The organism is Pseudomonas sp. GM60, assembly GCF_000282415.1.
In the GTDB taxonomy this organism is placed as follows: Bacteria; Pseudomonadota; Gammaproteobacteria; order Pseudomonadales; family Pseudomonadaceae; genus Aquipseudomonas; species Aquipseudomonas migulae.
Map to the genome: position 1 here is coordinate 1 of NZ_AKJI01000029.1, position 56,751 is coordinate 56,751.

The 56,751-nt window shown below is 60.0% G+C and carries 51 protein-coding genes and 1 pseudogene (1 of these 52 only partly in view); 38 read left to right on the forward strand and 14 right to left on the reverse strand.

The window, feature by feature from the left end; all coding sequences use genetic code 11:
- Nucleotides 1–20: 20 nt before the first annotated feature.
- Nucleotides 21–1,388 carry a CYTH domain-containing protein gene (locus tag PMI32_RS23145; RefSeq protein WP_008026000.1) on the reverse strand — a complete coding sequence of 456 codons (1,368 nt, stop codon included), beginning with the start codon at nt 1,386–1,388 and terminating at the stop codon, nt 21–23.
- Between the two features lie 156 nt (nt 1,389–1,544).
- Here PMI32_RS23145 and argE point away from each other — a divergent pair, with 156 nt between their 5' ends.
- Both argE and argA read left to right on the forward strand, forming a co-directional pair.
- A complete protein-coding gene (argE, locus tag PMI32_RS23140; protein WP_008026001.1) occupies nt 1,545–2,699 on the forward strand; it encodes an acetylornithine deacetylase in 1,155 nt (384 codons plus the stop codon).
- Nucleotides 2,700–2,936: 237 nt separating this feature from the next.
- Complete coding sequence (gene argA, locus PMI32_RS23135) at nt 2,937–4,235, forward strand: amino-acid N-acetyltransferase (RefSeq protein ID WP_008026003.1); 1,299 nt, start codon at nt 2,937–2,939, stop codon at nt 4,233–4,235.
- A gap of 113 nt (nt 4,236–4,348) precedes the next feature.
- On the opposite strand, the gene tauA is transcribed toward argA, so the two are convergent.
- Nucleotides 4,349–5,338 (reverse strand): taurine ABC transporter substrate-binding protein, encoded by a 990-nt coding sequence (tauA, locus tag PMI32_RS23130; RefSeq protein WP_008026005.1) that lies wholly within the window; start codon nt 5,336–5,338, stop codon nt 4,349–4,351.
- Nucleotides 5,339–5,699: 361 nt separating this feature from the next.
- Between tauA and PMI32_RS23125 the strand changes: the two genes are divergently transcribed.
- The 9 genes from PMI32_RS23125 (at nt 5,700) to PMI32_RS23085 (ending at nt 14,706) form a co-directional block, all read left to right on the forward strand.
- Nucleotides 5,700–7,034 carry an OprD family outer membrane porin gene (locus PMI32_RS23125; protein ID WP_008026006.1) on the forward strand — a complete coding sequence of 445 codons (1,335 nt, stop codon included), beginning with the start codon at nt 5,700–5,702 and terminating at the stop codon, nt 7,032–7,034.
- Nucleotides 7,035–7,407: 373 nt separating this feature from the next.
- Nucleotides 7,408–8,775, forward strand: coding sequence for an OprD family porin (locus PMI32_RS23120; protein WP_008026008.1), 1,368 nt, complete (start codon nt 7,408–7,410; stop codon nt 8,773–8,775).
- 294 nt (nt 8,776–9,069) lie between these two features.
- On the forward strand, nt 9,070–9,708 hold the full coding sequence (locus tag PMI32_RS23115) for a peroxiredoxin (RefSeq protein WP_008026010.1): 639 nt from the start codon (nt 9,070–9,072) through the stop codon (nt 9,706–9,708).
- Nucleotides 9,709–10,025: 317 nt separating this feature from the next.
- The gene (gene ssuE / locus PMI32_RS23110) at nt 10,026–10,619 is read left to right on the forward strand and encodes an NADPH-dependent FMN reductase (RefSeq protein ID WP_008026012.1); all 594 of its coding nucleotides are present in this window, start codon (nt 10,026–10,028) and stop codon (nt 10,617–10,619) included.
- A gap of 89 nt (nt 10,620–10,708) precedes the next feature.
- Nucleotides 10,709–11,674, forward strand: a complete 966-nt coding sequence (locus tag PMI32_RS23105; RefSeq protein WP_008026015.1) for a sulfonate ABC transporter substrate-binding protein — start codon at nt 10,709–10,711, stop codon at nt 11,672–11,674.
- A 40-nt stretch (nt 11,675–11,714) separates the two neighbouring features.
- Nucleotides 11,715–12,863 (forward strand): FMNH2-dependent alkanesulfonate monooxygenase, encoded by a 1,149-nt coding sequence (gene ssuD, locus PMI32_RS23100; RefSeq protein ID WP_008026018.1) that lies wholly within the window; start codon nt 11,715–11,717, stop codon nt 12,861–12,863.
- An 8-nt stretch (nt 12,864–12,871) separates the two neighbouring features.
- Nucleotides 12,872–13,654 carry an aliphatic sulfonate ABC transporter permease SsuC gene (gene ssuC / locus PMI32_RS23095; RefSeq protein ID WP_008026021.1) on the forward strand — a complete coding sequence of 261 codons (783 nt, stop codon included), beginning with the start codon at nt 12,872–12,874 and terminating at the stop codon, nt 13,652–13,654.
- Nucleotides 13,651–14,457, forward strand: coding sequence for an aliphatic sulfonates ABC transporter ATP-binding protein (gene ssuB / locus PMI32_RS23090; protein ID WP_008026022.1), 807 nt, complete (start codon nt 13,651–13,653; stop codon nt 14,455–14,457). The genes ssuC and ssuB overlap by 4 nt, the downstream gene beginning before the upstream one ends.
- Nucleotides 14,458–14,490: 33 nt before the next feature.
- Nucleotides 14,491–14,706: a TOBE domain-containing protein gene (locus PMI32_RS23085; RefSeq protein ID WP_003229256.1), complete on the forward strand. Its 216-nt coding sequence runs from the start codon at nt 14,491–14,493 to the stop codon at nt 14,704–14,706.
- 174 nt (nt 14,707–14,880) lie between these two features.
- Here the strand turns inward: PMI32_RS23085 and PMI32_RS23080 are convergent, their stop codons facing one another.
- Together PMI32_RS23080 and PMI32_RS23075 are read right to left on the reverse strand one after the other, a co-directional pair.
- Nucleotides 14,881–15,519 (reverse strand): TetR/AcrR family transcriptional regulator, encoded by a 639-nt coding sequence (locus PMI32_RS23080; protein ID WP_008026024.1) that lies wholly within the window; start codon nt 15,517–15,519, stop codon nt 14,881–14,883.
- Between the two features lie 226 nt (nt 15,520–15,745).
- A complete protein-coding gene (locus PMI32_RS23075; protein WP_008026026.1) occupies nt 15,746–17,122 on the reverse strand; it encodes a glutamine synthetase family protein in 1,377 nt (458 codons plus the stop codon).
- A gap of 278 nt (nt 17,123–17,400) precedes the next feature.
- On the opposite strand from PMI32_RS23075, the pseudogene PMI32_RS29570 reads away from it, so the two are divergent.
- The 8 genes and pseudogenes from PMI32_RS29570 to PMI32_RS23040 form a co-directional block, all read left to right on the forward strand.
- Nucleotides 17,401–17,718, forward strand: a pseudogene (locus PMI32_RS29570) (gamma-glutamyl-gamma-aminobutyrate hydrolase family protein); the annotation flags it as partial.
- A gap of 100 nt (nt 17,719–17,818) precedes the next feature.
- On the forward strand, nt 17,819–19,177 hold the full coding sequence (locus PMI32_RS23070; RefSeq protein WP_008026030.1) for a glutamine synthetase family protein: 1,359 nt from the start codon (nt 17,819–17,821) through the stop codon (nt 19,175–19,177).
- A gap of 58 nt (nt 19,178–19,235) precedes the next feature.
- The gene (locus PMI32_RS23065; protein WP_008026032.1) at nt 19,236–20,600 is read left to right on the forward strand and encodes an aspartate aminotransferase family protein; all 1,365 of its coding nucleotides are present in this window, start codon (nt 19,236–19,238) and stop codon (nt 20,598–20,600) included.
- A 170-nt stretch (nt 20,601–20,770) separates the two neighbouring features.
- Nucleotides 20,771–21,883, forward strand: coding sequence for a polyamine ABC transporter substrate-binding protein (locus PMI32_RS23060; protein WP_008026034.1), 1,113 nt, complete (start codon nt 20,771–20,773; stop codon nt 21,881–21,883).
- Nucleotides 21,884–22,125: 242 nt separating this feature from the next.
- Nucleotides 22,126–23,223 carry a polyamine ABC transporter substrate-binding protein gene (locus PMI32_RS23055; RefSeq protein ID WP_008026036.1) on the forward strand — a complete coding sequence of 366 codons (1,098 nt, stop codon included), beginning with the start codon at nt 22,126–22,128 and terminating at the stop codon, nt 23,221–23,223.
- A 71-nt stretch (nt 23,224–23,294) separates the two neighbouring features.
- Entirely contained in the window at nt 23,295–24,437 is a 1,143-nt protein-coding gene (locus PMI32_RS23050; RefSeq protein ID WP_008026038.1) for an ABC transporter ATP-binding protein, read from the forward strand.
- Between the two features lie 35 nt (nt 24,438–24,472).
- A complete protein-coding gene (locus PMI32_RS23045; protein ID WP_177318183.1) occupies nt 24,473–25,354 on the forward strand; it encodes an ABC transporter permease subunit in 882 nt (293 codons plus the stop codon).
- A complete protein-coding gene (locus PMI32_RS23040) occupies nt 25,351–26,244 on the forward strand; it encodes an ABC transporter permease subunit (RefSeq protein WP_008026042.1) in 894 nt (297 codons plus the stop codon). The genes PMI32_RS23045 and PMI32_RS23040 overlap by 4 nt, the downstream gene beginning before the upstream one ends.
- A 129-nt stretch (nt 26,245–26,373) precedes the next feature.
- Here the strand turns inward: PMI32_RS23040 and PMI32_RS23035 are convergent, their stop codons facing one another.
- Complete coding sequence (locus tag PMI32_RS23035) at nt 26,374–27,015, reverse strand: HD domain-containing protein (protein WP_008026045.1); 642 nt, start codon at nt 27,013–27,015, stop codon at nt 26,374–26,376.
- Between the two features lie 304 nt (nt 27,016–27,319).
- Between PMI32_RS23035 and PMI32_RS23030 the strand changes: the two genes are divergently transcribed.
- Entirely contained in the window at nt 27,320–28,285 is a 966-nt protein-coding gene (locus PMI32_RS23030) for a GlxA family transcriptional regulator (protein ID WP_008026047.1), read from the forward strand.
- A gap of 117 nt (nt 28,286–28,402) precedes the next feature.
- Here the strand turns inward: PMI32_RS23030 and PMI32_RS23025 are convergent, their stop codons facing one another.
- Both PMI32_RS23025 and PMI32_RS23020 read right to left on the reverse strand, forming a co-directional pair.
- Nucleotides 28,403–30,814, reverse strand: coding sequence for a penicillin acylase family protein (locus PMI32_RS23025; RefSeq protein ID WP_008026049.1), 2,412 nt, complete (start codon nt 30,812–30,814; stop codon nt 28,403–28,405).
- A 107-nt stretch (nt 30,815–30,921) separates the two neighbouring features.
- Complete coding sequence (locus PMI32_RS23020) at nt 30,922–31,503, reverse strand: DUF6436 domain-containing protein (protein WP_008026051.1); 582 nt, start codon at nt 31,501–31,503, stop codon at nt 30,922–30,924.
- A 97-nt stretch (nt 31,504–31,600) separates the two neighbouring features.
- On the opposite strand from PMI32_RS23020, the gene bipL reads away from it, so the two are divergent.
- On the forward strand, nt 31,601–32,548 hold the full coding sequence (gene bipL / locus PMI32_RS23015) for a phospholipase BipL (protein ID WP_008026053.1): 948 nt from the start codon (nt 31,601–31,603) through the stop codon (nt 32,546–32,548).
- A 105-nt stretch (nt 32,549–32,653) separates the two neighbouring features.
- On the opposite strand, the gene PMI32_RS23010 is transcribed toward bipL, so the two are convergent.
- Nucleotides 32,654–33,406: a DUF2059 domain-containing protein gene (locus tag PMI32_RS23010; RefSeq protein WP_008026055.1), complete on the reverse strand. Its 753-nt coding sequence runs from the start codon at nt 33,404–33,406 to the stop codon at nt 32,654–32,656.
- Nucleotides 33,407–33,514: 108 nt separating this feature from the next.
- Between PMI32_RS23010 and PMI32_RS23005 the strand changes: the two genes are divergently transcribed.
- A complete protein-coding gene (locus PMI32_RS23005) occupies nt 33,515–34,147 on the forward strand; it encodes a 2OG-Fe(II) oxygenase (protein WP_008026057.1) in 633 nt (210 codons plus the stop codon).
- A gap of 2 nt (nt 34,148–34,149) precedes the next feature.
- Nucleotides 34,150–34,629 (forward strand): 2-thiouracil desulfurase family protein, encoded by a 480-nt coding sequence (locus tag PMI32_RS23000; RefSeq protein WP_008026059.1) that lies wholly within the window; start codon nt 34,150–34,152, stop codon nt 34,627–34,629.
- A 127-nt stretch (nt 34,630–34,756) separates the two neighbouring features.
- On the opposite strand, the gene PMI32_RS22995 is transcribed toward PMI32_RS23000, so the two are convergent.
- Nucleotides 34,757–35,341 carry a transporter substrate-binding domain-containing protein gene (locus PMI32_RS22995; RefSeq protein WP_008026062.1) on the reverse strand — a complete coding sequence of 195 codons (585 nt, stop codon included), beginning with the start codon at nt 35,339–35,341 and terminating at the stop codon, nt 34,757–34,759.
- A 136-nt stretch (nt 35,342–35,477) separates the two neighbouring features.
- On the opposite strand from PMI32_RS22995, the gene PMI32_RS22990 reads away from it, so the two are divergent.
- Nucleotides 35,478–35,903, forward strand: a complete 426-nt coding sequence (locus PMI32_RS22990) for a DUF4399 domain-containing protein (RefSeq protein ID WP_008026064.1) — start codon at nt 35,478–35,480, stop codon at nt 35,901–35,903.
- Between the two features lie 62 nt (nt 35,904–35,965).
- Here PMI32_RS22990 and serA read toward each other — a convergent pair whose 3' ends face one another.
- The gene (gene serA / locus PMI32_RS22985) at nt 35,966–37,195 is read right to left on the reverse strand and encodes a phosphoglycerate dehydrogenase (RefSeq protein ID WP_008026067.1); all 1,230 of its coding nucleotides are present in this window, start codon (nt 37,193–37,195) and stop codon (nt 35,966–35,968) included.
- 203 nt (nt 37,196–37,398) lie between these two features.
- On the opposite strand from serA, the gene PMI32_RS22980 reads away from it, so the two are divergent.
- From PMI32_RS22980 to PMI32_RS22965, 4 genes are all read left to right on the forward strand, one after another.
- A complete protein-coding gene (locus tag PMI32_RS22980; RefSeq protein WP_032828611.1) occupies nt 37,399–38,793 on the forward strand; it encodes a D-2-hydroxyglutarate dehydrogenase in 1,395 nt (464 codons plus the stop codon).
- 37 nt (nt 38,794–38,830) lie between these two features.
- Nucleotides 38,831–39,496: a fumarylacetoacetate hydrolase family protein gene (locus PMI32_RS22975; RefSeq protein ID WP_008026071.1), complete on the forward strand. Its 666-nt coding sequence runs from the start codon at nt 38,831–38,833 to the stop codon at nt 39,494–39,496.
- A gap of 245 nt (nt 39,497–39,741) precedes the next feature.
- Complete coding sequence (locus tag PMI32_RS22970) at nt 39,742–40,671, forward strand: SdiA-regulated domain-containing protein (RefSeq protein WP_008026073.1); 930 nt, start codon at nt 39,742–39,744, stop codon at nt 40,669–40,671.
- Between the two features lie 156 nt (nt 40,672–40,827).
- Entirely contained in the window at nt 40,828–41,745 is a 918-nt protein-coding gene (locus PMI32_RS22965; RefSeq protein WP_008026075.1) for an SdiA-regulated domain-containing protein, read from the forward strand.
- 123 nt (nt 41,746–41,868) lie between these two features.
- On the opposite strand, the gene rpiA is transcribed toward PMI32_RS22965, so the two are convergent.
- Entirely contained in the window at nt 41,869–42,543 is a 675-nt protein-coding gene (gene rpiA, locus PMI32_RS22960; RefSeq protein ID WP_008026076.1) for a ribose-5-phosphate isomerase RpiA, read from the reverse strand.
- A gap of 302 nt (nt 42,544–42,845) precedes the next feature.
- Here rpiA and ilvA point away from each other — a divergent pair, with 302 nt between their 5' ends.
- Nucleotides 42,846–44,360: a threonine ammonia-lyase, biosynthetic gene (gene ilvA, locus PMI32_RS22955; protein ID WP_008026079.1), complete on the forward strand. Its 1,515-nt coding sequence runs from the start codon at nt 42,846–42,848 to the stop codon at nt 44,358–44,360.
- Between the two features lie 39 nt (nt 44,361–44,399).
- Nucleotides 44,400–44,825 carry a DUF2269 domain-containing protein gene (locus PMI32_RS22950; protein WP_008026082.1) on the forward strand — a complete coding sequence of 142 codons (426 nt, stop codon included), beginning with the start codon at nt 44,400–44,402 and terminating at the stop codon, nt 44,823–44,825.
- 93 nt (nt 44,826–44,918) lie between these two features.
- Here PMI32_RS22950 and PMI32_RS22945 read toward each other — a convergent pair whose 3' ends face one another.
- Complete coding sequence (locus PMI32_RS22945; RefSeq protein WP_008026084.1) at nt 44,919–45,575, reverse strand: histidinol-phosphatase; 657 nt, start codon at nt 45,573–45,575, stop codon at nt 44,919–44,921.
- Between the two features lie 143 nt (nt 45,576–45,718).
- Between PMI32_RS22945 and PMI32_RS22940 the strand changes: the two genes are divergently transcribed.
- Nucleotides 45,719–46,198 (forward strand): RNA pyrophosphohydrolase, encoded by a 480-nt coding sequence (locus PMI32_RS22940; RefSeq protein ID WP_007897732.1) that lies wholly within the window; start codon nt 45,719–45,721, stop codon nt 46,196–46,198.
- Between the two features lie 22 nt (nt 46,199–46,220).
- A complete protein-coding gene (gene ptsP / locus PMI32_RS22935; RefSeq protein ID WP_008026086.1) occupies nt 46,221–48,500 on the forward strand; it encodes a phosphoenolpyruvate--protein phosphotransferase in 2,280 nt (759 codons plus the stop codon).
- A 103-nt stretch (nt 48,501–48,603) separates the two neighbouring features.
- Here the strand turns inward: ptsP and PMI32_RS22930 are convergent, their stop codons facing one another.
- The gene (locus PMI32_RS22930; protein WP_008026088.1) at nt 48,604–49,350 is read right to left on the reverse strand and encodes an NRDE family protein; all 747 of its coding nucleotides are present in this window, start codon (nt 49,348–49,350) and stop codon (nt 48,604–48,606) included.
- Nucleotides 49,351–49,470: 120 nt separating this feature from the next.
- Between PMI32_RS22930 and PMI32_RS22925 the strand changes: the two genes are divergently transcribed.
- From PMI32_RS22925 to PMI32_RS22915, 3 genes are all read left to right on the forward strand, one after another.
- A complete protein-coding gene (locus PMI32_RS22925) occupies nt 49,471–50,253 on the forward strand; it encodes a sulfite exporter TauE/SafE family protein (protein WP_008026089.1) in 783 nt (260 codons plus the stop codon).
- An 83-nt stretch (nt 50,254–50,336) separates the two neighbouring features.
- Nucleotides 50,337–51,149 carry a prolipoprotein diacylglyceryl transferase gene (lgt, locus tag PMI32_RS22920; protein ID WP_008026090.1) on the forward strand — a complete coding sequence of 271 codons (813 nt, stop codon included), beginning with the start codon at nt 50,337–50,339 and terminating at the stop codon, nt 51,147–51,149.
- Between the two features lie 48 nt (nt 51,150–51,197).
- Nucleotides 51,198–52,169: a thymidylate synthase gene (locus PMI32_RS22915; protein WP_008026091.1), complete on the forward strand. Its 972-nt coding sequence runs from the start codon at nt 51,198–51,200 to the stop codon at nt 52,167–52,169.
- A gap of 135 nt (nt 52,170–52,304) precedes the next feature.
- Here the strand turns inward: PMI32_RS22915 and cadR are convergent, their stop codons facing one another.
- A complete protein-coding gene (gene cadR / locus PMI32_RS22910) occupies nt 52,305–52,754 on the reverse strand; it encodes a Cd(II)/Pb(II)-responsive transcriptional regulator (protein ID WP_008026092.1) in 450 nt (149 codons plus the stop codon).
- A gap of 84 nt (nt 52,755–52,838) precedes the next feature.
- Between cadR and PMI32_RS22905 the strand changes: the two genes are divergently transcribed.
- The 3 genes from PMI32_RS22905 to PMI32_RS22895 form a co-directional block, all read left to right on the forward strand.
- Nucleotides 52,839–55,094: a heavy metal translocating P-type ATPase gene (locus PMI32_RS22905; RefSeq protein ID WP_008026093.1), complete on the forward strand. Its 2,256-nt coding sequence runs from the start codon at nt 52,839–52,841 to the stop codon at nt 55,092–55,094.
- A 16-nt stretch (nt 55,095–55,110) separates the two neighbouring features.
- On the forward strand, nt 55,111–55,974 hold the full coding sequence (locus tag PMI32_RS22900) for a LysR family transcriptional regulator (protein WP_008026094.1): 864 nt from the start codon (nt 55,111–55,113) through the stop codon (nt 55,972–55,974).
- Between the two features lie 223 nt (nt 55,975–56,197).
- A protein-coding gene (locus PMI32_RS22895) for a putative 2-aminoethylphosphonate ABC transporter ATP-binding protein (protein WP_008026095.1) crosses the window boundary here: on the forward strand, nt 56,198–56,751 show its 5' portion. 523 nt of this gene lie beyond the right edge of the window; 554 of the gene's 1,077 nt are visible here — the first part of the coding sequence; it begins with the start codon at nt 56,198–56,200; its stop codon lies beyond the right edge, outside the window.

The following is a 56,751-nucleotide window of genomic DNA, read 5'->3' on the forward strand; positions in this document are numbered from 1 at the left end:
GCTTGCCCGCGAAGGCGGTTTTACATACGCAGCAGCATTTTCCAGGCACGATTCTGATAAACGGCAATCGCCTGCTGCTTACGCGCATCCAGCAACTCATCGGTGATCGGCTCGTTAGCCAGCAACGCCAACTGTTTCAGCTCGCCGTACAGTCGATCCATTTCCGGGACCTCCAGCACGTTGCGCGCATGGTGCAACCAGGACTGGATGCGTTCGATGCGCGGCAGTTGCTCGGCCAGATCTTCCGGCTGCTGCTGGTAACGCTGCAATTGCAGGGACGTCGCTTCTTCACCGAGCAAGCGCGGCAACCAGCTACCCAGTTGCGCAGCGCCCTGGCGATTGCCGCGAACATTACGATCGGCCGCCCAGGTGCGGGCCAGCAACCAGCGCGAGGTGTTCAGCGAGAACAGGCCCCAGCGCGGGTCTTCGAGTTCTTCGAGGAACTGCTCCGGCGCGGCTTTGCGCACGTCTTCGTCGTCCAGACCGGCTTGAACCAGCGGACGCCAGTCTTCAAGCAAGGCATCCAGGGCGAGACGCAGATCGTGCGTCGACTGACGCGGCGCGGCCTGGCCAAGGCTGCTCAGCAGGGCGCGCAATTCAGCGAGGTTTTCGACCCAGTCCTGCAACAGACGCCAGTGGCCATTGAAGCGATATTGCTCGGCCAGACGCTGGCTGCTGCTCAGCAAGTGCCAGCTCAACGCGGCGAACGCGTCATCCAGCGGCATTTCGGCGCTGATCTGCGGGGCCGGCAGGCTCAACGAATAGCTGTTGGCGTCGTACAAGCGATAACCGCGTTCGGCCTTGCTGATGTCACACGGCATCAGGGCCAGGGTCGCGGCCAGTTCGGCGGCCAGCTCCAGCAATGCAGCCGGTTCACCTTCGCGCAGTTCCAGTTCCAGCTCGCAGATTTCTTCTTTCTGCTTGCCGACCACCACGTGGCCCAGGTCCAGCGCGGCTTCGATGACCACTTTGGTCTTGCCACGGCCCCAGGCGATTTCAGCGCGTTCGCGGACGAAATCGGTGGTGAAGATCGGCTTCAGGGTTTTCTTGTCCAGCTCGGCCAGCTCTTCAGGCCAGCATTCGCCGTCGAGTTTCTTCACATCGAGCTTGGCTTTGGGCAGGTTCCAGTCGTATTCGTTACGCTCGGACAAACCGGCGACGCTCTGGCCGCGGGTCTTGAGGGTCTGAATGACTTCTTCGCCGTCCTTGCGCAGGCGCAGGGCAACCTTGGCGCGGGCCAGGTCGCGCTCAGGCGTGTCGAAGTACTGGTTCATCAGTTCACGGCGTTCCCAGCCACTTTTGTTGCGTTTTTTCAGGAGCGGGTGCTCGCGCAGTGCGGCGAGGGTTTCGCGGCTGACGCGGAGTTTGATTTCAGTTTCTTTCTGCATGGCCGGAAAATCCAGGATCGGGAGCGCAGCCGGGGGAATGTGTGGCTGCCAAGGTCGTGCAGTGTACAGCACTGCTCAGACCTACGCGCCGCGACGGTTTATTCCTGTCACCGGATGGTTCTATGATGGACTTCAATTCGGGAGTTGGAGTCAGCGATGCCGTTGCCGTCGATGAAAGATCAGTTCGCTGCGCTGATTGCCGCACCATCGGTCAGTTGCACTCAGGCCAGCCTCGATCAGACCAACCGTCCGGTGATCGATTTGCTGGCGACGTGGCTCGGCGATCTGGGTTTTGCCTGCGATATCCAGCAGGTCAGCCCCGGCAAATTCAACCTGCTGGCCAGTTTTGGTTCCGGGCCCGGCGGTCTGGTGCTCGCCGGGCATAGCGACACTGTGCCGTTCGATGGCGCGTTGTGGCAGACCGATCCGCTGAAGCTGACCGAAGTCGATGGCCGCTGGGTCGGGTTGGGTAGTTGCGACATGAAAGGCTTTTTTGCCCTCGCCATCGAAGCCGTCCTGCCGTTGCTCGACCAGCCGTTCAAACAGCCGTTGCTGATCCTCGCCACCTGCGACGAAGAAAGCTCGATGTCCGGCGCGCGTGCCTTGGCCGCAGCAGGACGCCCGTTGGGCCGAGCGGCGGTGATCGGCGAGCCGACCGGGCTCAAGCCGATCCGCATGCACAAAGGCATCATGATGGAGCGCATCGACATTCTCGGTCAGAGCGGCCATTCCTCCGATCCGCGCCTGGGCCATAGCGCCCTCGAAGCCATGCATGATGCGATTGGCGAATTGCGCGGCCTGCGCCTGCTGTGGCAACGTGAATTCCGCAATCCGCAGTTTGGTGTGCCGACTCCGACCATGAACTTCGGCTGTATCCATGGCGGGGATAACCCCAACCGGATTTGCGGTCAGTGTTCGCTGGAATTCGACCTGCGTCCGTTGCCGGGCATGGACCCCAAGGTGTTGCGCGCGGAGATTCTGCAGAAACTCCAGCCGGTTGCCGAGCGCCATCAGGTGAAGATCGATTACGCGCCGCTGTTCCCTGAAGTGCCGCCCTTCGAGCAGGCCGAAGACGCTGAATTGGTCCGCATCGCGGAGCAGCTCACCGGTCATCGCGCCGAAGCAGTGGCGTTCGGGACGGAAGCGCCTTATCTTCAACGCCTTGGCTGCGAAACGCTGGTGCTGGGCCCGGGTGACATCGCGTGTGCGCACCAACCGGGGGAATACCTCGAAATGTCACGTTTGCAGCCTACCGTGCATCTATTACGACAGTTGATTGAACATTACTGCCTGACACCGGCCAAAATGTGACCTGTGTAGGAGCCGGCTTGCTGGCGATGAACGATGACGCGGTTCACCTGACGGACCGCGGCGCCCGCATCGCCAGCAAGCCGGCTCCTACAGGTCATGTAAATTGCCGATGTTTAAACCCGTATTCATGAGGAGAGCGCGCGTGTCGCCAAGCCTGTTCCGACGATAACCATCAGCCCGCTGTGCGTTTTCTGTTTCGCCCATTTTTTGGCTGCTATTTATTACAGGCCCAGGTTCATGCCCGAATACGTTAATTGGCTTCGTCACGCTTCGCCTTACATCAATGCCCACCGCGATTGCACCTTCGTCGTCATGCTGCCCGGCGACGGCGTGGAGCATCCGAACTTCGGCAACATCGTCCACGACCTGGTGCTGCTGCACAGCCTCGGCGTACGACTGGTGCTTGTTCACGGTTCCCGTCCGCAAATTGAAACCCGTCTCGCGGCACGCGGCCTGACCCCGCATTACCACCACGGCATGCGCATCACCGATGCCGCGACCCTTGAGTGTGTGATCGATGCGGTCGGCCAGTTGCGTATCGCCATCGAAGCGCGCCTGTCCATGGACATGGCTTCGTCGCCGATGCAGGGCTCGCGCCTGCGGGTGGCCAGCGGCAACCTGGTGACCGCCCGGCCGATCGGCGTGCTCGAAGGTGTCGACTATCACCACACCGGCGAAGTGCGCCGGGTTGACCGCAAAGGCATCAATCGCCTGCTGGACGAGCGCTCCATCGTGCTGCTGTCGCCGCTGGGCTACTCGCCGACCGGGGAGATTTTCAACCTCGCTTGCGAAGACGTCGCGACCCGCGCAGCCATCGACCTGGGTGCCGATAAACTGCTGCTGTTCGGCGCTGACCTGGGCTTGATCGATGAAAACGGTCGTCTGGTGCGCGAACTGCGCCCGCAACAAGTGCCGGCGCATTTGCAGCGTCTGGGCAGCAACTATCAGGCGGAACTGCTGGATGCGGCGGCTGAAGCCTGCCGTGGCGGCGTGGCGCGCAGCCATATCGTCAGTTACGCCGAAGACGGCGCGCTGCTGACCGAACTGTTCACCCGTGACGGCGGCGGTACGCTGGTGGCACAGGAGCAATTCGAGGTCGTGCGCGAGGCCGCGATTGAAGACGTTGGTGGTTTGCTGGACTTGATCAGCCCGCTGGAAGAGCAGGGGATTCTGGTGCGACGTTCCCGCGAAGTGCTGGAGCGTGAGATCGAGCAGTTCAGCGTGGTCGAGCGCGAAGGCATGATCATCGCTTGCGCGGCGCTGTATCAGATTGCCGATTCGGATGCCGGGGAGTTGGCGTGTCTGGCGGTGAACCCGGAGTACCGTCATGGCGGTCGCGGGGATGAGCTGCTGGAGCGGATCGAAACCCGTGCCCGGGCTCAAGGTCTGAAAACCTTGTTTGTCCTGACGACCCGTACGGCTCACTGGTTCCGCGAGCGCGGGTTTGTGCCAAGCAGCGTCGAGCGCCTGCCGTCGGCGCGGGCGTCGCTGTACAACTATCAGCGTAACTCGAAGATCTTCGAAAAAACCTTGTAACCCGGACTCTGTGGGAGCGAGGCTTGCCCGCGAAGGCGGCCTCAAATTCAACATATGTGTCGGCAGGTATGGCCTCTTCGCGGGCAAGCCTCGCTCCTACGGGGAACGGTGTGTTACTCGGTGACGAATTTCGCGCTGACATACGGCGAATAGTCCGGCAGCACCGTCTCAACCTTGCCTTGTTCCTTCAAGAACTTCGCCGTCTCACCAATCGCCTTCGCCGTGCCGCCCTCCAGCAGCGCGGTGGTTTGTTGCGCCTTGGCGTCCGGGAATGCAGAACCGGCCAGCAGTTCCGGCACATCGGCGGCATTGGCACCGGTCAGTTTGGCGATTTTCTGTACCGGCACCGAATCGGCGGTCCAGCTGTCTTTATGTGCCGCATAGTCGGCGAACGAGTCCAGCGTCACCTTGGCGAACTTGGCGACGACGTCCGGATGTTTCTCGGCGTAATCCTTGCGCGCCACCCACACTTCAAAAGTCGGCGCGCCCCACTGACCGACCTGTGCGGCGTCAGTCAACGTCTTGCCAGTCTTGCGAATTTCCCCCAGGGCGGGCGACCAGACGAACGCACCGTCGATGTCCCCACGCTTCCAGGCGGCAGCGATTTCCGCCGGTTGCAGGTTCACCACTTTGACTTTCGAGGCGTCCAGGCCCCAGTGCTTCAAGGCACCGAGCAAGCTGTAGTGAGAGGTTGAAACGAACGGTGTGGCGATAGTCTTGCCGATCAGATCTTCCGGTTTATCGATGCCGCTGCCGTTGCGCACCACCAACGCTTCGGCGGCGTTGATCTGGGCAGAAACGATAAACGCGACGATCGGCAAATTGCGCGAGGCGGCCGCGGCCAGTGGGCTTGAGCCGAGGTTGCCAATCTGTACGTCACCCGAGGCGATGGCGGTTACTACTTCCGGCCCACTGTTGAAACGACGCCAGTCAATTTTTTGGCCGATGGTTTTCTCGTAGAGTCCATCCGCCTGGGGGACTTTGCTGGGGTCTATTCCGGTTTGATAGCCGACGGTGAGGTTCGCGGCATGGGCGGAAAAAGAAAATAATACCGATACACAAACTGTAACAATTGGGTTGGATAGTGCGCGCTTGGTCGTCATGGCGTAGGCCTTATCGATAGGAATTGTTGCGGAATTGCTTCCAAACCTAATCGATCTAAAAAACGCCTAATAAATACCATTTAGGAATTAGCTTATGAGCTGGCCGCTCTAGTCCGCGGGGCAGCAAACGTTGAGCCAAATTCCTAAACGGTATTAGAAAAGAATCCAGCCATTCTTTTCAGGTTTATGACGAAATCATGACCCTGCACGGACCAAAAAACGGGGATTAGACCATGGTCGTAGACACACATGGTTACGATTGACTTGTGGGTCACGCTCTGGCGCTAATCGCGCATCTTAGGACTTGGGACATTGATTCCGGGCCAGGAATACAAGAATTAGAGACGAGAGGAGTTTAACAATGAACAAGTCCACCTTGGCGCTGGCCGTGGCCCTAGGGGTTATGGCGCAGCAGGCAGGCGCCGCTGGTTTCATCGAAGACAGCAAGGCTTCCGTCAGTTCGCGCACCTATTATTTCGACGCCGATGTCCGTGAAGGCGCCAAGACCCCAGCCAACCGTCAGCGAGAAGCCGCTGAAGGCCTCAAGTTCGATTACCAGTCGGGCTTCACCCAAGGTGTCGTAGGTTTCGGTATCGATGCCCAGGCATTGGTCGGTATCCATCTGGACGGCGGCAAGGGCCATCACCCGGACAATAACTCCTTCAGTCCTAGCGATTCCGATGGTTCGGCAGAGAGTTCGTGGAGCCGCGTGGCGGGCAACGTCAAGGCACGCTTCTCGAAGACAGAGGCCCACTACGGTGGTGCCCTGCAGCCAAACATGCCGATCCTGATCGCGAACGACAGTCGCGTACTGCCACAAACCTTTGAAGGTGGCACCATCACCTCGAAGGAAATCGACAACGTGACCTTCAACGTTGGTCAGCTGGAGCACGCGACCGGTCGCGCGTCCAGCAACAGCACCGGCCTGTCTGTGGCTGGCGCTACTCAGGACAGCAACCAGTTCCGTTATGCCGGTGCTGACTGGAAAGTCACCAAAGACCTGATGCTGCAGTACTACTACGCGAACCTGGAAGATTTCTACAAGCAGAGCTTCCTCGGTCTGGTGCACGTCTACCCGATCGCACCCAACCAGTCGTTCAAGACCGATCTTCGTTATTTCGACAGCAGCTCCGACGGCAAGAACGGTGACGCTGGCTACCAATTCAGCAACAACGGTGGTTTCGCCAAGAACAAGGGCGAGGTCGATAACAAGACCTGGAGCGCCACGTTCACCTACACCCTGGGCGGCAACGCGTTCCTGCTCGGGCATCAGCGTGTCAACGATGACGGCGGCTTTGTCTTCTTGAACCAGGGCAACGTTGTCGATGGTAACGGTCGCAACGAAGGCGCTGGCGGCGCCAGCTTCTACTCGTTCACCGATGCCACTGTGGGCAGCTTTATCCGTGCCGGTGAAAACACCACGTACGGTCAGTACACCTATGACTTCGCGTCTTTGGGTGTACCAGGCTTGAAAGCTTCGGCTGGTTACTTGTATGGCCGGGATATCAAGACCGTCAGCGGCGCGGGTGAAGACCTGAACGAGCGGGAAACCGACCTGCGCGTGGACTATGTGATTCAAACCGGTCCACTTAAAGGGTTTGGCACGACGGTGCGTCACGGTGCTTATCGTGGCAACACCAACGCTGACCAAGACCAGACCCGTCTGATCTTCAACTACACCTACAGCTTCTTGTAAGAGATTGCGCAAAAGAGCCTCGCCGTTTGGCGGGGTTTTTTTGTGATTTTTTCGTATATGCCAATTAGGCATTACTTAGGAATTTATTATTCTTTTTGGCTTTTAAAATAAACCCCTAAAGTGCATCCCGCCGGGGCCGATATTGAGTGTCCTGCCGCGATTAAAATGCCGCTTTTTATTCCCGCACGGCATGAAAAAGAATGAAATAAATGTATTTACGTTTACCATGCCGGCCCATTCGCCGCGCTTAGACCCTTGACTTAGACACATCAGTTGAGTGGCGCGCGGATTGCGGTTGGCGGTATCCGCACATTTCAGGATCCAGGGCATTCGACTCAGGACCGAAAAAATTAGAAACGAGAGGAGCGAAACAATGAACAAGTCCACCTTGGCCCTGGCTGTGGCCGTAGGGGTTTTGGCGCAGCAGGCAGGCGCCGCCGGTTTCATCGAAGACAGCAAAGCTACTTTGGGGCTGCGTAACTTCTACATCAACACTGATAACCGTGACGGCGATACCAAAGCTGCCAAGGCTCAGAACAAGCTGGAAGAGTGGGGCCAAGGCTTCGATCTGCGCTTCACCTCCGGTTACACCCAAGGCACCGTCGGCTTCGGTATCGATGCTATCGGCCTGCTGGGCGTGCGTCTGGATACGGGCGGTGGTACTAACGGCGCCACTTCGACTTCGTACGGCGGCACTGTTTTCCCAAGCAAATCCAACGGCGAAGCGGTTGATAACTTCTCCAGCCTGGGTCTGACTGCCAAAGCCAAGATCTCCCAGACTGAACTGAAGCTGGGCACCCTGCAGCCAAAACTGCCGGTTATCGTGACCAACGACGGTCGTCTGCTGCCACAAACCTTCCAGGGTGGCCAGATCACTACGAACGAAATCAAAGACCTGACACTGGTCGGTGGTCAGATCGAGCACGCCAAAGGTCGTAACTCCAGCAACAACGAAGAGTTGTCGATTGCTGGTGCCAACGCCCACACGGCTGCCGGTCGCGACAGCAACAAATTCATTTACGGTGGCGGTGACTACAAAATCACCAAAGACCTGACTGCCCAGTACTACTACGGCAACCTGGAAGACTTCTACAAGCAGCACTTCCTGGGTCTGGTTCACAACTGGGCCATCGGTCCGGGCGTGTTGAAGTCGGACTTCCGTTACTTCAACAGCCGTGATGATGGCGCCAATGGCCATGACTCTGCCTACTTCACCACTGGTGACTACGGCACTGGCATCACCAAGGGCAAGGTTGACAACAACCTGTACAGCGGCTTGTTCCTGTACAGCGTTTCAGGTCATACCTTCGGTGGCGGCTATCAGGTCAGCAACGGCAACAGCGACTTCCCATGGCTTAACCAGGGTGACGGTTCGTCGGCTTACCTGACTACCGACAGTCAGATTGCCAAGTTCGCCCGTGCCGGTGAACGCACCTGGCAAGCTCGCTACTCGTACGACTTCGCCAAGGTTGGCATCCCTGGCCTGACCGCCGGTGTGGTTTACCTGCGTGGCGACAACATCGACACCTCCGGTAAAGTCGGCACCCGCCAAGTCAACGTCAACGATACTGGCCGCTCCGAGTGGGAACGCGACCTGACCGTCGGTTACGTCGTACAAGAAGGCACGCTGAAGAACCTGGGCGTGATGTGGAAAAACGCTACCTGGCGCAACGACATCCCTGGTCAGCGCGACCAGGACGAAAACCGCCTGATCGTCAGCTACTCGATCCCGCTGTTGTAATAGCGCTCGCGTAACCGCTGAAAAAAAGCCCCGCCCGGCATCACGCCGGGCGGGGCTTTTGCGTTTTCGGGGCGGGGTCACCCCCGTAATCCCGTCCCGAAACGTTCCCTCTTTTGCAGCGACTCAAGGCCTTCTCGAACCTTGGAAGCGATAGTCGTCGCGATGACTTTGCAGGTCCAGTGAACAGATCTTTAATATTCTATTTGGGCCTAAGAATGGCTTTATTTATTCTTTTTCTAAACTCCCCAACACGAGCTACAGTTGAGTTCTACACCTACTCATCAGGAGCCCACCATGAGCATCAGACTCGGCGACATCGCACCCGACTTCGAACAGGATTCCAGCGCCGGCACCATCCGTTTCCATGAATGGCTGGGCGATAGCTGGGGCGTGCTGTTTTCCCACCCGGCGGATTTCACCCCGGTGTGCACCACCGAGCTGGGCTTCACCGCCAAGCTCAAGGATGAATTCACCCAGCGCGGGGTCAAGGCCATCGCGTTGTCCGTAGACCCGGTTGACTCGCACCACAAGTGGATCGAGGACATCAACGAAACCCAGAACACGATCGTCAACTTCCCGATCCTGGCCGATGCTGATCGCAAGGTATCGGACCTGTACGACCTGATTCACCCGAACGCCAACGACACCCTGACCGTGCGTTCGCTGTTCGTGATCGACCCGAACAAAAAGGTTCGCCTGACCATCACCTACCCGGCGAGCACCGGCCGCAACTTCCATGAAATCCTGCGGGTGATCGACTCGCTGCAACTCACCGATAACTACAAGGTGGCCACCCCGGCCAACTGGAAGGACGGTGAAGAAGTGGTGATCGTGCCGTCGCTTCAGGATCCAGAGGAAATCAAGAAGCGCTTTCCAAAGGGTTATCGCGCGGTGAAACCGTACCTGCGCCTGACACCGCAGCCCAATCGTTGAGCTGAAAACCAATCCCCGTAGGAGCGAGGCTTGCCCGCGAAGGCGTCGTCAAAGCCAACATCAATGTTGGACGTCATGGCCTCTTCGCGGGCAAGCCTCGCTCCTACAAGGGCTGTGCAAATCCATATAGCAGGGGAATTTCGGGCCGTTTATACGGCCCATTTTTTTGCCCGGACAAAGCGGCTCAGTATAGAACTACAACGCATAACCAAATGAATAAATATGATTTAAAGATATATAAATCACCTGTTAAGGTCTCTCCATCGAAGCGAGATCGCCCACTGCGAATCGCCTGCACCGTTCAAGGAATCGTCTGAATGCTGGTCGTCTCACTCGGTGGCAGTCCCAGCCAACGCTCCCGTTCCGGGGTGCTGCTGGAGCGCTCTCAACGCTGGTTGCAGGAGCAAGGTGTGGAAGTGGTGAGTTATCAGGTACGGGACTTCCCGGCCGAAGACTTGCTGCACGCACGGTTCGACAGCCCCAAGGTGATCGACCTGCTGCAACAGATTGAAAACGCCGATGGCCTGCTGATCGCCACCCCGGTGTACAAAGCGTCGTTTTCCGGTGCTTTGAAAACCGTGCTGGACCTGCTGCCCGAGCGCGCCCTGGCGCACAAAGTGGTGTTGCCCATGGCCACCGGAGGCAGCATCGCTCACATGCTGGCGGTGGATTACGCACTCAAGCCAGTGCTGTCGGCATTGAAAGCCCAGGAAATGCTCCACGGGATTTTCGCTGTGGACAGCCAGATCGCTTACGGCGAAGGCAGCGCCCAGGCGCAACTGGCGCCGGAGCTGGAACAACGACTGAATGAATCGCTGGAGCTGTTCTTCAGCGCCATGGCCCGACGGCCCAAGCCGATCGATCCGAACCTGCTGAATGATCGTTTGTTGAGTGCTCGCTGGAGCATTTAAGCCTCACCCTGACTTGATGTACTCACCTTACTCAGCCGTCAACGGTTAAGCAGGTGCAGCCAAAACTCAACTGCAAAAAGGAGAGCGCTATGCGCACTGTCATTTTGCGTCGTGGTCTGGTCGCTCTGTTTGCTGCGGCTGTAACCTTCGGCGCCATTACTCAAGCACAAGCTGAAACCCTGCGGATCGGCTATCAGAAATACGGCACCCTGGTGCTGCTCAAAGCCAAAGGCACGCTGGAAAAACGCCTCGCCGCCCAAGGCGTCGACGTGCAATGGACTGAATTCCCCGGTGGCCCGCAGCTGCTTGAAGGCCTGAACGTCGGCTCCATCGACTTTGGTGTCACCGGCGAAACGCCTCCGGTATTTGCTCAAGCGGCGGGCGCCGATTTGCTCTACGTCGCCTACGAACCGCCTGCGCCGCACAGCGAAGCGATCCTGGTGCCGAAGGACTCGCCGATCAAATCGGTGAAGGACCTCAAGGGCAAGAAAGTCGTGCTCAACAAAGGCTCCAACGTTCACTACCTGCTGGTCCGCGCGCTTGAAGACGCCGGCCTCAAATACACCGACATCCAGACCGTCTTCCTGCCGCCGGCCGATGCCCGCGCCGCGTTCGAGCGTGGCAGTGTCGATGCCTGGGTCATCTGGGACCCGTACCAGGCCGCCGCCGAGAAGCAGCTGCAAGCGCACACCCTGCGCGATGGCAAGGGCATCGTCGACAACCATCAGTTCTACCTGGCGACCAAGCCTTACGCACAGAAAAATCCTGAGGTGATCAAGACCCTCGTGGAAGAAGTGCGCGCCGTCGGCGAATGGTCCAAGGCCAATCCTGAAGACGTGACCAAGCAGGTCTCGCCACTGCTCGGCTTGCCGGAAGACATCACCCTGACCTCGGTGAAACGCCAGGGCTACGGCGCGTTGTTCCTGACCCCGGAAGTGGTCGCTGCGCAACAGAAAATCGCCGACAGCTTCTACCAGCTCAAGCTGATTCCGAAGCCGCTGAGCATCAAAGACGTGATCTGGACGCCGCCGGCAGCCGTTGCCAAGGCTCAGTAACCAAAAGCCCGGTAATTCGATTCCCCAAGGAGACCACTCCATGAGCCTCAATATCTTCTGGTTCCTGCCTACCCATGGCGACGGCCATTACCTTGGCACCGCCGAAGGCGCTCGCGCCGTTGACCACGGTTACCTGCAACAAGTCGCGCAAGCGGCGGATCGTCTGGGCTTCGGCGGGGTGCTGATTCCCACCGGTCGCTCGTGCGAAGACTCGTGGCTGGTGGCCGCGTCGCTGATCCCGGTGACCCAGCGTTTGAAATTCCTTGTCGCCCTGCGCCCCGGGATCATTTCCCCGACGGTGGCAGCACGTCAGGCCGCGACACTGGATCGTCTGTCCGGCGGTCGTGCGCTGTTCAACCTGGTGACCGGCGGTGATCCGGAAGAATTGGCCGGCGATGGTTTGTTCCTGACCCACGAAGAGCGCTATCAGGCTTCGGTGGAATTCACCCGCATCTGGCGTCGCGTGCTGGAAGGCGAAACCGTCGATTACGACGGTCAGCACATCAGCGTGAAGGGCGCCAAGTTGCTCTATCCGCCGATCCAGCAACCGCGTCCGCCGCTGTACTTCGGCGGCTCGTCGGAAGCCGCGCAAGACCTGGCCGCCGAGCAAGTGGAAATGGTCCTGACCTGGGGCGAACCGCCGGCCGCCGTGGCCGAGAAGATCGAACAGGTTCGCGCCAAAGCCGCGAAGCTTGGCCGCACGGTGCGCTTCGGTATTCGCTTGCACGTGATCGTCCGTGAAACCAATGCCGAAGCCTGGCAAGCGGCGGACCGACTGATCTCGCACCTGGACGACGACACCATTGCCCGTGCCCAGGCTTCCCTGGCGCGCTTCGATTCCGTGGGCCAGCAACGCATGGCGGCGCTGCATGGCGGCAGTCGCGACAACCTGGAGGTCAGCCCTAACCTGTGGGCCGGCGTCGGCCTGGTGCGTGGCGGTGCCGGTACTGCACTGGTCGGCGACGGTCCGACCGTGGCCGCCCGCGTGAAGGAATACGCGGACCTGGGCATCGACACCTTCATCTTCTCCGGTTATCCACACCTGGAAGAGTCGTACCGCGTCGCCGAGTTGCTGTTCCCGCACCTGGACATCGAGCGTCCGGAATTGCCGAAAAGCGCCGGTTACGTCAGCCCGTTCGGCGAGATGGTCGCTAACGACATTCTTCCCAAAGCTGCGTCCCAGAGCTGAGGCGCGCCATGAAGAGAATCATCCACAACTTGGCGCCCTGGGCGTTGCCGATTTTGCTGTTGGCGGTGTGGCAGTTGTCGGTGTCGGCGGGCTGGTTGTCGACACGGATTCTGCCGGCGCCGATTGCCGTGATCGAAGCCGGCGTGAGCCTGGTGCGCAGCGGTGAAATCTGGACGCACCTGGCCATCAGCGGCTGGCGTGCGGTGCTGGGCTTCACCATCGGTGGCGGTATCGGCCTGGCGCTGGGCTTCATTACCGGCCTGTCGAAATGGGGCGAACGCCTGCTCGACAGTTCGGTGCAGATGATCCGCAATGTGCCGCACCTGGCGCTGATTCCGCTGGTGATCCTGTGGTTCGGCATCGACGAGTCGGCGAAGATTTTCCTGGTGGCGTTGGGCACCTTGTTCCCGATCTACCTCAACACCTACCACGGCATTCGCAACGTCGACCCGGCGCTGGTGGAGATGGCGCGCAGTTACGGCTTGTCCGGTTTCAGTCTGTTCCGTCAGGTCATTTTGCCGGGTGCATTGCCTTCGATTCTGGTCGGCGTGCGTTTTGCGCTGGGCTTCATGTGGCTGACCTTGATCGTTGCTGAAACCATCTCCGCGAGTTCCGGCATTGGCTACCTGGCAATGAACGCCCGGGAGTTTTTGCAGACCGACGTGGTGGTGCTCGCGATCCTGATGTACGCGGTGCTGGGCAAACTGGCCGACCTCGCGGCCCGTGGACTTGAACGTGTGTGGCTGCGCTGGCATCCGGCTTATCAAGTTGCCAAAGGAGGTGCCGCATGACCGCTCAACAACCTCCACGCCTGCTGCGCGGGATTCCGCTGGTGGTGCGCAAGCTGCAAAAAACCTTCGGTTCGCGGCAGGTGCTGCGCGAGATCGATCTGCACATTCCGGCCGGCCAATTCGTCGCCGTGGTGGGTCGCAGTGGTTGCGGCAAAAGTACCTTGCTGCGGTTGCTCGCCGGTCTCGATAAGCCGACTGGCGGTGAATTGCTCGCCGGTTCCGCACCGCTGAGCGATGCGCGGGAAGACACCCGGTTGATGTTCCAGGAAGCCCGTCTGCTGCCGTGGAAAAAGGTCATCGACAACGTCGGTCTCGGGCTCTCGGGCAACTGGCGGCCAGAAGCGCTGGAAGCATTGGAGTCGGTCGGCCTGGCGGATCGCGCCAATGAATGGCCGGCGGCCTTGTCCGGTGGGCAGAAGCAGCGTGTGGCCCTGGCCCGCGCGCTGATCCATCAACCGCGCCTGCTGTTGCTGGACGAACCGCTGGGTGCGCTGGATGCCCTGACCCGGATCGAAATGCAGCAACTGATCGAACGGCTCTGGCAGAAGCACGGTTTCACCGTGTTGCTAGTGACCCACGATGTCAGTGAAGCGGTGGCGATTGCCGATCGGGTGATCCTGATCGAAGAGGGCGAAGTCGGCCTTGACCTGCACGTGGAACTGCCGCGCCCTCGGGTTCGGGGTTCGCATCGGCTGGCGGCGCTGGAAACCGAAGTCCTCAATCGCGTCCTCGCGCTGCCCGGCCAGCCGCCGGAGCCGGAACCTGTTTCACCCTTGCCTACGCAATTGCGTTGGGCTCAATAACTCAAGCCTCATTCAACGACAGGAATCAACATCATGACTATCAAAGCCATCAACGTTCGTAACCAGTTCAAAGGCTCGATCAAGGAAATCGTACTGGGTGACGTGCTGTCGGAAATCGACGTGCAAACCGCTTCCGGCATCGTCACGTCGGTGATCACCACCCGCTCGGTAAAAGAGCTGGAGCTGGTGGTCGGCAGCGAAGTGATCGCGTTTGTGAAATCCACCGAGGTGTCGATCGCCAAGTTGTAAGGGCGTGCACTGCACCCGACCCCGGAGGGTTCGAACCCTTCGGGGTTTTTTATGCGCGTGAATCAGTCAGTTCGGCGGTGCTGCCATCGCGAGCAGGCTCACTCCCACAGGGAAACGCATTCCAAATGTAGGAGTGAGCCTGCTCGCGATGAGGCCGGTGCAGCTGAAAAATAATCAGGCAGGAATAACGCGCTTGGGCAAATACGGCGGCAAATACAGCCCCAAATACGCATCAAACACCCGCATCCCTTCCTCGGCCATGCGCGACGTGATCTGCCCATGCTGCTGCACCGAACGCGCATACACCCGATCACCCAGCTCCATAGCCAGCGCAAACACATCAACGTCAGTCGGCAATTTGGGCAGTTCGAAATGATGATCGAACAGCTTGTGCATCAGGTCGCCCAGCTCAATGTCGTGCTGACGGTCGGCCTGAGTCACTTCGGTCAGGCCATGCTGGGCGAGGATCAATTGGCGGGCGGCGGCGTCTTCGTCGTAGATGTCGAGCATGCGTTGTTCCACCAGCCGCGACAGGTCCCGCCAGCCGTTGAGCGCATCGTGGTCGATGGGTGCTTGCAGGCACGCGCGGAAAGCGGCGTGGACGTCGGCGGTCAGTGCTTCGAGCAAGGCCGGGACGCTGGCGAAAAAGTGGTAGACCGAGGAGGGCGGGATTTCCGCGCGTTCGGCAACGCTGTAGATCGACAGACTGGCCACGCCCTCGGCGGCCAGCAGCGTGCGGGCGGCATCGAGTATCGAATCGATCCGGGCCTGGCTGCGGGCGCGGGGTTTGCGTGGGGTGGCGAGTCGGGTCATTGAAGTCTCCTGCGGGGCAGCGGGCATTGTACGAGCAGGGTTGTGTGTTGTCTGCCTGGACGCCTTCGCGGGCAAGCCTCGCTCCTACGGGATCACGTTGTTCCGCGGATTTTTGACCGGCACAAAACCTGTAGGAGCGAGGCTTGCCCGCGAACCGCCGAAGGCGGCCATAAAAAAACGCCGCAAGCCTTGTCAGCCTGCGGCGTTCCTTTTTCACTGCAACCGCTTAAACGGTATGCAGATACCAGTTGTACTCAAGGTCGGAGATGGAGTGTTCAAACTCCTCCAGCTCGCTTTCCTTGCAGGCCACGAAGATGTCGATGTATTTCGGATCGATGTACTTGGCCATGACTTCGCTGTCGTCCAGCTCGCGCAGTGCATCACGCAGGTTGTTCGGCAGGCTTTGCTCGTTTTGCTCGTAGGAGTTGCCTTCCACGGGTGCGCCCGGCTCGATCTTGTTGGTCAGGCCGTGGTGCACACCCGCCAGGACCGAAGCCATCAGCAGGTACGGGTTGGCGTCGGCGCCGGCTACACGGTGTTCGATGCGCACGGCATCGGCGGCGCCGGTGGGTACGCGAATCGCTACGGTGCGGTTGTCCAGGCCCCAGCACGGCGAGTTCGGCACATAGAACTGCGCGCCGAAACGACGGTAGGAGTTGACGTTCGGGCAGAGGAAAGCCATCTGCGCCGGTAGGGTCTCGAGCACACCGCCGATCGCGTGACGCAGTGCGGCGTTCTGCTCGGGATCCTCGCTGGCAAAAATGTTTTTGCCATCTTTATCAAGAATCGAAATGTGGACGTGCAGACCGTTGCCCGCCTGGCCCGGGTAAGGCTTGGCCATGAAGGTGGTGTCCATCTCATGGTCGTAGGCGATGTTCTTGATCAGGCGCTTGAGCAGGACCGCGTAGTCGCAAGCCTTGATCGGGTCGGCCACGTGGTGCAGGTTCACTTCGAACTGCGCCGGGGCACTTTCCTTGACGATGGCGTCGGCCGGGATGCCTTGCTCTTTTGCACCTTCCAGAATGTCCTGGAGGCAGTCGACGTATTCGTCGAGGTCGTCGATCAGGTAGACCTGTGTCGAGTGCGGGCGTTTACCGGAAACCGGCGAGCGAGGTGGTTGCGGACGGCCGTTCACGTTCTCCTGGTCGATCAGGTAGAACTCCAGCTCGAACGCGGCGCAGATGGTCAGGCCCATTTCGTCGAACTTGCGCACCACGTTGGCCAGCACTTCGCGCGGGTCGGCGAAGAATGGTTCGCCTTCGAGTTCGTGCATGGTCATCAACAGTTGCGCGGTAGGGCGCTTCTGCCAGGGCTCATTGCACAGGGTGTCAGGGATTGGATAGCAGATTCGGTCAGCATCGCCGATGTCCAGGCCCAGGCCGGTGCTTTCCACCGTCGAGCCGTTGATATCCAGAGCAAATAGAGAGGCCGGCAGGTTGATGCCTTTCTCGTAAACCTTGTGGAGGCTGGTGCGTTCAATGCGCTTGCCGCGCACCACACCATTCATATCCGCAATCAGAAGGTCAACGTACAGAACCTCAGGATGTTCCTTAAGGAACGCGTTCGCTTCGTTAAGCTGAACGGCACGCGGGGGTACCGACATGATGCAACACCTTTGTTGTTAAAAATATCAATCATTGATCTCTTCGGATTCCAGTCAACCCGAACGGCATGCCGAAGTCAAGCGAGGCCTTTTTTGCCCTAAAAAAGCGCCCATGAGGCTTTTTTGAGGCACTTTGGGGCGTTTTTATGCCTTTGAATGCTTTGCCGTCCGCGGGCTTGAGCGGGCCGTGTTGTATTTTTTACGGGGGTGTTGTGTAAAAAAATGAACAAGGCTAAGCTCGATTCAAACCCATAACAGCAATAATACCGGGGTGCTTCATGTCTCGCCTGCCGTTAATCGGCGTCGCCGTCTGCTCTACGCAGATCGGTCTGCATGCTTATCACATCAGTGGCGATCGTTACGCTCACGCCAGGGCCCGTGTTGCCAAAGGCGTGCCGTCGACTCTTCCTTCCCCGGCAAACCGGCTGGTTCCGTCCGATATTCTGGACGGTCTGCGCGACATTCTCTTTACGGGTTGTCCTTCCAATATAGAACCGTTTTACCTGGCTGGCCCGACCAACGTGTCGGTCATCGCTCATGATTCTGCACGCCTTGCATTGTTCCCGTTCACCCATGCCGTCGTCGAGGCAGGTATTTGTGCGCGGCAATTGCAGTGGCAATCTGTACCAAGCGACGCCCGTGCGTCAAACAACGCCTGACTTATAAGAGTCAGGAAACTCAGCCTAAGAGGCATTTATGAGTAACAACCTCGACCAGCTCACCGATTGGTTGAAAGACCACAAGATCACAGAAGTCGAATGCATGATCGCCGACTTGACCGGGATCACCCGGGGCAAGATTTCGCCGACCAACAAGTTCATTGCTGAAAAAGGCATGCGCCTGCCCGAGAGCGTTCTGTTGCAGACCGTGACCGGCGACTATGTCGAAGACGACATCTATTACGAACTGCTCGACCCGGCCGACATCGACATGATCTGCCGTCCCGACTCGAATGCAGTGTTCCTGGTGCCATGGGCCATCGAGCCGACCGCCCAGGTGATCCACGACACTTATGACAAGCAAGGCAACCCGATCGAGCTGTCGCCGCGCAACGTGCTTAAAAAGGTTCTGAAGCTCTATTCCGACAAGGGCTGGCAGCCAATCGTGGCGCCGGAAATGGAGTTTTACCTGACCAAGCGTAGCGACGACCCCGACTACCCGCTGCAACCGCCAATCGGTCGCTCGGGGCGCCCGGAAATCGGTCGCCAGTCGTTCTCGATTGAAGCGGCTAACGAATTCGATCCGCTGTTCGAAGACGTCTACGACTGGTGCGAACTGCAGGAGCTGGACCTCGACACGCTGATCCACGAGGACGGCACGGCGCAGATGGAAATCAACTTCCGTCACGGCGATGCCCTGTCCCTGGCCGACCAGATCCTGGTGTTCAAACGCACCATGCGCGAAGCCGCGCTCAAGCACGACGTGGCCGCCACTTTCATGGCCAAGCCGATGACCGGCGAGCCGGGCAGCGCGATGCACCTGCACCAGAGCATCATCGACATCGAGACCGGCAAGAACGTCTTCTCCAATGAAGACGGGACCATGAGCCAGTTGTTCCTGCATCACATCGGTGGCTTGCAGAAACTGATCCCCGAGCTGTTGCCGCTGTTTGCCCCGAACGTCAACTCGTTCCGCCGCTTCCTGCCGGATACGTCGGCGCCGGTGAACGTGGAGTGGGGCGAAGAGAACCGCACCGTGGGCCTGCGGGTGCCGGATGCCGGGCCGCAAAACCGTCGGGTGGAAAACCGCCTGCCGGGGGCTGATGCCAACCCGTACCTGGCGATTGCCGCGAGCCTGCTCTGCGGTTACATCGGCATGGTCGAAGGCTTGAACCCAAGTGCGCCGGTGGTGGGGCGCGGCTATGAACGCCGCAACCTGCGCCTGCCGCTGACCATCGAGGACGCGCTGGATCGCATGGAAAACAGCGCGACCATCGAGAAATACCTGGGCAAGAAATTCATCACTGGCTACGTCGCGGTCAAGCGGGCCGAGCATGAAAACTTCAAGCGCGTGATCAGCTCCTGGGAGCGGGAATTCCTGCTCTTCGCCGTCTGATGCGCCGGGCGCTGCTGATTCCTGCGGCGCCTTTCACCGAAATCTTAGGAGAGTTCGCATGACCAGCAACAACCCGCAAACCCGTGAATGGCAAACCCTGAGCAACGATCACCACCTGGCCCCGTTCAGCGACTTCAAGCAGCTGAAAGAGAAGGGCCCGCGGATCATCACCAACGCCAAGGGCGTTTACCTCTGGGACAGCGAAGGCAACAAGATCCTCGACGGCATGGCCGGCCTGTGGTGCGTAGCGATCGGCTACGGTCGCGATGAACTGGCTGATGCCGCCAGCAAGCAAATGCGCGAGTTGCCTTACTACAACCTGTTCTTCCAGACCGCACACCCGCCGGTGCTCGAGCTGGCCAAGGCCATTGCCGACATCGCGCCAGAAGGCATGAACCATGTGTTCTTCACCGGTTCCGGCTCCGAAGGCAACGACACCATGCTGCGTATGGTCCGCCACTATTGGGCGATCAAGGGCCAGCCGAAAAAGAAAGTCATCATCAGCCGCAAGAACGGTTATCACGGTTCCACCGTGGCCGGCGCGAGCCTGGGTGGCATGACGTACATGCACGAACAAGGCGACTTGCCGATCCCGGGCATCGTCCACATCGCCCAGCCTTACTGGTTCAGTGAAGGCGGTGACATGACACCGGAAGAGTTCGGTGTGTGGGCAGCCAATCAGCTGGAAGAGAAGATTCTGGAAATCGGCGTGGACAACGTCGGTGCCTTTATTGCCGAGCCGATCCAGGGTGCCGGTGGCGTGATCATTCCGCCAGACACCTACTGGCCGCGCATCAAGGAAATCCTCGCCAAGTACGACATCCTGTTCGTGGCGGACGAAGTGATCTGTGGTTTCGGCCGCACCGGTGAGTGGTTCGGTACCGATTTCTACGGCCTCAAACCCGACATGATGACCATCGCCAAAGGCCTGACGTCCGGCTACATCCCGATGGGTGGCCTGATCGTGCGTGACGAAGTGGTGGCGGTGCTCAACGAGGGCGGCGATTTCAACCACGGTTTCACCTACTCCGGACACCCGGTGGCGGCGGCGGTGGCGCTGGAAAACATCCGCATCCTGCGCGAAGAAAAAATTATCGAGCGCGTTCATGCAGAAACGGCACCTTACTTGCAGAAACGTTTGCGGGAACTGAGCGATCACCCGTTGGTGGGGGAAGTGCGCGGGGTGGGGCTGTTGGGGGCCATCGAACTGGTTCAGGACAAGGCCACGCGCAAGCGTTACGAAGGCAAGGGCGTCGGCATGATCTGCCGCACGTTCTGCTTCGACAACGGCCTGATCATGCGTGCCGTCGGCGACACCATGATCATTGCTCCGCCACTGGTGATCACCAAGGCTGAAATCGATGAGCTGGTGACCAAGGCACGCAAGTGCCTGGACCTGACCCTGAGTGCGTTGCAGGGCTAAGTGCTAGGCTCTGAGCGGGAGACATGAAACTTTCGCTCAGGGCAGTCGCAAACGGCGGCCTTTCCTTGAAAGACCGCCTCCGATCTTGCCAGACTAGCCGCGGTTCCAGTTGCCCGGGTTTGGCCGCTGAACAAAGTGGTTCAAAAAAGAAAAAATTTGGAGCATTACGCATGAAGGCATTAGGAAAAAAGCTTGCTGGCAAGACACTTCTCGCCATGTCCCTGATGGGCATTATGGCGGGTGCGGTTCAGGCGGACGACAAGGTGTTGCACGTCTATAACTGGTCCGATTACATCGCACCGGACACCATCAAGAAGTTCGAAACCGAGTCCGGCATCAAAGTCGTTTACGACGTATTCGACAGTAACGAAACCCTGGAAGCCAAGTTGCTGGCAGGCAAGTCCGGTTACGACATCGTCGTACCGTCGAACAACTTCCTGGCCAAGCAGATCAAGGCCGGCGTTTACCAGAAGCTGGACAAGTCCAAGCTGCCTAACTGGAAGAACCTGAACACTGACCTGCTCAAAGCGGTATCGGTGAGCGACCCGGGCAACGAACATGCCTTCCCGTACATGTGGGGTTCGATCGGTATCGGCTTCAACGCCGAGAAGGTCAAGGCAGCACTGGGCGCCGATGCACCGACCAATTCCTGGGACCTGTTGTTCAAACCTGAAAACATCGCGAAGTTGAAATCGTGTGGCGTTAGTTTCCTCGATTCGCCAACCGAGATGATTCCGGTGGCGTTGCACTACCTGGGCTATCCAACTGACAGCCAGGACAAAAAACAACTGGCCGAAGCCGAAGCGCTGTTTCTGAAGATTCGTCCTTCGGTTGGCTACTTCCACTCGTCCAAGTACATCTCCGACCTGGCCAACGGCAACATCTGCGTAGCCGTGGGTTACTCGGGTGACATCTACCAGGCCAAAGCGCGCGCCGCCGAAGCCGGTGACAAGGTGAAAGTCAGCTACAACATTCCGAAAGAAGGTGCCGGCAGCTTCTACGACATGGTCGCCATCCCTAAAGATGCCGAAAACGTCGAAGGCGCCTACAAGTTCATGACCTTCCTGCAAAAGCCGGAAATCATGGCTGAAATCACCAACGCGGTACGTTTCCCGAACGGTAACGCGGCGGCCACTCCTCTGGTCGAAAAAGAAATCACCGAAGATCCGGGCGTCTACCCGCCTGCCGATGTGCTGGCCAAGCTGTACGCGATTGCCGATTTGCCGGCCGCGACCCAGCGGATCCTGACTCGCAGCTGGACCAAGATCAAATCCGGTAAGTAAGTAATACACCTTGTAGGAGCGAGCCTGCTCGCGATGAACCTGAGAGCAACGCTGGGTGTCAGGCACCCAGCGTCATCGTTGACGACCATCGCGAGCAGGCTCGCTCCTACAGGTATCCGTATAAAAGTTTTGCTGGAACGGTTTTTCGAGGGTAAGTTGCGCGCCGGTTTTGTTGCTGGGCAGCTACGACTGTCATGTAACGCGGGGCAACTTGGGCCCAACTAATTTTAGAGGACCTCCACTTGCCTATTTTTTCTTTGTTGCGCAATGCATTGCTGGCCGGTGCCGGACTGACGATGGCTGTCAGTGTCCAGGCTGCCGGCACGGTGCATATTTATAACTGGTCGGACTACATCGGCGAGACCACCCTGGCCGACTTCCAGAAAGAGACCGGTATCAAACCGGTATATGACGTCTTTGACTCCAACGAAACCCTGGAGGGCAAGTTGCTCGCCGGGCGTACCGGTTATGACGTGGTCGTGCCGTCCAACCACTTCCTCGGCAAGCAGATCAAGGCTGGTGCTTTCCAGAAACTCGACAAGTCGAAGTTGCCGAACTACTCGAACCTCGACCCCGTATTGCTCAAGCGTCTGGAACAAAATGATCCGGGCAACTTGTACGCCGTCCCTTACCTGTGGGGCACCAACGGCATCGGCTACAACGTCGACAAGATCAAGGCTGTGCTGGGCGTCGACAAGATCGATTCCTGGAGCGCGGTGTTCGAGCCGGAGAACATCAAGAAGCTGCAGAGTTGCGGCGTGGCGTTCCTCGACTCCGCCGATGAAATGATGCCGACGGTCCTCAACTACATGGGCCTGAACGCCAACAGCACCAACCCCGAAGATTACAAAAAGGCTGAAGCCAAGTTGCTGGCAGTGCGGCCTTACGTGACCTACTTCCACTCCTCCAAATACATCGCGGATCTGGCCAACGGCGATATCTGCATCGCGATCGGTTTTTCCGGCGACATGTTCCAGGCCCGCAACCGTGCGGCTGAAGCGAAGAAAGGCGTGAACATCGCCTACACCATTCCCAAAGAGGGCGGTGCGCTGTGGTTCGACATGCTCGCGATTCCGAAGGATTCGGGCAACGTCAAAGAGGCCCACGCCTTCATCAACTATTTGTTGAAACCCGAGGTGATCGCACAGGTCAGCGATTCTGTTGGCTATGCGAACCCCAACCCTGGCTCGGACAAATTGATGGAGCAGTCCATCCGCACCGACGAGTCGGTTTATCCACCGCAAGCAGTCCTCGACAAGACCTACGTGTCGGTCGAGTTACCACCAAACATTCAACGTTTGATGACCCGCAGCTGGACCAAGGTCAAGTCGGGCAAATAGCTTCAGGGCTCAAACTATCCAGGTTGGCTCACCTTGAGCGAACTGCACTCTTTTTTTTGGGAGTTTCGTAAATGGCAGTTGCCTCCGGCGCCTATAAGAAAGCCCTCGAGGGCGACCAGTCACCTAAACAGGTGCTGGTCAAAATCGACCGGGTCACGAAGAAGTTCGACGAGACGATTGCCGTGGACGATGTGTCCCTGGAAATCAAGAAAGGCGAGATTTTCGCCCTGCTCGGCGGTTCGGGATCGGGCAAGTCCACGTTGCTGCGCATGCTCGCAGGCTTCGAACGGCCCACGGAGGGGCGCATTTTCCTCGATGGCGTAGACATCACCGACATGCCGCCCTACGAGCGGCCGATCAACATGATGTTCCAGTCGTACGCCCTGTTCCCGCACATGACCGTGGCGCAGAACATCGCCTTCGGCCTCAAGCAGGACAAACTGCCTGCGGCTGAAATCGATGCCCGCGTGGCCGACATGCTCAAGCTGGTTCAGATGACCCAGTACGCCAAGCGCAAACCGCATCAGTTGTCCGGTGGTCAGCGTCAGCGGGTGGCCCTGGCGCGTTCGCTGGCCAAGCGGCCGAAGCTGCTGCTGCTCGACGAACCGATGGGTGCGCTGGACAAGAAACTGCGCTCGCAAATGCAGCTTGAGCTGGTTGAAATCATCGAACGCGTTGGCGTGACCTGCGTGATGGTGACCCACGACCAGGAAGAGGCCATGACCATGGCCGAGCGCATCGCGATCATGCACCTGGGCTGGATCGCCCAGATCGGCAGCCCGATCGACATCTACGAAACCCCGACCAGCCGCCTGGTCTGCGAGTTCATCGGCAACGTCAACATCTTCGACGGTGAAGTGATCGACGACGCCGAAGGCCATGCGACCATCACCTGCAAAGACCTGGATCGCCAGATCTACGTGGGCCACGGCATCAGCACCTCGGTGCAGGACAAATCCGTGACCTACGCGATCCGTCCGGAAAAGCTGCTGGTGACGCCGGACATGCCGACCTGCGAATACAACTGGTCCAGCGGCAAAGTGCATGACATCGCCTACCTCGGCGGTCATTCGGTGTTCTACGTCGAGCTGCCGAGCGGCAAGATCGTCCAGTCCTTCGTCGCCAACGCCGAACGCCGTGGTCAGCGCCCAACCTGGGGTGACCAGGTTTACGTGTGGTGGGAAGACGACAGCGGCGTGGTACTCCGCTCATGAACATGCGCAAATTTAAACGCCGCCTCAATCGAATAATTCCCGGTGGCCGTCAGCTGGTCATCGGGGTTCCGTTCCTCTGGCTGTTCATGTTCTTCATGCTGCCGTTCTTCATCGTCCTGAAGATCAGCTTCGCTGAAGCCGACGTGGCCATTCCGCCGTACACCGAGATCTACAACTTCGTAGACCAGAAGCTGCAGGTGCTGCTCAACCTCGGCAACTACGCGATGCTCGGCGACGATGAGTTGTACATCGCCGCTTACCTCGGTTCGTTGAAGATGGCGCTGATCAGCACCATCCTCTGCCTGCTGATTGGTTACCCGATGGCCTACGCCATCGCCAGTGCCCGCAAAGAGCTGCAAACGGTGCTGGTGCTGCTGATCATGATGCCGACCTGGACCGCGATCCTGATCCGCGTTTACGCGTGGATGGGCATCCTCAGCAATAACGGTCTGCTCAACGGTTTCCTGATGAGTATGGGCTGGATCGACGAACCGCTGCAGATCCTCAACACCAACCTGGCGGTGTACATCGGCGTGGTTTATTCGTACCTGCCGTTCATGATCCTGCCGCTCTACGCCAACCTGGTGAAGCACGACAACAGCCTGCTGGAAGCGGCGTCCGACCTCGGTTCGAGTACGTTCAACAGCTTCTGGAAGATCACCATTCCGCTGTCCAAGAACGGCATCGTCGCCGGTTGCATGCTGGTGTTCATTCCAGTGGTGGGCGAGTTCGTGATCCCGGAACTGCTGGGTGGTCCGGAAACCCTGATGATCGGTAAAGTGCTCTGGCAAGAGTTCTTCAACAACCGTGACTGGCCGGTGGCGTCTGCCCTGGCGGTGGTGATGCTGTTGATCCTGATTGTGCCGATCATCCTGTTCAACCGCAGTCAGGCCAAAGAAATGGAGGGTAAAGAATGAAGCGCTTCCGTTTCTCGAGTTTCATGCTGATCGCGGGTTTGCTGTTTATCTACGCGCCGATGCTGATCCTGGTGATCTACTCGTTCAACGCCTCGAAACTGGTGACGGTGTGGGGCGGCTGGTCGATCAAGTGGTACGTCGGCCTGATGGACAACACCCAACTGATGGGCTCGGTGGTGCGTTCGCTGGAAATCGCCTGCTACACCGCGATTGCCGCTGTGGCGCTGGGCACGTTGGCCGCATTCGTCCTGACCCGCATTACCCGCTTCAAGGGCCGCACGTTGTTCGGTGGCCTGGTCACCGCGCCGCTGGTGATGCCCGAAGTGATCACCGGTCTGTCGCTGTTGCTGCTGTTCGTGGCCATGGCGCAGATGATCGGTTGGCCGCAAGAGCGTGGCATCGTCACCATCTGGATCGCCCACACCACGTTCTGTGCTGCGTATGTGGCGGTGGTGGTGTCGGCACGCTTGCGTGAGCTGGACCTGTCCATCGAAGAGGCCGCCATGGATCTTGGGGCGAAGCCGTGGAAGGTGTTCTTCCTGATCACCATCCCGATGATCGCGCCATCCTTGGGGGCGGGCGGCATGATGTCGTTCGCGCTGTCGCTGGATGACCTGGTGTTGGCCAGCTTCGTGTCGGGGCCGGGGTCGACGACCTTGCCGATGGAAGTGTTCTCGGCGGTGCGTCTGGGCGTGAAGCCTGAGATCAACGCCGTGGCCAGCCTGATTCTGCTGGCGGTGTCGTTGATGACCTTCCTGGTCTGGTTCTTCAGCCGCCGCGCCGAAGAAAGCCGCAAGCGTGCGATTCAGCAGGCCATCGAAGAAAGCGCTGCCGATTCGTGGAAGCAACCGGACGTGCGTCGCGCACAGCAGGCGCCGGAAGCGGCCTGAACCTTTGAGTTGATCGCATTTCTGTGATCAACCCAAATCCCCCGTAGGAGCCGGCTTGCTGGCGATGGTGTGTCAGTCGACATCAATGTTGCTGACCCTCCATCGCCAGCAAGCCGGCTCCTACAGGTTTCAGGACACCCAGGGGGACTTGCGGATGATCTCGACGAAGTTCATCGGCTTGAACCCTGGCTCGCTGTCCACCAGCACATCCGCGTTCACCGTACCGAACGTGGTATCCGGCTTGTGCTTGAAGCCGTTGGCGAACGCACACAGGATGCACTCCTTGAACCCCTCGCCCCGTGGATGCGCATGCACCACCGCCTCACGCTGCGCCGTGGGAAACGCGGCGTAGTCGATCCCCAGCACATCCATTTCAACGCCCGCCGTCACCAATGCCACGTTGGGGCGCAGGTGATGCACTACGTTCGGCGTGGTGTGCAGGGCAATCGACAACCACACCTGCTCGATGTCGTCATCGCTCAGGCCGTAAGGCTTGAGGAATGCTTTGGCGGCGTTGGCGCTATCGACTTCGAAGCGTTCATCGTCGCTGCGATGACCTTCCACCAGACCCAGGTCATGGAACATCGCGCCGACGTATAACAGCTCCGGGTTGTAGGCCAGTTGCTTGCGTTCACCGCTCAAAGCGCCGAACAGAAACACCCGGCGCGAGTGGTGATAAAGCAGGTCGGATTCGACGTCGCGAATGTATTCCGTGGTGGCCCGGGCCAAAGCGCTGTCGGGGATTTTGATGCCGGCGATGGTGCTGCTCATGGTGCTGTCCTCGTGGGGAACGCCGTGGCGGCGCTGATGGAACAAGTCTGTTCCCGGCCCCAAAACCGGACAATCGATCCATGGCTGCGATCCTTGCCAATGAGCATGCATATCGCGCCAACCTCGCTTGTTGAGCGCGGATTGGCTACGGTTGAGGTCCTGCGCATGGATTTACGTCATGCGCACACCTTGTAGGAGCCGGCTTGCTGGCGATGGTATGTCAGCAACATTGATGTCGACTGACACTCCATCGCCAGCAAGCCGGCTCCTACAAAGTCTGCGTAAATCGAGGGTGTTCCTTGTCATGAGTAAAACCGTTGCCATCGTGGTGTTCGCCGGCGTGCAGTCCCTGGACGTCACCGGCCCCATGGATGTGTTTTCCGAGGCCAATCGTTTCCTCGCGCCGCAGGATCACTATCAACTGGAGGTGATCGGCGTCGAGCGCGGTGTGATGCCGTGCTCCAACGGTTTATCCCTCAATGCCCATCGGCATTTCAGCGAGGCGCTGGGGGCGTACGACTTGTTGCTGGTGGCCGGAGGGCCGCAGTTGCCGTTCATGGATTTCGGCGCGGCCTTCGATGCCTGGCTGCGCGATGCCAGCGCGCTGGCGCAACGGTTCGGCTCGATCTGCAACGGTGCGTTCATGCTCGCCCGGGCAGGCTTGCTCGAAGGGCGAACGGTGACGACTCATTGGGGCGATGCCGCTGCGCTCGCGGCGTTGTGCCCTTCGACGCAGGTCGAGGCTGATCGCTTGTACGTGCAGGATGGTGAGCTCTATACCTCGGCCGGGGTCACGGCGGGGATCGATCTGTCGTTGTACTTGTTGGCCCGGGATCATGGGCCGGAAGTGGCGCTCAGCGTGGCCAAGCGGCTGGTGGTGTTCACGCAGCGCTCGGGCGGACAATCGCAGTTCAGTCCATTTCTCACGCCCCACGCCGAGCCGACGTCGGCGGTGGCGATGGTTCAGCATTACGTGCTGGCCAACCTGACCGTCGATCTGACCATTGCAGACCTCGCCAACGCCGCCAACATGAGCGCCCGCAACTTTTCCAGGGTGTTTGCCAAAGAAGCGAAGGTCACCCCGGCAGAATTCGTCGAACGGGCGAGGGTGGATGCGGCGCGGGTGATGCTCGAAAGCACCGTCGCGCCGTTGAAGACGGTGGCGTATCAGTGCGGGTTTCGAGATGCGCAGCATATGCGCAGCGTGTTCAATCGCCGGCTCGGTGTGACGCCGCAGCAGTTCAGGTTGAATTTTGCGGCGATGGTTTGAGCTGACATTTGTGTGGTCAGTCAGGGCCTCTTCGCGGGCAAGCCTCGCTCCTACAGGAATAGGTCACTTGTAGGAGCGAGGCTTGCCCGCGAAGGCGTCAGCCCGGCCAACAAAAATCTAAGGCACAGCCCGCGCCGGCAACAGCTTCAACGTACTCCGCGTATTCGCCGTCACCTCTTCATCATTGAGATGCGCCTGGAAGTACACCCCTTCGACGTACGCCTCAGCCTGATCATCAAAATGCCGGTCAAACGGCACGCCACTCTGGCCCACCGGGTTGACGGTCAGGCTGTGCGCCGGGTCGGCGAAGTCGATCAGGCGTCGGGTCGACGGCCCATAAGTCACCGGCCATGGCGCCGGGCCGATCTTGGCCGAGAGGTTATTTGGCACCTCGTGAGTGCCCAGTGCCGCGAACGGGCCGACATTGAAAATCCGGTCCAGCGGCTTCTGTTGCCCTAGCGGATGACCATGGGTCAGCGTATGCGCCTTGCCCCACTGCCATTGCGCGAAGTCCGCACTCAGCGTGCTCTTGAGGTGCGCGAGGCTCGCTTGCCACGCCACCTTGACCGTGTCGGCGCGGGTTTCCTTGCCGAGGGTGTTGCGGTTGTCCCACCACGGTGAGTCGGCGTTCGCGGCCAGGCGCGGCAGCGCAGCGTCGATCACCCGAGTCGAGAGCAGCGTCTCGAAGAAGTCGTTGCCCAGCTCATCGTGCATCGTCGCGTCAGCGAGGTTGAACAGAAACTGGTTGAACAGCGTGGCACTGGTGGAATCCAGCGGGTAGTCGCCTGTCCACTGGGCCAGTTGTTCCACCAATTTCAGTTCGGCGGGATCGCTCACCACCTCACGCAGCACTGGTAACAACGGCGTGAGCAAACGCGGGCCGTAGGCGGTGGTGGTGCCCAGTTGCAGCTTCTGGCTGGCCTCCAGATCCCACTTCACGGCCTTGTCGCTGAGCTGGCGATTGAGCTGCTGCCCGCGATCGGCGAGGTTGTAGTAACCGGGAATCTCCATGCCGATCGGCGACACGGGCTGGAAGTTGGCCGAAACAATGTAGCCCCGCGCCGGGTTCTCTTCCTGCGGGTTGGCGCTGAACGGGTAGAAGCCGTCCTTGTCCGCTTCGGCGCTGCTGCCGTCGAGGATGAACCACGGCCGCACACCCGCCGGACGCTTAGGCAGTTGCGCCGCCGCCCACCAGCCGATGTCGCCCTTGGCGTTGGCCCAGACGATGTTCAGCCCCGGCGCCTGGACCTTGGCGGCGGCACTGCGCGCCTTGGCCAGGGTGTCGGCACGGTTGAGCTGGTAGAAACCTTCGAGGATCGGGTTCTGGCTTTCGAGAAACCCCCACCACATGGCAATCGGTGTTTTACCGACGCTGTTGCCCAGCGCATCGTTGACGATCGGCCCGTGTGGCGACTGGCGCAGCAGCAACTTCACCGGCGGCTGCCCCTTGACCGCGATCTGCTGTTCGCTGGTGACCATGTCCACCCACTTGCCGCGATACCAGACCTGGTTGGCGTTGTCCGGGTTGACCTTCTCGGCGATCAGATCGAGGTCGTCGTTCTGGAACATGGTGATGCTCCAGCCGAAGTCGCGGTTCATCCCCAGTGAGGCGAACGGCATCAACGCCTGATAATGACCGTAGAGCTCGAAGCCCGGCGCCGAGAGCTGCGCTTCGTACCACACCGACGGCGCGGAGAAGCGGATGTGCGGATCGCCCGCCAGCAACGGCTTGCCGCTTTTGGTCCGATTGCCCGCGACCACCCAGGCGTTGCTGCCCTCGAACTGTGGCAAACCGTTGTCGGCCAGCGCCTGTTCGCTCAGGCGGGCGAGGGCGTTGAGGTCTTTCCAGTCGGCGCTGGCGAGAGGCGGCGGGGTGCTGCTGTGATTGTTCGCCAGCACGCCTTTGGACTGCCAGTCGAGATCGAAAACGTTCAGGTACTCGGCACCCAGTTGATCGCGCACGTAGGTCAGCAAGGGTTCGGTGCGAAATGCCGCGGCAAAACTGTAGGCCATGTAACCGGCGATGCTGATAGTGTCCTGCGCGGTGAACGGGCGTTTTGGAATGCCCAGTACATCGAACTCCGCAGGTTTTGCATGGCTGTCCTGATACTGGTTGATACCGTCCAGATAGGCTTGCATGGCGATGAAGGCCGGCGACTGCTTATCCATGTTCGCCAGGTAGGTTTCGGCGCGTTCGCGAATGCGCAGGCTGCGCATCAGCTTGTCGGTGTCGAGCAGTTTCGGGCCCAGCACTTCGGCCAGTTCACCACGGGCCAGGCGGCGCAATACTTCCATCTGAAACAGCCGGTCCTGGGCGTGCACATAGCCGAGGGCGCGGTACAGGTCGGTTTCGTTTTCGGCGCGGATGTGCGGGATGCCGCGTTCGTCGTAACGGACGGTGACGGAGCCTTGCAAGTGTTGCAGCTCGACCATGCCCTGGCGCGTCGGTTGCTTGCTGTAGATGTACCCGCCGGCACCTGTGGCGAGCGCGACTATCAGCAGTGCGAGAACGGTCAGGCTACGTTTCATGGTGACTCCTTGTTGTTATTAGTGGCAGCAGTTCCCTGGCGCCACTGTTTAACACGGCTTGCCGAATCGGCCCATCGCCCTTAGGAGGGATTCGCGTCTGCGCGGTCTTACTGCTTTGTGTCGGCGGGCCACGGGCAGTAACACCCGACGGCCAGTGTGTGCGTGGCGTTGACTGTGCGGCCCGCGTTTAACGCTTGTAGGATCGGCTCAATGAAGCTGTTGTTCGAATTACAGGTCAGGCCTTCGCTGTAAGGGCCGAAGTAGGCCAGTTTGCCGCTGCGGTCCCAGATCGCCACGGCCGGGCTGGCCGGGATCTGTTCGGAGCCCGGGAGGACGGTGATGGTTTTCAGGCTGCTCAGCGTGCTCGGCAACTGGCCGTGGCTGCCGGGTTTTTGTACCGCATAAAACTCGACGCCTTGCGGCACATACTGCTCGACCAGTTCGCTCAGGTGTTGTTGATTGCCGACGTTGCACGGGCAGGCCGGGTCCCAGAAGTGCACCAGGCGAATGGCGCCGGGGCCGGCGAGGTTGTCGGGCAGGTGCAACGGGTCACCGGAAAACACCGCCGTGTGTTCGCTGAACGCTCGCAGGTAGCGTCCTTGAAACCAGTCGTACGCCGCCCATAAAACACCGGCGCACACGAGGGCGAGCAGGCAGGCAAGCAGTGGGGTGCGGTAGGGCGAACGCATGAGTGTCGATCCTCGAAGGTCGCCCAGCTTGCCATGCTTGCCGCGACAGATGAATATCGCAGGCTTATAAAGTCCGCTTCGTGCTCTGGAATCGCCCATGTCCGCCACTTTCGCCCCCGATCATTTGCGTGCCAGCCTGCGGCCCCTGGCCGAGTGGCAGCCGCTGTCCGAAGAGGCGCAGGCATACCAGCGGTTCTACGGGCTGGATTTTCCGGGGCGTCAGTTGCGCAGGGGCCTGGGGCGTTTTGAGGTGGATGCTTATGACGTGGTCGGCCAGGTGTGGTGGCCGGAGCGGGCGAAGGCGACGCTGTTTGTGTTCCACGGTTTCTACGATCACACCGGGCTCTACCGGCACGTGATCGAGTGGGCGCTGAATCAGGATTTCGCGGTGATTGCCTGCGACTTGCCGGGGCATGGTCTATCCAGCGGCGAGCGCGCGAGCATCAACGATTTCGCCGAGTATCAGGACACGCTGCAAGGGCTGTTCGCCGAGGCGAAATCCCTCGATCTGCCGCAGCCGTGGCACCTGTGCGGTCAAAGTACCGGTGGCGCCATCGTGATCGACCATGTGCTCAACGAAGGGGCGGGCAGTCCGGCCCAGGGCCAGGTGATCCTGTTGTCGCCGCTGGTGAGGCCGCGCGCCTGGGGCTGGTCGCAGCTCAGTTATTACCTGCTCAAGCCGTTCGTCAAAGCCATCGCCCGACGTTTCAGCGAGAACTCCAACGACCCGGATTTCCTGCCGTTCCTGCAAGCCGACCCGCTGCAACCGCTACGCTTGCCGACGGCCTGGGTTGGGGCGCTGGCACGCTGGATCAAACGCATCGAAGCCGCGCCGGACAGCACTCGACGGCCGCTGATCGTGCAGGGGCAGGCGGACATGACGGTGGATTGGCAGCACAATCTTGAGGTGTTGAAGGCCAAGTTCGATCGGCCTCAGGTGTTGATGTTGCCTGAGGCGCGGCATCATTTGGCGAATGAGACGGTGGCGTTGCGCGGGGAGTATTTCGGGTTTTTGACGAAGCGGATCAAGGGCCGGAATCTTTAGTGATTGTTCCGGCCTCTTCGCGGGCAAGCCTCGCTCCTACAAGTCATGCGTGAATCCTGTAGGAGCGAGGCTTGCCCGCGAAGGCGTCCTGTCAGACACCAAAGATTACTGGCTCAGGTTCGAAGGGGTTTGCCCCACCGCCAACCCCGCCCGAATCGCTGCCAACGCCGCCTGGTAATACGCCTTGCCTTCTGCCGACTCGGCAAACGTGGCGAACTCTTCCAGCTCGTCATCCGACAGATCGCGATAGACATACAGCAACGTGTTGTTGAGGTCGCTGCCGATCTGGTCCATCAAGCGCTGACGCTGACCGTTCAACAGCCCCTGGGCCTGACCGCCACCGAGCAGGCCGGGGATCATCGAACTCAGGCTGTCGGCCGCGACGCCGGCAATCGCCAGGCTGACTTCCGCACCGGCCTCCCGCGCGGGCAAGGCCTGGGCGAGGTGACCGATGATCAGCGTGCGGCTGTCGCTGGCCTGAATCTTCGGCAGGCCTTTGGCGTTCTTCGCCAGTTGATCGCGACGGGTCGCCAGCAACTCGGCGGCGACGATCTTCTTGCCCAGCGGCGACTGGAAAAAAGCCAGTGCAGGTTTAGGATCGGCCAGGGTTTTGCGCAATTGCGCTTCGGCGCGCTGGTCCACGGCCTGCGGGGCAAAGCGCTGATTGCTGTTGTTCACCAGCGCCTGAAACACGGCGGGCGGCAGGCTGTTCTGGTAGCGCTGCTGAGCGGTTGAAAGGGCATCACTGAAATGCGCGCGTTGTTCTGGCCAGCCGGCGACCTTGTACAACTGGTCGTGGCCGTCTGCCCAAGCGGGCAAAACGCAGAACATCATCAGTGAGAAAAGCAAACGGCGCATAGGGACTCCTGTCAGCAGGCGACTATTCTCCGTGTGGCATAGGGACTTGTCGAGAATTCGTATCAAGCCGCCGCGCGGCTCTGTCGGATTTTCCGGCACAGGAATACTATGCGCGCCATGCCAATACCCTCTGATCACCCGCTGCTGTTACGTATCGTCGACGACCTGGCCGAACGCGGCTGGTCGCAGCAGAACATTTTCCTGCCCTTGGGTCTGACCCAAGAACTGGCGGCTGAGTGCCGTAAACGTGCCGCCGAGGGTGAATTGGCCCCGGCCGCCGTAGGCCGCGGGCCGACATCGGAGATTCGCGAGGGAATTCGCGGCGACCGAATCCAGTGGATCGAGCCGGGTCAGGCCTTGGCTTGCGACAACTATCTGCAGTTGATGGACAGCCTGCGCGAGGCATTGAATCGCGGGTTGTATCTGGGCCTCGAAGACTTTGAAAGCCATTTCGCGATGTACCCACCCGGCGCTTTCTACCTCAAGCATGTCGACCGCTTCCGCGACGATGATCGGCGCATGGTCTCGGCGGTGGTCTACCTCAACGACGCCTGGTTGCCGGAGCACGGCGGTCAGTTGCGCATGTACCTCAAGGAAGGCGTCGAATACGATGTGGTGCCCACCGGCGGATGCCTGGTGGTGTTCCTGTCGGGCGAAGTGCCCCACGAAGTCCTGCCCGCGACCCGCGATCGCCTGTCGTTGACCGGCTGGTTCCGGCGTCGTGGCAACGAGCCGTTCTGATCATGCAGAAAATTCTGGTAAGTCGCTGTCTGCTCGGCCACCGCGTGCGATACGACGGCGGTGCCAGCGGGCCGTTCGATCAGCTTCAACAGTGGGTCGACGAAGGTCGCGTCGTGCCGTTGTGTCCGGAAGTTGCCGGTGGCTTGCCGACGCCACGGGCGGCGGCGGAGATTCCGGGCGGGCAGGGCAGTGAAGTGCTGGAGGGGCAGGCGGCGGTGATTACCACCGAGGGCGAGGATGTCAGCGCGCAGTTTCTGAGCGGTGCCTACCAGGCGCTGGAGCTGGTACAGAAACACAACATCCGCATCGCCGTGCTCAAGGCCAACAGCCCGTCGTGCGGCAACCTGTTGACCTATGACGGCACGTTCAGCGGCGTGAAAGTCAGCGGCGAAGGCGTGACGGCGGCGTTGCTCAAGCGCCATGGCGTGCAGGTCTTCAGCGAACTGGAACTGGCTGAAGCCGCCGCCGCACTGCGGCTCTAAACGCAAATCCCTGTAGGAGCCGGCTTGCCGGCGATAGCGGTATAACAGTCAATATAGGTTTTGAATGTTACGGCCTCATCGCCGGCAAGCCGGCTCCTACAAGGGATCGCGGTGGTTGTCGGTGGCCTTAGGGTTTCGGCATCTCGGCGGCATCCGGCCCAAACCATTTTTTCTCCAGTGCCTCCAGTCGCCCATCCGCCTTTATCCGCTGCAACGCGTTCTCCAGGCTGGCATGAAACGCCGGGTTCCCTTTCTGAAACGGAATGGCCAGGTTCTCGGCCGGGGCGGCTTTCGGCTTTTCTTGCGTCAGCGACTGCACCAACAGGATTGAACGCGGCTCTTCTTTCTGCGCGATCAAATGCGCATCGGTGTGAATGTAAGGTTCGCTGAAGTCGAAACGATCCTTGAGCGCCGGAGTCTCTGTTATGTGATTGATGGCGATGTCGTACTTGCCGCTTTCAACGCCGGTCAACAGATCGCTGGAATCGGTCACGACGAAGTCGGCCCTTACATCCAGTTCATTGGCCAGCAGTTGGCCTAGCTCGACTTCGAAGCCCGAGAGTTGGCCATCGTCCTTGAAATTGAAGGGTGGTGTATTAGCCTCAAGGGCAATGCGCAACTCACCGCGGTCGTTTACATCGTCAATCAGTTCGGCATGAACCAAAGGGCTCAAAAGGGGTAGCAGGCAGATCAGGCCAGGCAAAAAGCGCATGGTCACTCCTTTGAATACATTTATCGCGATGCGCTGGTTCAGGCTCGCTTTGCTATGGTTGTCGAGTGCCTTCGACAACGAATGGCCGTGAAGTTGTCATGGTCACGCGGATTTTACGAAAAAACTGGAGAAGAGAATGAAAACCTTTATGTCACGTGCTGCGCTGGCTGGCCTGCTGATGGGTGTTTCGGTGCTGGCCAGTGCGGCTACACCGGCACCCAAGGGTGCTGAAGTGTCCATCGTTTCTCCTGAAGACGGTGCGACGGTCCCGCAGACTGTCGTCGTCAAGTTCGCTGTCGAGAACATTGCGCTGGCCCCGGCGGGTGATCCCACCAAGAACACCGGTCATCACCACTTGTTGATCGATGTCGATGAGTTGCCAGCCGCCGGTGCGCCGATCCCCAAAGATGCCAACCACCAGCATTTCGGCAACGCGCAGACTCAGGCTGAAGTAACGCTGACGCCCGGCAAGCACACCTTGCAACTCGAGCTTGGCGATAGCAACCACATGCCGTTCGATCCGCCGATCCTCTCCGAGAAAATCACCGTCAACGTTAAGTAACGTTAGTCGCGCCCAAGAAAAAGGAGACCCGAAGGTCTCCTTTTTTGTCGCTCAAGTCGCTATCAGAACAACACACGGCTACGGATGGTGCCGTTGACGTGTTGCAGCTTCTGTTGCGCCAGGTCCGAGTACTCGGCGTCTACGTCGATCACCACGTAGCCGACTTTCTCGTTGGTCTGCAGGAACTGACCGGAGATGTTGATGCCGTTTTCGGCGAAGACCTTGTTGATCTCGCTCATCACACCCGGAATGTTCTCGTGGATGTGCAGCAGACGGTGCTTGCCAGGGTGAGCCGGCAGGGCCACTTCCGGGAAGTTCACGGACGATACCGACGTACCGTTGTCGCTGTACTTGACCAGTTTCTCGGCCACTTCCAGACCGATGTTGGCTTGCGCTTCAGCGGTGGAACCACCGATGTGCGGGGTCAGGATCACGTTGTCCAGGCCACGCAGCGGGCTTTCGAACTCTTCGTCGTTGGAGCGTGGCTCCACCGGGAAGACGTCGATGGCCGCGCCGATCAGGTGCTTGTCCTTGATCGCGTCTGCCAGGGCTTGCAGTTCGACCACCGTGCCGCGAGCGGCGTTGATCAGGATGCCGCCCTTTTTGATGGCGCGGATTTCCTTCTCGCCGATCATCCACTGGGTCGCAGCGGTTTCCGGAACGTGCAGGGTGACGATGTCGGACATGCCCAGCAGCTCGTGCAGGTTGCCGACCTGGGTCGCGTTACCCAGAGGCAGCTTGGTCACGGTGTCGTAGAAGTACACCTGCATGCCCAGGCCTTCAGCCAGGACCGACAGTTGCGTACCGATCGAGCCATAACCGACGATGCCGAGCTTCTTGCCACGGATTTCGAAGGAGTTGGCCGCGCTCTTGATCCAGCCGCCACGGTGGCAGGAAGCGTTCTTCTCAGGGATGCCGCGCAGCAACAGGATCGCTTCGGCCAGCACCAGCTCGGCAACGGAGCGAGTGTTGGAGTACGGAGCGTTGAACACTGCGATGCCGCGTTCGCGGGCAGCGTTCAGGTCAACCTGGTTGGTGCCGATGCAGAAACAACCTACAGCGACGAGCTTCTTCGCGTGATCGAAGATCTCTTCGGTCAGTTGAGTGCGGGAGCGAATGCCGATGAAGTGAGCATCAGCGATCTTTTCCTTCAGCTGGGCTTCCGGCAGAGAACCCGTGAGGTACTCGATGCTGGTGTAGCCCGCCGACTTGAGAACGTCGACAGCCGATTGGTGGACGCCTTCGAGAAGAAGGAACTTGATCTTGCTCTTATCGAGAGAAGTCTTGCTCATCTGCGTAAACCTGTATCCCGGAGAAAAATGGCAGGAAATGGTCAACAGACGCTGACCCCGACGGCACGACAGCCGTCGCCGCAGAACAGCCGTTGGGCACTATCCTGCGGGGTCGGTATGCTAGCATAAGCGCCCCGCAAACACTCATTCCTGCGACGTGAAGCGTTCTCAGGATGACCATGAATTGTTCGAGAGTTCTGTCGATGACCAATCCTGCCCTGATTGATGAACTGAAGACCCTGGTCGAGCCTGGCAAGGTACTGACCGATGCCGACTCCCTGAACGCTTACGGCAAGGATTGGACCAAGCATTTCGCCCCGGCCCCGACCGCCATCGTGTTCCCGAAGACCACCGAACAGGTCCAGGCCATCGTTTTGTGGGCCAATAAACACAAGGTGGCGCTGGTGCCGTCCGGCGGGCGCACCGGGCTTTCTGCCGCTGCGGTGGCCGCCAATGGCGAAGTGGTCGTGTCCTTCGACTATATGAACCAGATCCTCGACGTGAACCTCACCGACCGCACCGCCGTGTGCCAGCCGGGCGTCGTGACCGAGCATTTGCAGAACGTCGCCGAAGAAAAAGGCCTGTACTACCCGGTGGACTTCGCTTCCGCAGGATCGAGTCAGATTGGCGGCAATATCGGCACCAATGCCGGCGGGATCAAGGTGATTCGCTACGGCATGACCCGTAACTGGGTCGCTGGCATGAAAGTGGTCACCGGCAAGGGTGACGTGCTGGAACTGAACCGCGACCTGATCAAGAACGCCACCGGCTACGACATGCGTCAGCTGTTCATCGGCGCTGAAGGCACCCTCGGTTTTGTGGTCGAAGCGACCATGCGTCTGGACCGGGCGCCGAAAAACCTCACCGCGATGGTGCTTGGCACTGCCGATTTCGACTCGATCATGCCGGTATTGCACGCGTTCCAGAGCAAACTTGACCTGACCGCGTTCGAATTCTTCTCCGACAAAGCCCTGGCCAAGGTCATGGGGCGCGGTGACGTGCCGGCGCCGTTTGAAACCGACTGCCCGTTCTACGCGCTGCTGGAATTCGAAGCGACCACTGAAGAAGTGGCCAACCACGCGCTGGAAACCTTCGAGCATTGCGTGGAGCAGGGCTGGGTGCTGGATGGCGTGATGAGCCAGAGCGAAACCCAGCTGCAAAACCTTTGGAAACTGCGCGAATACATTTCCGAAACCATCTCCCACTGGACGCCGTACAAAAACGACATTTCGGTCACTGTGTCGAAAGTCCCGGCATTCCTGAAGGAAATCGATGCGATCGTCGGCGAACACTACCCGGACTTCGAAATCGTCTGGTTCGGCCACATCGGTGACGGCAACCTGCACTTGAACATCCTCAAGCCGGATGACCTGAGCAAGGACGAGTTCTTCGCCAAGTGCGCAACCGTGAACAAGTGGGTGTTCGAAACTGTCGAGAAGTACAACGGCTCGATTTCCGCCGAACACGGCGTGGGCATGACCAAGCGTGACTACTTGACCTACAGCCGCTCCCCGGTTGAGATCGAGTACATGAAAGCGGTCAAAGCGGTGTTCGATCCGAACGGCATCATGAACCCGGGCAAGATTTTCGCTGTTTGATTTTCGAACTTAAGCGCTACGAACCAGGAGTCGGTCAATGAGCTATCAGCACCAGTATGTCGACGGTACACGCATCCACTTCCCATTGGGCAAAGTGGTTTGCATCGGCCGCAACTACGCCGAACACGCCAAGGAACTGGACAACCCGGTGCCAACGGAGCCCCTGCTGTTCATCAAGCCAGGCAGCTGCGTCGTGCCGCTGGAAGGCGGTTTCAGCATTCCGACCGAGCGCGGTTCAGTGCACTACGAGGCCGAAATCGCGGTGTTGATCGGCAAGCCTTTGTCGACCAAGCCAAGCCGTGAAGAGGTCCTTGATGCTATTTCCGGCTTCGCTCCAGCGCTGGACCTGACCCTGCGTGACAAGCAGGCAGAACTGAAGTCCAAAGGCCTGCCGTGGGAAATCGCCAAGTCCTTCGACGGTGCGGCAGTGATTGCCCCGTTCGTATCCGGCAGCACCTTTGCCGACCTGACCGACATCGGCATCCGCCTGACCATCAACGGCGAAGTGCGCCAGGACGGCAACAGCAGCGCGATGCTCAACCCGATCGTGCCAATGATCCAGCACATGGCCGGCTGCTTTTCGCTGCAGGCTGGCGACGTGATCCTGACTGGCACGCCGGTCGGTGTCGGCCCGCTGAATGTGGGTGACGAAATCGTTCTGGAACTGCCAGGCGCGAGCAGCTTCACCAGCAGCGTCCGCTAACACACCCCCTGTAGAAGCCGGCTTGCCGGCGATGAGGCCATCACATTCAACATTTATGCTGAATGTTCCACCGCCATCGCCGGCAAGCCGGCTCCTACAGGGGGGATTTAGTTGCCCGTAAAGGGCAATCCCGCCATTTCCCGTTTTTTTCACATCTTGTCTGGATAATTCCCGGGTTTCTGGCGTCTGAGCCGGTCCCAATTGTGCTATTACCCTTAGCCTGAATTTCTGGAACGCATCCCCCGATGGCCATTCAATCGCTGCCCACGCTTAAAACTGCCCGTCGCCCGCGCTTTTTCATGCGTTGGTATGCCTGGCTTTTGCTGGTCGCGGCCGCCGCGTATGGCCTCGCCTTTGCCATGCATTGGGATGATCGCGGGGTGCTTTGGGTGCTGGAGCGTTTCGAAAGCCCGGCTGAACGCCAGGAAAGTATCTGGCTTCCGGATTACCGGGCGGTGATCGATGCCAAGTTGCTGCCAGGGATGGAAAAGGACGAAGCGTCCGACCTGGCCTACAACCCGCAAACCAAAACCCTGTTCTCGGTGATGGGCAAAAACCCGTTCCTGGTCGAGCTGGACCTGCAGGGTGAAGTGCTGCGCAAAATGCCCTTGGTGGGCTGGAGCAACCCGGAAGGCGTGACGGTCATGGGCAACGGTCTGCTGGCCATTGTCGATGAGCGTGAGCATCTGCTGACCATCGTCAAGGTCGACGCTGATACCCGCGAGCTGAACATCGCCAACTTCCCCAAGTACGACCTCGGCCCGTCGAAAGACCAGAACAAAGCGTTCGAAGCGGTCGTCTGGGATGCGCACAATCAACACATGCTGCTGGGTGAGGAGCGTCCACCGGCGCTGTTTACCTGGAAAAGCGCCGACGGCCTGACACTCACCGGCGACAAGCAGAAGCTGGCCAGTGACGCGCTGGACATCCGCAACCTGTCGGCCTTGGCCATCGACCCGCGCACCGGCCATACGCTGGTGTTGTCCGCCGATTCCCACTTGCTGCTGGAGCTGGACGAGAAGGGCGAGCAGGTCAGTTTCATGACCTTGCTGGGTGGTTTCAATGGCCTGAAGAAGACCATTCCCCGCGCCGAAGGCGTGACCATGGACGAGGCGGGCACGCTGTATATGGTGAGCGAGCCGAACCTGTTCTACCGATTCGAGAAGCAGCGCTGATTCGCGAGCTTGATTCGCGAGCTTGGTCCGCGAGCTTGATCTGCGAATGTGTAGGAAACACGACGCTCAGTTGTAGGGCCAACCCAACGGCCTTTAAGCTTCAATTCAGACTGCCGTGGTATTTCATCCGCCCGTCCTGATTCCGAGCTTGCCTGAATGCGCCGACTTGCCCGCCCCAAACCCCTGATCCTGATTTTCTCGGTGATCGCGCTGACCGTGCTGGTTGCGTTCGGCCAACACCTGCGGCTATTCGAGCGGGCCTGGTTCAATCTGCATACGCTTTGGCAGGCCGAGAGTGCCCGGTCGATCGGGCTGGATCACTATCAGGTTGTCATTGAGGGCCGGGTCATCGAAGGCCTGGACGACGATGTGTCAGCGCTGACCTTCGATCCGGTCCGCAAAAGCCTGTTCACCGTCACCAATAAAAATTCCGAATTGATCGAGCTGTCGCTTGAAGGCCAGATCCTTCAGCGCATCGCGCTGGTCGGCTTCGGTGATCCGGAAGCGGTGGAATTCATCAGCGCCGACACTTACGTCATCACCGACGAGCGTCAGCAGCGGCTGATCAAGATTCATCTGGAGAAGGACACGACGTTCCTCGATGCGGCGGATGCCGAACAGATAACCCTCGGCGTGCACATGAGCAGCAACAAGGGTTTTGAAGGCCTGGCCTACGATTCGGTGGGCAAGCGGCTGTTTGTCGCCAAGGAGCGCGACCCGATGCTGATCTATGAAGTGCAGGGCTTTCCGCATTACAACCCGGAAAAATCCTATGCGGTGCACGTGGTCAACAACCCCAAGCGCGATGCCGGGATGTTTGTGCGAGACCTGTCGAGCCTGCAATACGACGAGCGCAGCGGTCACCTGTTGGCGCTGTCCGACGAGTCGCGACTGATTCTGGAACTGGATGTGGACGGGCGTCCGCTGAGCACCATGTCACTGAACAAGGGGCGTCAGGGGTTGCAGAAGACGGTGCCGCAAGCGGAAGGGATCGCCATGGATGACGACGGCACGATGTACCTGGTGAGCGAGCCGAACCTGTTCTACGTCTTCAAGAAACCACCACAACCCTAAAACATAAACACAACCCCTGTAGGAGCCGGCTTGCCGGCGATAAGGCCGTGACATTCAACATCTATGTTGACTGTTACGCCGCTATCGCCAGCAAGCTGGCTCCTACAGGGTTTTGCGTCTGGCTTACTGCGCGCGCAGGGTTTTGACGCCTTCGCTGGTGCCCAGCAACAGCAGGTCCGCAGGACGCGCCGCGAACAAACCGTTGGTCACCACGCCGACGATCGCATTGATCTGCGTCTCCAGCTCCACCGGGTTGGTGATCTGCATGTTGAACACATCCAGAATGATGTTGCCGTTGTCAGTCAGCACGCCTTCACGGTAAACCGGGTCGCCGCCGAGCTTCACCAGCTCGCGGGCCACGTGGCTGCGGGCCATCGGGATCACTTCGACCGGCAGCGGGAACGCGCCGAGCACCGGCACCAGTTTGCTGCCATCGGCGATGCAGATGAAGGTCTTGGCCACGGCCGCAACGATCTTCTCGCGGGTCAGGGCTGCGCCGCCGCCCTTGATCAGGTTCAGGTGCTCGTCGCTTTCGTCGGCGCCGTCGACGTAGAACTCCAGGTCGCTGACGGTATTCAGCTCATACACCGGAATACCGTGGCCCTTGAGGCGTGCGGCGGTGGCTTCGGAACTGGCGACTGCGCCGTCGAAGGCGCCTTTGTGTTGCGCCAGTGCATCGATGAAGCAGTTGGCGGTGGAGCCGGTGCCGACCCCGACGATGCTCTTGTCGTCGAGTTTCGGGAGGATGAAGTCGACGGCGGCCTGGGCCACTGCCTGTTTGAGTTGATCCTGGGTCATGCGGGCTCCGAAGTGCCGAAGAGGGGGAACGAAAGCCCGGCATTATAGGCCCCGGGACGGGGAAGGTCATTGCCCGATTGGCGGACCGCCACCGTGACCTGTAGGAGCGAGGCTTGCCCGCGAAAGCGTTCTTACTGCCAACATTTATTCTGGATGTGCCGGCCTCTTCGCGGGCAAGCCTCGCTCCTACAGGTCCTTGACCCCTTCCGGGGAGGGTAAAACCACCTGTTTAGTGTGGTCGCACGCCCGAAAGCCGGGTTAGACTCCTTGGCCCTGCCCAACCCGCTCAGTGATGCTTTCCGATGCTCGAACAGTACGTCAAAAAGATCCTCACCTCGCGCGTTTATGACGTTGCCGTAGAAACCCCATTGCAGACTGCCCGCCAGCTCTCCGAGCGGCTGGGCAACAGTATTTTGCTCAAGCGTGAAGACTTGCAGCCGGTGTTCTCGTTCAAGATTCGTGGGGCCTACAACAAGCTCACGCAGTTGAGCGATGAAGAACGCGCGCGCGGCGTCGTGACGGCTTCGGCCGGTAATCACGCGCAGGGCCTGGCCCTGGCGGCGAAAGTGCTCGGCGTGAAAGCCACCATCGTCATGCCCAAGACCACCCCGGAAATCAAAGTCGAAGGTGTGCGTTCCCGTGGTGGCAAAGTGGTGCTGCACGGGGATTCGTTCCCGGAAGCCCTGGCTTACTCGCTGAAACTGGTCGACGAAAAAGGCTACGTCTACATTCACCCGTACGACGATCCCCACACCATTGCCGGGCAGGGCACGGTGGCCATGGAGATTCTGCGCCAGCACCCTGGGCGTCTGGATGCGATCTTCGTTCCGGTCGGCGGCGGCGGGCTGATCGCCGGTATCGCGGCGTACGTGAAATACCTGCGCCCGGAAATCAAGATCATCGGCGTCGAGCCGGACGACTCCAATTGTCTGCAAGCCGCCATGGCCGCCGGCGAGCGCGTGGTGCTGCCGACCGTGGGCCTCTTCGCCGACGGCGTCGCGGTCGCTCAGATTGGTCAGTACACGTTCGACATCTGCAAAGACTATGTCGATGAAGTGATCACGGTCAGCACCGACGAGATCTGCGCGGCGATCAAGGATATCTACGACGATACCCGCTCGATCACTGAACCTGCCGGCGCCCTGGGCGTGGCCGGGATCAAGAAATACGTCGAGCAGCACGCTGTCACCGGGCACACCTTTGTGGCCATCGATTCTGGCGCCAACGTCAACTTCGACCGCTTGCGCCACGTCGCCGAACGCGCCGAGCTGGGCGAGGGCCGCGAAGCCATCATCGCCGTGACCATCCCCGAGAAGCCGGGCAGCTTCAAGGCGTTCTGCGAAGCCATCGGCAAGCGCCAGATCACCGAATTCAACTACCGCTACAACACCGGCAGCGAAGCGCACATCTTCGTTGGCGTGCAGACGCACCCGGAAAACGATCCGCGCAGTGCGCTGCTTGCCAGCCTGACCGAGCAGGGTTTCCCGGTGCTGGACCTGACCGACAACGAACTGGCCAAGTTGCACATTCGGCACATGGTCGGTGGCCGCGCGGCCCAGGTGGTTGATGAAGTGGTGCTGCGCTTTGAATTTCCAGAGCGACCGGGCGCGCTGTTCAACTTCCTCAGCAAGCTCGGCGGGCGCTGGAACATCTCGATGTTCCACTACCGCAACCACGGCGCGGCAGACGGTCGTGTGGTCGCAGGGCTGCAAGTGCCTCACGAGGAGCGTCATCTGGTGCCGGCGGCGCTGGAAGAAATCGGCTACCCGTACTGGGACGAAAGCGACAACCCGGCCTATCAGCTGTTTCTTGGCTGAGCGGCTACGCTGATGGGCAGGTCATAAGGAAGTCGAACAATGGAAACGTTAACCGCCCTGAAAGTGGCGCACATGGTGGCGACGGTTGTGCTGCTGGTCTGTGCGCTGGGCCTGGGGATCTGGGTCTGGCGAACTCGGCGTAATGGCGACGCGACGGCGGGCAGCCGCACGTTGCAAAGGCCTCGGGTGTTCATCTGGCTGCTGATGGGGCTGGCACTGTTGAGCATGCCGTTCACCGGCTGGTGGATGGTGCATCTGGTGGGCTGGCCGTTGGGGCAGACGTGGTTGCTGGCGTCGAGTGTGCTTTACACCGTTGCGGCGTTGGCGTGGTTTTGGTTGTTGGTGCGGCTGAATAAGTTACGCAAGGCGCCGGCGGGGAACGGCAAGTTTACCTTCGCCCTGGCGTTGTTCAGCTTCGTCTGCTTTATCGCCATTGCCGGGTTGATGGGTGCCAAGCCTGTTTAACGCTTGAAACCGAGTCGACCCAATCGGGAGCAGGCTCACTCCTACAGGGGAACGCATTCCAATGTAGGAGTGAGCCTGCTCGCGAAGGCGATTTCAGTCACGCAACGAAATCACCGGCCAGCCACGTTTCTCGGCCTCGGCACGCAAATTCGGGTCCGGATCAACCGCCACCGGATTCGCCACCTGTTCCAGCAACGGAAAATCATTCATCGAGTCGCTGTAGAAGTAACTGTCTTCCAGCGAATGCCCGCTTTCTTCCAGCCAACGATTAAGCCGAGTCACCTTGCCTTCGCGGAAGCACGGCACGTCGGTGCTGCGCCCGGTGTAGCGGCCATCGACCATCTCGCACTCGGTGGCGATCAGGGTTTCAACGCCCAAGCGCTCGGCAATCGGACCTGTGACGAAGCGGTTGGTCGCGGTGATGATCACCAGTTTGTCGCCGGCATCGCGGTGCTTCTTCAGCAGCTCAAGTCCCTTGGGCAGCACGATCGGTTCGATGCAGTCGCGCATGTAATCGCTGTGCCACTGATCCAGCGTGGCCATTTCGGTGCGGCCGAGCACTTCCAGGCAAAAGTTCAGGTAGGCGGCGTTATCCAGCTTGCCGGCCAGGTAATCCTGATAGAACTCGTCGTTGCGTGTCTTGTAGGCGACGGCGTCGAGGAAGCCGCGTTCGCACAGGTAATCACCCCAGGCGTGGTCACTGTCGCCGCCCAAAAGGGTGTTGTCCAAGTCGAATAAAGCCAGGCGCATTGCAGTTACTCGCTGAAAAGTCTGTAGAAAGGCGCCCAGAATACGGACTTTTCACAAGAGTGCACATAAGGTTGGCCGGCTCGTTGCTGCCTTCACAACCTTTGTGGAACAATGCGGCGACATGCGTTTGCGAGGTTGTTGCCGTGATCGACCCCGATGGTTTCCGCCCCAATGTCGGGATCATTCTCACGAATGATGCCGGACAGGTGCTATGGGCTCGCCGTATCAATCAAGATGCCTGGCAGTTTCCACAGGGTGGTATCAACCCCCAGGAGACGCCGGAAGACGCCTTGTACCGCGAGTTGAACGAAGAAGTGGGTCTGGAGCGTGAAGATGTTGAAATTCTCGCCTGCACCCGGGGCTGGTTGCGCTATCGTTTGCCGCAACGTCTGGTCCGTACCCACAGCCAACCGCTGTGCATCGGCCAGAAACAGAAATGGTTTCTCCTGCGCCTGATCTCCAACGAGCAGCGGGTGCGGATGGATTTGACCGGTAAACCGGAATTCGATGGCTGGCGCTGGGTCAGTTATTGGTATCCGTTGGGCCAGGTGGTGACATTCAAGCGCGAGGTGTATCGACGCGCTCTCAAAGAGCTTGCCCCGCGCCTTTTAGCGCGCGACTGACGACGGAGTTCGACCCCGAGCCATGCTCAATACGCTGCGCAAGATCGTCCAGGAAGTTAACTCCGCCAAGGATCTCAAGGCGGCGTTGGGGATTATTGTGTTGCGCGTCAAAGAGGCCATGGGCAGCCAGGTCTGCTCGGTCTACCTGCTTGACCCCGAGACCAACCGCTTCGTGCTGATGGCGACCGAGGGCTTGAACAAGCGCTCGATCGGCAAAGTCAGCATGGCACCCAACGAAGGTCTGGTCGGCCTGGTCGGCACGCGTGAAGAACCCCTGAACCTCGAAAACGCCGCGGATCACCCGCGCTACCGCTACTTCGCCGAGACCGGTGAAGAGCGCTACGCCTCATTCCTCGGGGCACCGATCATCCACCACCGTCGCGTTGTCGGCGTGTTGGTCATTCAGCAGAAAGAACGCCGCCAGTTCGATGAAGGTGAAGAAGCCTTCCTCGTGACCATGAGCGCGCAACTCGCCGGGGTTATCGCTCACGCCGAGGCCACCGGTTCGATCCGAGGCCTGGGCCGTCAGGGCAAAGGCATCCAGGAAGCCAAGTTCATCGGCGTGCCGGGCTCGCCGGGCGCGGCGGTCGGTACGGCGGTGGTCATGCTGCCACCGGCCGATCTGGACGTGGTGCCGGACAAGACCATCAGCGACATCGACGCCGAACTGGCGTTGTTCAAGACCGCCATCGAAGGCGTGCGCGCCGACATGCGTGCGTTGTCGGCCAAACTGGCCTCGCAGTTGCGCCCCGAAGAGCGCGCCCTGTTCGACGTCTACCTGATGATGCTCGCCGATGAGGCGCTCGGCAGCGAAGTCACCACCGTGATCAAGACCGGTCAGTGGGCCCAGGGCGCGCTGCGCCAGGTGGTCACTGAGCACGTCAACCGTTTCGAATTGATGGACGACGCCTACCTGCGTGAGCGCGCATCGGACGTCAAGGACCTTGGTCGCCGTCTGCTCGCTTACTTGCAGGAAGAGCGTCAGCAGAACCTGGTCTACCCGGAAAAAACCATTCTGGTCAGCGAAGAACTGACGCCGGCGATGCTCGGCGAGGTGCCGGAAGGCACGCTGGTCGGTCTGGTTTCAGTTCTCGGTTCAGGTAACTCCCACGTCGCGATCCTCGCCCGGGCGATGGGCATCCCGACGGTGATGGGTCTGGTCGACCTGCCTTATGCCAAGGTCGACGGCATCGAATTGATCGTCGACGGCAACCGCGGCGAGGTCTACACCAACCCCAGCGATGTGCTGCGCAAGCAGTTCGCCGAGGTGGTGGAAGAAGAGAAACAACTGGCGCTCGGTCTCGATTCCCTGCGCGACCTGCCGTGCGTGACCCTCGATGGTCACCGCATGCCGCTGTGGGTCAACACCGGCCTGCTGGCGGACGTGGCGCGGGCGCAAAAGCGCGGCGCCGAAGGTGTCGGTCTTTATCGCACCGAAGTGCCGTTCATGATCAACCAGCGCTTCCCGAGCGAAAAAGAGCAGCTGGCGATCTATCGCGAACAGCTCGCCGCGTTCCACCCGCAACCGGTGACCATGCGCAGCCTGGACATCGGCGGCGACAAGTCGCTGTCGTACTTTCCGATCAAGGAAGACAACCCGTTCCTCGGTTGGCGCGGCATTCGCGTCACCCTCGACCACCCGGAAATCTTCCTGGTGCAGACCCGCGCGATGCTCAAGGCCAGCGAAGGCCTGAACAATCTGCGGATTCTGTTGCCGATGATCTCCGGCACCCACGAACTCGAAGAAGCCTTGCACCTGATTCACCGGGCGTGGGGCGAAGTCCGCGACGAAGGCACCGACGTGCCGATGCCGCCGATTGGCGTGATGATCGAAATTCCCGCGGCTGTTTATCAGACCAAGGAACTGGCGCGGCAAGTGGACTTCCTGTCGGTCGGTTCCAACGACCTGACCCAGTACCTGCTGGCCGTGGACCGCAACAACCCGCGAGTGGCCGACCTCTACGACTACCTGCACCCGGCGGTGCTTCAGGCGTTGCAGACCGTGGTGCGTGACGCCCATGCCGAAGGCAAGCCTGTGAGCATCTGCGGCGAGATGGCGGGTGATCCGGCGGCGGCGGTGCTGCTGATGGCGATGGGCTTTGACAGTTTGTCGATGAACGCCACCAACCTGCCGAAGGTGAAGTGGATGCTGCGTCAGATCAACCTGAGCAAGGCCAAGGAATTGCTCGCGGAGCTGATGACCATCGACAACCCGCAAGTTATCCACAGCTCGCTGCAACTGGCGCTGAAGAACCTTGGGTTGGCGAAGATGGTCAGCCCGGCTGCGGTCAAAGCCCTCTAAAACGCTGATGACCTCATCGCCGGCAAGCCGGCTCCTACAGGGAACGCGTAAATCCTGTAGGAGCCGGCTTGCCGGCGATGGCGTCCCCTGATACGCCAAAAATCTAAACCCTGATCTCCACTTCCCCAAGATGCCCGCCATACGGCCCGAAACTCCGTTCGACCATCAGCCGCGTCCCATCCGCCTGAACAATCAACGCCGTACTCGCCCGCGTCCCATAACTCTGGCTGGCAATAAACACACTCGACAACAACGACTCAGTCGCCAGACCCACCCCGGTATCCGGCAGCTCTGCAAAAGGCGCTGTCTGCGAATCACTGAGCAACGCCAATAACGCCTCAGGCTGCGGATCCTCCAGAACAGCTTCCAGCGCCGCTCGCGCCTTGAGCAACTTCGGCCACGGCGTATCCAGGCCAGCATTCGATAACCCATACACCCCGGCCGGCAGCAGCACCGCTTCAGACTCCCGGGCATTGAAGTGCCACAGTTCATTGGCATTGCCGATCAGCAGGTTAAAACCGGCATATTCGAGCGAACGTCCGACAACGTCGTCCAAATAATCATCTATCGGCATGTCGCCGCTGAGAAATCGCGCAACCAGTTCGCCTCGGGATTTTCGAGCGGCCGGTTGATGGGGATCGCGAATATTGGTCAGCGCCGCAAAGCGCCCGTTGGCGCCGACACCGAGCCAGGTGCCGCCAGCCTCCAGATCGCGACCGGCGTAGACGTGCGGTGCTTCGGGCCATTGCGCCAGGGGCAGGCTGGGCCGGGCATAGAATTCGTCGCGGTTGGCGGCGACGATCAGCGGCTGGGCGTGACCCGGGCGCCAGGCAAAGACAATCAGGCACATAAGGTGGTCCTTGTGTGTTTTTGCCCACTCTACGCAGTCATTGTGCGGGTATCCATCGCCATCCAGTGGAGCCGAAGGCCATGCATCCGTTACCATGCCGCTCTTCTTTGGGGGTCGTACATGGAATTTCTGCTCTATCTGGCGCTCGGCGCCTGTGCAGGCGTGCTGGCCGGCCTGTTCGGCGTCGGCGGCGGAATTATCATCGTGCCGGTGCTGGTGTTCAGTTTCACCTTGCAGGGTTTCGACGCCTCGATCCTGACGCATCTGGCGGTCGGCACATCCCTGGCTACGATCATCTTTACCTCGGTCAATGCTGTGCGCGAGCATCATCGCCGCGGTGCCGTGCGTTGGCCGATTTTTGCCTGGATGACCGTCGGCATCCTGCTCGGCGCCGGGTTCGGCGCGCTGACAGCCGAAGCGATCTCCGGGCCAAACCTGCAGAAAATCATCGGCGTATTTGCCCTGGTCATCGCCGTGCAGTTGATGCTGGACGTCAAGCCCAAGGCCAGCCGAACGGTGCCGGGTAAAGTCGGTCTGACCGTGGCTGGCAGTGTGATTGGCTGGGCGTCGGCGATTTTCGGGATTGGCGGCGGTTCGCTGACCGTGCCGTTCCTGACCTGGCGCAGCGTGCCGATGCAGCAAGCGGTGGCCACGTCCTCGGCGTGCGGTCTGCCCATCGCGCTGGCCAGTGCATTAAGTTTCATGATTCTGGGCTGGCACGATCCGTTGCTGCCGGCTCATAGTCTCGGTTTTATTTATTTGCCGGCGCTGCTGGGGATCGCCCTGACCAGCATGGTCTTCGCCCGCCTCGGTGCGCGACTGGCCCACAGCCTGTCGCCGAAGTTGCTGAAAAGACTGTTCGCCGCTTTGCTGTTCTGCGTGGGTTTGAATTTTCTGATCTGACGCACCGCACAATCCTGGCTTAATCCTGAGGTGGCAGCGTCGCCCGGGAATTTTGAAGCTTTCAACTCTAACGAGGAGTCGCAATGCTGCCTTACCCGCAGATCGACCCGGTGGCCCTGGCCATCGGTCCGCTGAAAATCCACTGGTACGGCTTGATGTACCTGATCGGCATCGGCGGTGCGTGGCTGCTGGCGTCGCGCCGGCTCAACCGTTTCGACCCGACCTGGACCAAGGAGAAGCTCTCCGACATGGTCTTCTGGATGTCGATGGGCGTTATCGTCGGCGGTCGCCTGGGCTATGTGCTGTTCTACGATCTGCACGCTTACCTGGCCAACCCGACGCTGATTTTCGAAGTGTGGAAGGGTGGCATGTCGTTCCACGGCGGCTTCATCGGCGTGATGCTGGCGGCGTTGTGGTTCGGTAAAAAGAACAACAAGTCGTTCTTCCAGCTGATGGACTTCGTCGCGCCGATGGTGCCGATCGGCCTGGGCGCCGGGCGTATCGGCAACTTCATCAACGCCGAATTGTGGGGCAAGGCGACCGACGTGCCGTGGGCGATGATCTTCCCGCCGTTCAGCGATCCGGCGCAGTTGCCGCGTCACCCGTCGCAGCTGTATCAGTTCGCGCTGGAAGGCGTCGCGCTGTTCCTGATCCTGTGGCTGTTTTCGCGCAAGCCACGGCCGACCATGGCGGTGTCCGGGATGTTCGCGCTGTTCTATGGCATCTTCCGTTTCATCGTCGAATTCGTCCGCGTACCGGACGCGCAACTGGGCTATCTGGCCTGGAACTGGCTGACCATGGGCCAGGTGCTCTGCGTGCCGATGATCGTCGGCGGGCTGTTCCTGATCTGGCTGGCGTATCACCGCGCCCCGGCGACTCCAGCGGCAGCCGTATAAATTCGAACCCCGGGGCTTTGGTCCCGGGTTCAAGGACACAGGTAACTCATGAAGCAATATCTCGAACTGGTCGCCCACGTCATCAAGAACGGCACCAAACAGGCCAACCGCACTGGCGTGAACACCATCAGCTTTCCGGGCGCGATGCTGCGTTATGACCTGCAAGAAGGTTTTCCGGCGATCACCACGCGCAAGATGGCCTTCAAATCGGCCATCGGCGAGATGTGCGGTTTTCTGCGTGGGGTGAACAACGCCGCCGAATTCCGTGCGCTGGGCTGCAAGGTCTGGGACCAGAACGCCAACGAAAACGCGCAATGGCTGGCCAACCCGTTCCGCCAGGGCGAAGACGACCTCGGCGAGATCTACGGCGTGCAATGGCGCAAGTGGCCGGCGTACAAGCAGATCCCGGTCAGCAACCAGGCCGCCATCGAGCAGACCCTGAAGCAAGGTTACCGCCAGATCGCTGAAGGCGAAGAGGACGGCCAGGCTTACGTGGTGCTGTACAAGGCGATCGACCAGATCCGCCAGTGCGTCGACACCATCATCAAGGACCCGGGCAGCCGCCGCATCCTGTTCCACGGCTGGAACGTTGCGCAGCTCGATGAAATGGCCCTGCCGCCGTGCCACCTGCTGTACCAGTTCCACCCGAATGTCGAGACCAAGGAAATTTCCCTGACCCTCTACATCCGCTCCAACGACCTGGGCCTGGGCACGCCGTTCAACCTCACCGAAGGCGCCGCGCTGTTGAGCCTGATCGGTCGCCTGACCGGTTATACGCCGCGCTGGTTCACCTATTTCATCGGTGACGCGCACGTCTACGAAAACCATCTGGACATGCTGAACGAACAGCTCAAGCGCGAGCCGTTCCCGATGCCGAAGCTGGTGATCAGTGATCGTGTGCCGGAGTTTGCCAAGACGGGCGTGTATCAGCCGGAGTGGCTGGAGTTGATCGAGCCGGGTGATTTTTCGCTTGAGGGTTATCAGCACCATGCGCCGATGACGGCGCCGATGGCGGTCTAAGCCTCAACACCGACCCCCTGTAGGAGCGAGCCTGCTCGCGATGAGTTCGAATGCGACGCGTGTTTTCAGACAGCACGCGTCATCGTTGACGACCATCGCGAGCAGGCTCGCTCCTACAGGGGGAAAGCGGTGTTCTTAATGGCCGTGACTGCGGCCCACATGCGAATGCTCAACCTCCGTCGCCACAACCCCGCCACTCACTTCCAACCGCTGCAAAATCCCGCACTGATCAATCTCCGGCCCTTCGCCACAGCGTTGGCGCAGGTCGAGCAGTTGTGCCTGTAACGCCAGCAAGCCGTCGATCCGCGCCTTGACGTGATGAATGTGCTCGTCGATCAGCGCATTCACGCTTTCACATTGATCCTGCGGACTGTCGCGCAAGGCCAGCAGGCTGCGGATTTCCTCGAGCGTCATGTCGAGGGTGCGGCAGTTGCGGATGAAGGTCAGGCGCTCGGCATGGGCCTGGGTGTAGACGCGGTAGTTGCCGTCGCTGCGGGCCGGCTCCGGCAGCAGGTTTTCGCGCTCGTAGTAGCGAATGGTTTCCACGGCGCAGTCCGTGAGCCTGGCCAGTTCTCCGATCTTCATGACGGCAATCTCCAAAAGGGTGCTTGACCCTATAGTGGCTACAGGGTCTTTACTTGGCAACAGGCACCTTATGGACGCGACCTGATGAGCGATTCCCGACACGATCACACACACGAGGCTGGTCACAGCCACAAACTGCAGCCTGTACAGAAACATGACCATGGCGGTCACGGGGATTCCTGCTGTTCTTCCAAAGCAGCGGCGCCGTCGCTGATCAAGCTCAGCGAAACGTCCACCGCCAACGCGCAGCTGAGCAGTTTCCGCATCGACGCGATGGACTGCCCGACCGAGCAGACGCTGATCCAGAACAAACTGGGCAAGCTCGCCGGTGTGCAGCAGCTGGAGTTCAACCTGATCAACCGCGTGTTGGGCGTCACTCATGACTTGCCGAGCACCGCGCCGATCATCGACGCGATCAAGTCGCTGGGCATGGTTGCCGAGCCGTTGGAGCAGGGCGTCGAAGCACCCGCCCCGGCACCTGAGAAAAAACCGTGGTGGCCACTGGCACTGTCCGGCGTGACCGCGCTCGCTGCCGAAGTGATCCACTTCACCGACGCAGCACCCAACTGGGTCGTGGCGGTTATCGCGCTGGTCTCGATCCTCAGCGGCGGCCTCAGCACTTACAAAAAGGGCTGGATCGCCCTGAAAAACCTCAACCTCAACATCAACGCGTTGATGAGCATCGCGGTGACCGGCGCGATCCTGATCGGGCAGTGGCCAGAAGCGGCGATGGTGATGTTCCTGTTCACCGTGGCCGAGTTGATCGAGGCCAAGTCCCTGGACCGTGCGCGCAACGCTATCAGCGGTTTGATGCAGATGACCCCGGAGCAGGCCACGGTGTTGCAGGCTGATGGCAGTTGGGTTTTGCAGGACGTCAAAACCATCGAGCTGGGCGCGCGGGTGCGCGTGCGGCCCGGCGAGCGGATCGGCCTGGACGGTGAAGTGGTGGCGGGCAGTTCAACCATCGATCAGGCACCGATCACGGGTGAAAGCCTGCCGGTCGAGAAGACGCTTGGCGACAAGGTTTTCGCCGGGACCATCAATCAGGCGGGTTCTCTGGAGTATTCCGTCACCGCCGCCGCCAACAATTCGACCCTGGCGCGGATCATCCACGCCGTCGAACAGGCGCAAGGCGCACGGGCACCGACTCAGCGTTTCGTTGACCAGTTTTCAAAAATCTACACACCGGCCGTATTCGCCCTGGCTCTGGCCGTCGCGGTAATTCCGCCGCTGTTCATGGGTGCAGTCTGGTTCGACTGGATCTATCGCGCGTTGGTACTGCTGGTGGTCGCTTGTCCGTGTGCGCTGGTGATCTCGACGCCAGTGACCATCGTCAGCGGCCTCGCGGCGGCGGCGCGCAAGGGGATTCTGGTCAAGGGCGGCGTTTATCTGGAGGGCGGTTACAAGCTCGATTACCTGGCGCTGGATAAGACCGGCACGATCACCCACGGCAAACCGGTGCAGACCGATTACCTGTCGCTTGACCCAACCGCTGATGCCTCGGCACCGGGAATTGCGGCGGCATTGGCCGTGCGCTCGGACCACCCGGTGTCGCTGGCCATTGCCAACGCCGCTGTGGATAAAGCCTTTGCACCGCTCGTTGTGGATAACTTCGAAGCCCTGGCCGGTCGCGGGGTACGCGGTGAAATCAACGGTCAGGTCTACCACTTGGGCAACCACCGTTTGGTCGAAGAGCTGAACCTGTGCTCGCCCGCCTTGGAAGAAAAGCTGTTTGCGCTGGAAAAACAGGGCAAGTCGGTGGTGTTGCTGCTCGACAAATCCGGCCCGCTGGCGCTGTTCGCCGTGGCCGATACGGTCAAGGAATCCAGCCGCGAAGCGATCCAGCAACTGCATGACCTGGGCATCAAAACCCTGATGCTCACTGGCGACAACGTCCACACCGCCCAGGCGATTGCCGCACAAGTCGGCATCGACGAAGCCAAGGGCGATCTGCTGCCCACCGATAAACTGCAAGCCATCGAAGCCCTTTATGCACAGGGCCATAGCGTCGGCATGGTCGGTGATGGCATCAACGATGCCCCGGCACTGGCCCGGGCAGAAATCGGTTTTGCGATGGCTGCCGCCGGTACCGATACCGCCATCGAAACCGCCGATGTCGCCCTGATGGACGACGATCTGCGCAAAATCCCCACGTTCATCCGCCTGTCGCGGCAGACGTCGAGCATCCTCAAACAGAACATCGCCCTCGCTTTGGTCATCAAGGCTATCTTTCTTGGGGTAACCTTCGCCGGGATCGCCACCATGTGGATGGCGGTGTTCGCTGACATGGGCGTGAGCCTGTTGGTGGTGTTCAACGGTTTGCGCCTGTTGCGCAAGTAAGTGATGAGGAGCGGGTGTGCTGAGTGCCGAGCTGAAGGCGTTTTACATGGTGGCCCGTCTGGGCAGCATTACCCTGGCGGCGAAAAAGCTCGGCCTGAGCCAGCCCACCGTGACCACGCAAATCCGCAATCTGGAAAGCCAGTACTCGGTTGAACTGTTCTACCGTGGCGGTCGCCGCCTCAGCGTCAGTGATGAAGGTGCGCGGCTGCTGCCGATGGTCAAGACGCTGTTGCAGCAGGAAGCCGACATCGAGTTTTTCCTGCGTAACAGCGGCCAGGTCCAGGGCACTTTGCGCATCGCCGCCACGGCGCCGTATTACATCCTCGATCTGGTGAAGACCTTCCGCGAGCGCTTGCCGCAGGTGGAAGTGTCGGTGGAGATCGGCAACTCTCAGCAGGTGCTGGAAGCGTTGGAGGATTACCGGGTGGATGTCGCCGCGTCCTCGCAGCTGCTCGATGATGCGCGACTGATTCGGCGGGTGCTCGGCAGCGATCCGCTGGTGTTGGCGGTGCATCGCAATCATCCGTTGGCGGTGCACGATCATGTGCCGCTTAGCGCGTTGGCCGGGCACACGTTGTTGATGCGCGAGTCAGGCTCGACCACTCGGCGCCTGACCGAAGAATTGCTAGCCAGCGCCGGGGTGAGTTTCGGGCCGTTGCTGGAGATCGGCAGCCGTGAATCGATCCGCGAAGCGGTGCTGCGCAACATCGGGATCAGCATCATTGCCCGGCAGGAAGTGCCGCACGATCCGCAGCTGCGTGTGCTGACCATCGAGAATGCGCCGCAGATTCCAGAGTATTTGTACTGCCTCAAGGAACGCAAAGGCGCGCGGTTGCCGGCGGCGTTCCTGGGGTTGGCGCAGGAAATGGCCCCGGCCTGAGTTTTGCGGTGACTCTGAGGGCCTCTTCGCGGGCAAGCCTCGCTCCTACAGGGGAACGCATTTCTCTGTAGGAGCGAGGCTTGCCCGCGAAGGCGCCAGACCAGTCACCATTAACCCCAACCAAAATCCTTGAATACCACTATCAGCCGTTTTGGCCTCACTGCCACATGACGGACGCATTACATCCCTAGGATGGCCTTCATCTGCTTGATGAGGCCCGTCCATGAACCACTCGATCGCAACTGCCCTGACCAACCCCGGTGCCCCGATGAAGGTGCGCGGCGTGCAGAAACGCTTCGGCGCTTTCACTGCGCTGGATAACGTTTCCCTCGACGTGGCGGCCGGTGAACTGGTGTGTCTGCTGGGGCCGTCGGGCTGTGGCAAGACCACCTTGCTGCGTTGCATCGCCGGTCTGGAGAAACAGGACAGCGGCGAGTTGTACCTCGGTGATCGCGACGTTTCGCACCTGGCACCTCAGGCGCGGGACTACGGCATTCTGTTCCAGTCCTACGCGTTGTTCCCCAATCTCACCGTCGAAGCGAACATTGCCTACGGCCTCGCCGGCAGCGGTCGCGACGAAGTGCGCAAGCGCGTCGGTCAGATGCTGGAACTGGTCGGCCTGACCGGCAGTGAGAAAAAGTACCCCGGTCAATTGTCCGGCGGTCAGCAGCAACGTGTCGCACTGGCCCGCGCCCTGGCGCCGGCGCCTTCGTTGTTGTTGCTGGACGAGCCAATGTCCGCCCTCGATGCCCGGGTCCGCGAGCACCTGTGCACCGA

Coding starts and splice junctions, on each gene's coding strand:
- PMI32_RS23145 (WP_008026000.1), bottom strand. CDS start 1,388: ATGCAGAAAGAAACTGAAATCAAACTCCGCGTCAGCCGCGAAACCCTC.
- argE (WP_008026001.1), top strand. CDS start 1,545: ATGCCGTTGCCGTCGATGAAAGATCAGTTCGCTGCGCTGATTGCCGCA.
- argA (WP_008026003.1), top strand. CDS start 2,937: ATGCCCGAATACGTTAATTGGCTTCGTCACGCTTCGCCTTACATCAAT.
- tauA (WP_008026005.1), bottom strand. CDS start 5,338: ATGACGACCAAGCGCGCACTATCCAACCCAATTGTTACAGTTTGTGTA.
- PMI32_RS23125 (WP_008026006.1), top strand. CDS start 5,700: ATGAACAAGTCCACCTTGGCGCTGGCCGTGGCCCTAGGGGTTATGGCG.
- PMI32_RS23120 (WP_008026008.1), top strand. CDS start 7,408: ATGAACAAGTCCACCTTGGCCCTGGCTGTGGCCGTAGGGGTTTTGGCG.
- PMI32_RS23115 (WP_008026010.1), top strand. CDS start 9,070: ATGAGCATCAGACTCGGCGACATCGCACCCGACTTCGAACAGGATTCC.
- ssuE (WP_008026012.1), top strand. CDS start 10,026: ATGCTGGTCGTCTCACTCGGTGGCAGTCCCAGCCAACGCTCCCGTTCC.
- PMI32_RS23105 (WP_008026015.1), top strand. CDS start 10,709: ATGCGCACTGTCATTTTGCGTCGTGGTCTGGTCGCTCTGTTTGCTGCG.
- ssuD (WP_008026018.1), top strand. CDS start 11,715: ATGAGCCTCAATATCTTCTGGTTCCTGCCTACCCATGGCGACGGCCAT.
- ssuC (WP_008026021.1), top strand. CDS start 12,872: ATGAAGAGAATCATCCACAACTTGGCGCCCTGGGCGTTGCCGATTTTG.
- ssuB (WP_008026022.1), top strand. CDS start 13,651: ATGACCGCTCAACAACCTCCACGCCTGCTGCGCGGGATTCCGCTGGTG.
- PMI32_RS23085 (WP_003229256.1), top strand. CDS start 14,491: ATGACTATCAAAGCCATCAACGTTCGTAACCAGTTCAAAGGCTCGATC.
- PMI32_RS23080 (WP_008026024.1), bottom strand. CDS start 15,519: ATGACCCGACTCGCCACCCCACGCAAACCCCGCGCCCGCAGCCAGGCC.
- PMI32_RS23075 (WP_008026026.1), bottom strand. CDS start 17,122: ATGTCGGTACCCCCGCGTGCCGTTCAGCTTAACGAAGCGAACGCGTTC.
- PMI32_RS23070 (WP_008026030.1), top strand. CDS start 17,819: ATGAGTAACAACCTCGACCAGCTCACCGATTGGTTGAAAGACCACAAG.
- PMI32_RS23065 (WP_008026032.1), top strand. CDS start 19,236: ATGACCAGCAACAACCCGCAAACCCGTGAATGGCAAACCCTGAGCAAC.
- PMI32_RS23060 (WP_008026034.1), top strand. CDS start 20,771: ATGAAGGCATTAGGAAAAAAGCTTGCTGGCAAGACACTTCTCGCCATG.
- PMI32_RS23050 (WP_008026038.1), top strand. CDS start 23,295: ATGGCAGTTGCCTCCGGCGCCTATAAGAAAGCCCTCGAGGGCGACCAG.
- PMI32_RS23040 (WP_008026042.1), top strand. CDS start 25,351: ATGAAGCGCTTCCGTTTCTCGAGTTTCATGCTGATCGCGGGTTTGCTG.
- PMI32_RS23035 (WP_008026045.1), bottom strand. CDS start 27,015: ATGAGCAGCACCATCGCCGGCATCAAAATCCCCGACAGCGCTTTGGCC.
- PMI32_RS23030 (WP_008026047.1), top strand. CDS start 27,320: ATGAGTAAAACCGTTGCCATCGTGGTGTTCGCCGGCGTGCAGTCCCTG.
- PMI32_RS23025 (WP_008026049.1), bottom strand. CDS start 30,814: ATGAAACGTAGCCTGACCGTTCTCGCACTGCTGATAGTCGCGCTCGCC.
- PMI32_RS23020 (WP_008026051.1), bottom strand. CDS start 31,503: ATGCGTTCGCCCTACCGCACCCCACTGCTTGCCTGCCTGCTCGCCCTC.
- bipL (WP_008026053.1), top strand. CDS start 31,601: ATGTCCGCCACTTTCGCCCCCGATCATTTGCGTGCCAGCCTGCGGCCC.
- PMI32_RS23010 (WP_008026055.1), bottom strand. CDS start 33,406: ATGCGCCGTTTGCTTTTCTCACTGATGATGTTCTGCGTTTTGCCCGCT.
- PMI32_RS23005 (WP_008026057.1), top strand. CDS start 33,515: ATGCGCGCCATGCCAATACCCTCTGATCACCCGCTGCTGTTACGTATC.
- PMI32_RS23000 (WP_008026059.1), top strand. CDS start 34,150: ATGCAGAAAATTCTGGTAAGTCGCTGTCTGCTCGGCCACCGCGTGCGA.
- PMI32_RS22995 (WP_008026062.1), bottom strand. CDS start 35,341: ATGCGCTTTTTGCCTGGCCTGATCTGCCTGCTACCCCTTTTGAGCCCT.
- PMI32_RS22990 (WP_008026064.1), top strand. CDS start 35,478: ATGAAAACCTTTATGTCACGTGCTGCGCTGGCTGGCCTGCTGATGGGT.
- serA (WP_008026067.1), bottom strand. CDS start 37,195: ATGAGCAAGACTTCTCTCGATAAGAGCAAGATCAAGTTCCTTCTTCTC.
- PMI32_RS22980 (WP_032828611.1), top strand. CDS start 37,399: ATGACCAATCCTGCCCTGATTGATGAACTGAAGACCCTGGTCGAGCCT.
- PMI32_RS22975 (WP_008026071.1), top strand. CDS start 38,831: ATGAGCTATCAGCACCAGTATGTCGACGGTACACGCATCCACTTCCCA.
- PMI32_RS22970 (WP_008026073.1), top strand. CDS start 39,742: ATGGCCATTCAATCGCTGCCCACGCTTAAAACTGCCCGTCGCCCGCGC.
- PMI32_RS22965 (WP_008026075.1), top strand. CDS start 40,828: ATGCGCCGACTTGCCCGCCCCAAACCCCTGATCCTGATTTTCTCGGTG.
- rpiA (WP_008026076.1), bottom strand. CDS start 42,543: ATGACCCAGGATCAACTCAAACAGGCAGTGGCCCAGGCCGCCGTCGAC.
- ilvA (WP_008026079.1), top strand. CDS start 42,846: ATGCTCGAACAGTACGTCAAAAAGATCCTCACCTCGCGCGTTTATGAC.
- PMI32_RS22950 (WP_008026082.1), top strand. CDS start 44,400: ATGGAAACGTTAACCGCCCTGAAAGTGGCGCACATGGTGGCGACGGTT.
- PMI32_RS22945 (WP_008026084.1), bottom strand. CDS start 45,575: ATGCGCCTGGCTTTATTCGACTTGGACAACACCCTTTTGGGCGGCGAC.
- ptsP (WP_008026086.1), top strand. CDS start 46,221: ATGCTCAATACGCTGCGCAAGATCGTCCAGGAAGTTAACTCCGCCAAG.
- PMI32_RS22930 (WP_008026088.1), bottom strand. CDS start 49,350: ATGTGCCTGATTGTCTTTGCCTGGCGCCCGGGTCACGCCCAGCCGCTG.
- PMI32_RS22925 (WP_008026089.1), top strand. CDS start 49,471: ATGGAATTTCTGCTCTATCTGGCGCTCGGCGCCTGTGCAGGCGTGCTG.
- lgt (WP_008026090.1), top strand. CDS start 50,337: ATGCTGCCTTACCCGCAGATCGACCCGGTGGCCCTGGCCATCGGTCCG.
- PMI32_RS22915 (WP_008026091.1), top strand. CDS start 51,198: ATGAAGCAATATCTCGAACTGGTCGCCCACGTCATCAAGAACGGCACC.
- cadR (WP_008026092.1), bottom strand. CDS start 52,754: ATGAAGATCGGAGAACTGGCCAGGCTCACGGACTGCGCCGTGGAAACC.
- PMI32_RS22905 (WP_008026093.1), top strand. CDS start 52,839: ATGAGCGATTCCCGACACGATCACACACACGAGGCTGGTCACAGCCAC.